Annotated in this window: 49 protein-coding genes, 1 tRNA gene and 1 pseudogene (1 of these 51 cut by a window edge); 28 read left to right on the top strand and 23 right to left on the bottom strand. The window is 62.6% G+C overall.

Annotated elements, in window-relative coordinates; all coding sequences use genetic code 11:
• Window positions 1-151: 151 nt before the first annotated feature.
• Window positions 152-340, top strand: coding sequence for a hypothetical protein (locus tag DQG19_RS20875; protein ID WP_157974453.1), 189 nt, complete (start codon window positions 152-154; stop codon window positions 338-340).
• Window positions 341-717: 377 nt separating this feature from the next.
• Here DQG19_RS20875 and DQG19_RS10975 read toward each other — a convergent pair whose 3' ends face one another.
• From DQG19_RS10975 to DQG19_RS10955, 5 genes are all read right to left on the bottom strand, one after another.
• Complete coding sequence (locus DQG19_RS10975; RefSeq protein ID WP_232826496.1) at window positions 718-1,308, bottom strand: gluconate 2-dehydrogenase subunit 3 family protein; 591 nt, start codon at window positions 1,306-1,308, stop codon at window positions 718-720.
• Window positions 1,308-3,014, bottom strand: a complete 1,707-nt coding sequence (locus DQG19_RS10970; protein ID WP_116126298.1) for a GMC oxidoreductase — start codon at window positions 3,012-3,014, stop codon at window positions 1,308-1,310. The genes DQG19_RS10975 and DQG19_RS10970 overlap by 1 nt, the downstream gene beginning before the upstream one ends.
• A gap of 126 nt (window positions 3,015-3,140) precedes the next feature.
• Window positions 3,141-4,652 (bottom strand): DUF6770 family protein, encoded by a 1,512-nt coding sequence (locus tag DQG19_RS10965; protein WP_116126297.1) that lies wholly within the window; start codon window positions 4,650-4,652, stop codon window positions 3,141-3,143.
• Window positions 4,649-6,010: a M48 family metallopeptidase gene (locus DQG19_RS10960; protein WP_157974452.1), complete on the bottom strand. Its 1,362-nt coding sequence runs from the start codon at window positions 6,008-6,010 to the stop codon at window positions 4,649-4,651. The genes DQG19_RS10965 and DQG19_RS10960 overlap by 4 nt, the downstream gene beginning before the upstream one ends.
• A 334-nt stretch (window positions 6,011-6,344) precedes the next feature.
• The gene (locus tag DQG19_RS10955) at window positions 6,345-7,346 is read right to left on the bottom strand and encodes an acyltransferase family protein (RefSeq protein ID WP_116126295.1); all 1,002 of its coding nucleotides are present in this window, start codon (window positions 7,344-7,346) and stop codon (window positions 6,345-6,347) included.
• 215 nt (window positions 7,347-7,561) lie between these two features.
• Here DQG19_RS10955 and DQG19_RS10950 point away from each other — a divergent pair, with 215 nt between their 5' ends.
• The 6 genes from DQG19_RS10950 (at window position 7,562) to DQG19_RS10925 (ending at window position 11,441) form a co-directional block, all read left to right on the top strand.
• On the top strand, window positions 7,562-9,007 hold the full coding sequence (locus tag DQG19_RS10950) for a hypothetical protein (RefSeq protein WP_116126294.1): 1,446 nt from the start codon (window positions 7,562-7,564) through the stop codon (window positions 9,005-9,007).
• On the top strand, window positions 9,007-9,402 hold the full coding sequence (locus tag DQG19_RS10945) for a hypothetical protein (RefSeq protein ID WP_116126293.1): 396 nt from the start codon (window positions 9,007-9,009) through the stop codon (window positions 9,400-9,402). The genes DQG19_RS10950 and DQG19_RS10945 overlap by 1 nt, the downstream gene beginning before the upstream one ends.
• 191 nt (window positions 9,403-9,593) lie before the next feature.
• Window positions 9,594-10,283, top strand: coding sequence for a rhomboid family intramembrane serine protease (locus DQG19_RS10940; protein ID WP_116126292.1), 690 nt, complete (start codon window positions 9,594-9,596; stop codon window positions 10,281-10,283).
• 62 nt (window positions 10,284-10,345) lie between these two features.
• Window positions 10,346-10,738 (top strand): hypothetical protein, encoded by a 393-nt coding sequence (locus tag DQG19_RS10935; RefSeq protein WP_157974451.1) that lies wholly within the window; start codon window positions 10,346-10,348, stop codon window positions 10,736-10,738.
• Window positions 10,739-10,740: 2 nt separating this feature from the next.
• Window positions 10,741-10,986, top strand: coding sequence for a Fic family protein (locus DQG19_RS21635; RefSeq protein ID WP_116126290.1), 246 nt, complete (start codon window positions 10,741-10,743; stop codon window positions 10,984-10,986).
• A 233-nt stretch (window positions 10,987-11,219) separates the two neighbouring features.
• Window positions 11,220-11,441 (top strand): hypothetical protein, encoded by a 222-nt coding sequence (locus tag DQG19_RS10925; RefSeq protein WP_116126289.1) that lies wholly within the window; start codon window positions 11,220-11,222, stop codon window positions 11,439-11,441.
• Between the two features lie 279 nt (window positions 11,442-11,720).
• On the opposite strand, the gene DQG19_RS10920 is transcribed toward DQG19_RS10925, so the two are convergent.
• From DQG19_RS10920 to DQG19_RS10900, 5 genes are read right to left on the bottom strand one after another with little or no spacing between them, the layout of a single operon-like run.
• The gene (locus DQG19_RS10920) at window positions 11,721-12,359 is read right to left on the bottom strand and encodes an NUDIX hydrolase (RefSeq protein ID WP_116126288.1); all 639 of its coding nucleotides are present in this window, start codon (window positions 12,357-12,359) and stop codon (window positions 11,721-11,723) included.
• Window positions 12,360-13,139, bottom strand: coding sequence for a uroporphyrinogen-III synthase (locus tag DQG19_RS10915; RefSeq protein ID WP_116126287.1), 780 nt, complete (start codon window positions 13,137-13,139; stop codon window positions 12,360-12,362).
• Window positions 13,140-13,185: 46 nt separating this feature from the next.
• Window positions 13,186-14,028 carry a DUF4271 domain-containing protein gene (locus DQG19_RS10910; protein ID WP_116126286.1) on the bottom strand — a complete coding sequence of 281 codons (843 nt, stop codon included), beginning with the start codon at window positions 14,026-14,028 and terminating at the stop codon, window positions 13,186-13,188.
• 55 nt (window positions 14,029-14,083) lie between these two features.
• Window positions 14,084-16,219 (bottom strand): ferrous iron transport protein B, encoded by a 2,136-nt coding sequence (feoB, locus tag DQG19_RS10905; protein ID WP_116126285.1) that lies wholly within the window; start codon window positions 16,217-16,219, stop codon window positions 14,084-14,086.
• Window positions 16,201-16,434, bottom strand: coding sequence for a ferrous iron transport protein A (locus tag DQG19_RS10900; RefSeq protein ID WP_116126457.1), 234 nt, complete (start codon window positions 16,432-16,434; stop codon window positions 16,201-16,203). Before DQG19_RS10900 ends, feoB begins: the two co-directional genes overlap by 19 nt.
• A 161-nt stretch (window positions 16,435-16,595) precedes the next feature.
• Between DQG19_RS10900 and DQG19_RS10895 the strand changes: the two genes are divergently transcribed.
• The 7 genes and pseudogenes from DQG19_RS10895 (at window position 16,596) to DQG19_RS10865 (ending at window position 28,722) form a co-directional block, all read left to right on the top strand.
• Complete coding sequence (locus DQG19_RS10895; protein ID WP_116126284.1) at window positions 16,596-17,222, top strand: hypothetical protein; 627 nt, start codon at window positions 16,596-16,598, stop codon at window positions 17,220-17,222.
• Between the two features lie 5 nt (window positions 17,223-17,227).
• A pseudogene (locus DQG19_RS21630) lies at window positions 17,228-18,286 on the top strand (stage II sporulation protein M); the annotation flags it as partial.
• A 1,053-nt stretch (window positions 18,287-19,339) separates the two neighbouring features.
• A complete protein-coding gene (locus DQG19_RS10885; protein ID WP_157974450.1) occupies window positions 19,340-22,330 on the top strand; it encodes a SusC/RagA family TonB-linked outer membrane protein in 2,991 nt (996 codons plus the stop codon).
• Window positions 22,331-22,383: 53 nt separating this feature from the next.
• Complete coding sequence (locus tag DQG19_RS10880) at window positions 22,384-23,955, top strand: RagB/SusD family nutrient uptake outer membrane protein (protein ID WP_116126282.1); 1,572 nt, start codon at window positions 22,384-22,386, stop codon at window positions 23,953-23,955.
• Window positions 23,956-23,965: 10 nt separating this feature from the next.
• Window positions 23,966-25,588, top strand: a complete 1,623-nt coding sequence (locus DQG19_RS10875) for a SusF/SusE family outer membrane protein (protein ID WP_116126281.1) — start codon at window positions 23,966-23,968, stop codon at window positions 25,586-25,588.
• 61 nt (window positions 25,589-25,649) lie between these two features.
• A complete protein-coding gene (locus DQG19_RS10870) occupies window positions 25,650-27,320 on the top strand; it encodes an FG-GAP-like repeat-containing protein (protein WP_116126280.1) in 1,671 nt (556 codons plus the stop codon).
• A gap of 34 nt (window positions 27,321-27,354) precedes the next feature.
• Window positions 27,355-28,722, top strand: coding sequence for a glycosyl hydrolase 53 family protein (locus tag DQG19_RS10865; protein ID WP_116126279.1), 1,368 nt, complete (start codon window positions 27,355-27,357; stop codon window positions 28,720-28,722).
• Here DQG19_RS10865 and DQG19_RS10860 read toward each other — a convergent pair.
• Window positions 28,719-29,306, bottom strand: coding sequence for a hypothetical protein (locus DQG19_RS10860; RefSeq protein ID WP_116126278.1), 588 nt, complete (start codon window positions 29,304-29,306; stop codon window positions 28,719-28,721). The two genes, DQG19_RS10865 and DQG19_RS10860, sit on opposite strands and share 4 nt — an antisense overlap.
• Before the next feature lie 162 nt (window positions 29,307-29,468).
• Between DQG19_RS10860 and DQG19_RS10855 the strand changes: the two genes are divergently transcribed.
• Window positions 29,469-30,617, top strand: a complete 1,149-nt coding sequence (locus DQG19_RS10855) for a S1C family serine protease (RefSeq protein ID WP_116126277.1) — start codon at window positions 29,469-29,471, stop codon at window positions 30,615-30,617.
• A 28-nt stretch (window positions 30,618-30,645) separates the two neighbouring features.
• Window positions 30,646-31,386, top strand: a complete 741-nt coding sequence (lptB, locus tag DQG19_RS10850; RefSeq protein WP_116126276.1) for an LPS export ABC transporter ATP-binding protein — start codon at window positions 30,646-30,648, stop codon at window positions 31,384-31,386.
• Window positions 31,387-31,578: 192 nt separating this feature from the next.
• On the opposite strand, the gene DQG19_RS10845 is transcribed toward lptB, so the two are convergent.
• From DQG19_RS10845 to DQG19_RS10835, 3 genes are all read right to left on the bottom strand, one after another.
• A complete protein-coding gene (locus DQG19_RS10845) occupies window positions 31,579-32,352 on the bottom strand; it encodes an SDR family NAD(P)-dependent oxidoreductase (RefSeq protein WP_232826495.1) in 774 nt (257 codons plus the stop codon).
• A gap of 3 nt (window positions 32,353-32,355) precedes the next feature.
• Window positions 32,356-32,835 (bottom strand): hypothetical protein, encoded by a 480-nt coding sequence (locus tag DQG19_RS10840; protein ID WP_116126275.1) that lies wholly within the window; start codon window positions 32,833-32,835, stop codon window positions 32,356-32,358.
• A gap of 73 nt (window positions 32,836-32,908) precedes the next feature.
• On the bottom strand, window positions 32,909-34,975 hold the full coding sequence (locus tag DQG19_RS10835; protein WP_157974449.1) for a hypothetical protein: 2,067 nt from the start codon (window positions 34,973-34,975) through the stop codon (window positions 32,909-32,911).
• Between the two features lie 136 nt (window positions 34,976-35,111).
• On the opposite strand from DQG19_RS10835, the gene DQG19_RS10830 reads away from it, so the two are divergent.
• Window positions 35,112-35,189 (top strand) — tRNA-Val (locus DQG19_RS10830).
• A 115-nt stretch (window positions 35,190-35,304) separates the two neighbouring features.
• Window positions 35,305-35,775, top strand: a complete 471-nt coding sequence (locus tag DQG19_RS10825; RefSeq protein WP_157974448.1) for a GNAT family N-acetyltransferase — start codon at window positions 35,305-35,307, stop codon at window positions 35,773-35,775.
• A gap of 16 nt (window positions 35,776-35,791) precedes the next feature.
• Here DQG19_RS10825 and DQG19_RS10820 read toward each other — a convergent pair whose 3' ends face one another.
• Window positions 35,792-36,040 carry a hypothetical protein gene (locus DQG19_RS10820; RefSeq protein WP_116126272.1) on the bottom strand — a complete coding sequence of 83 codons (249 nt, stop codon included), beginning with the start codon at window positions 36,038-36,040 and terminating at the stop codon, window positions 35,792-35,794.
• A 255-nt stretch (window positions 36,041-36,295) separates the two neighbouring features.
• Here DQG19_RS10820 and DQG19_RS10815 point away from each other — a divergent pair, with 255 nt between their 5' ends.
• Window positions 36,296-37,744: an MBOAT family O-acyltransferase gene (locus tag DQG19_RS10815; protein WP_116126271.1), complete on the top strand. Its 1,449-nt coding sequence runs from the start codon at window positions 36,296-36,298 to the stop codon at window positions 37,742-37,744.
• Window positions 37,745-37,750: 6 nt separating this feature from the next.
• Window positions 37,751-38,590 (top strand): hypothetical protein, encoded by an 840-nt coding sequence (locus tag DQG19_RS10810; protein ID WP_116126270.1) that lies wholly within the window; start codon window positions 37,751-37,753, stop codon window positions 38,588-38,590.
• A gap of 8 nt (window positions 38,591-38,598) precedes the next feature.
• Here the strand turns inward: DQG19_RS10810 and DQG19_RS10805 are convergent, their stop codons facing one another.
• The 3 genes from DQG19_RS10805 to ade form a co-directional block, all read right to left on the bottom strand.
• Window positions 38,599-39,288: a potassium channel family protein gene (locus tag DQG19_RS10805; RefSeq protein ID WP_116126269.1), complete on the bottom strand. Its 690-nt coding sequence runs from the start codon at window positions 39,286-39,288 to the stop codon at window positions 38,599-38,601.
• Window positions 39,289-39,300: 12 nt separating this feature from the next.
• On the bottom strand, window positions 39,301-41,052 hold the full coding sequence (locus tag DQG19_RS10800; protein WP_116126268.1) for a TrkH family potassium uptake protein: 1,752 nt from the start codon (window positions 41,050-41,052) through the stop codon (window positions 39,301-39,303).
• 96 nt (window positions 41,053-41,148) lie between these two features.
• Complete coding sequence (gene ade, locus DQG19_RS10795) at window positions 41,149-42,819, bottom strand: adenine deaminase (RefSeq protein WP_232826494.1); 1,671 nt, start codon at window positions 42,817-42,819, stop codon at window positions 41,149-41,151.
• 67 nt (window positions 42,820-42,886) lie between these two features.
• Between ade and DQG19_RS10790 the strand changes: the two genes are divergently transcribed.
• The 6 genes from DQG19_RS10790 to mscL all read left to right on the top strand — a co-directional run bounded on the left by DQG19_RS10790 (window position 42,887) and on the right by mscL (window position 49,393).
• On the top strand, window positions 42,887-44,407 hold the full coding sequence (locus tag DQG19_RS10790) for a mechanosensitive ion channel family protein (protein ID WP_198661720.1): 1,521 nt from the start codon (window positions 42,887-42,889) through the stop codon (window positions 44,405-44,407).
• A 159-nt stretch (window positions 44,408-44,566) separates the two neighbouring features.
• Window positions 44,567-45,328, top strand: a complete 762-nt coding sequence (locus DQG19_RS10785; protein WP_116126266.1) for an alpha/beta fold hydrolase — start codon at window positions 44,567-44,569, stop codon at window positions 45,326-45,328.
• A 75-nt stretch (window positions 45,329-45,403) separates the two neighbouring features.
• Window positions 45,404-46,165 (top strand): tetratricopeptide repeat protein, encoded by a 762-nt coding sequence (locus DQG19_RS10780; RefSeq protein WP_198661719.1) that lies wholly within the window; start codon window positions 45,404-45,406, stop codon window positions 46,163-46,165.
• A complete protein-coding gene (locus DQG19_RS10775; protein WP_116126264.1) occupies window positions 46,165-47,895 on the top strand; it encodes a BatD family protein in 1,731 nt (576 codons plus the stop codon). Before DQG19_RS10780 ends, DQG19_RS10775 begins: the two co-directional genes overlap by 1 nt.
• A gap of 3 nt (window positions 47,896-47,898) precedes the next feature.
• Window positions 47,899-48,870, top strand: a complete 972-nt coding sequence (locus DQG19_RS10770) for a hypothetical protein (protein WP_116126263.1) — start codon at window positions 47,899-47,901, stop codon at window positions 48,868-48,870.
• A gap of 61 nt (window positions 48,871-48,931) precedes the next feature.
• The gene (gene mscL / locus DQG19_RS10765; RefSeq protein ID WP_116126262.1) at window positions 48,932-49,393 is read left to right on the top strand and encodes a large-conductance mechanosensitive channel protein MscL; all 462 of its coding nucleotides are present in this window, start codon (window positions 48,932-48,934) and stop codon (window positions 49,391-49,393) included.
• Here the strand turns inward: mscL and DQG19_RS10760 are convergent.
• Window positions 49,320-50,693, bottom strand: a complete 1,374-nt coding sequence (locus DQG19_RS10760) for a DUF5723 family protein (protein ID WP_116126261.1) — start codon at window positions 50,691-50,693, stop codon at window positions 49,320-49,322. The two genes, mscL and DQG19_RS10760, sit on opposite strands and share 74 nt — an antisense overlap.
• Entirely contained in the window at window positions 50,690-52,231 is a 1,542-nt protein-coding gene (locus tag DQG19_RS10755) for a hypothetical protein (protein ID WP_116126260.1), read from the bottom strand. Before DQG19_RS10755 ends, DQG19_RS10760 begins: the two co-directional genes overlap by 4 nt.
• Before the next feature lie 136 nt (window positions 52,232-52,367).
• On the opposite strand from DQG19_RS10755, the gene DQG19_RS10750 reads away from it, so the two are divergent.
• On the top strand, window positions 52,368-53,579 hold the full coding sequence (locus DQG19_RS10750) for a Pycsar system effector family protein (protein ID WP_116126259.1): 1,212 nt from the start codon (window positions 52,368-52,370) through the stop codon (window positions 53,577-53,579).
• Window positions 53,580-53,687: 108 nt separating this feature from the next.
• Here DQG19_RS10750 and DQG19_RS10745 read toward each other — a convergent pair whose 3' ends face one another.
• Together DQG19_RS10745 and DQG19_RS10740 are read right to left on the bottom strand one after the other, a co-directional pair.
• On the bottom strand, window positions 53,688-54,500 hold the full coding sequence (locus DQG19_RS10745) for a hypothetical protein (protein ID WP_116126258.1): 813 nt from the start codon (window positions 54,498-54,500) through the stop codon (window positions 53,688-53,690).
• A 227-nt stretch (window positions 54,501-54,727) separates the two neighbouring features.
• Window positions 54,728-55,840 (bottom strand): aminopeptidase, encoded by a 1,113-nt coding sequence (locus DQG19_RS10740; protein WP_116126257.1) that lies wholly within the window; start codon window positions 55,838-55,840, stop codon window positions 54,728-54,730.
• A gap of 539 nt (window positions 55,841-56,379) precedes the next feature.
• On the opposite strand from DQG19_RS10740, the gene DQG19_RS10730 reads away from it, so the two are divergent.
• Window positions 56,380-57,105, top strand: coding sequence for a YqjF family protein (locus tag DQG19_RS10730; RefSeq protein WP_116126255.1), 726 nt, complete (start codon window positions 56,380-56,382; stop codon window positions 57,103-57,105).
• Here DQG19_RS10730 and DQG19_RS10725 read toward each other — a convergent pair.
• Window positions 57,096-57,332, bottom strand: the 3' end of a protein-coding gene (locus DQG19_RS10725; protein ID WP_116126254.1) for a DUF2306 domain-containing protein. The gene runs 585 nt beyond the window's last position; 237 of the gene's 822 nt are visible here — the last part of the coding sequence; the start codon falls outside the window, past its right edge — the gene reads right to left on this strand; the stop codon is at window positions 57,096-57,098. The genes DQG19_RS10730 and DQG19_RS10725 overlap by 10 nt on opposite strands.

The following is a 57,332-nucleotide window of genomic DNA, read 5'->3' as shown; positions in this document are numbered from 1 at the left end:
CAACGCCTACGCAAAATACTTTCGGTATAAATATAAGTCAATCGGAGAGGGTGCGGTATTCCAAAGCCCCTTTAAGCGCGTGGAAGTTGCTGAGCCAGCTTACCGGCGTAACATCGTCCATTACATCAACGCTAACGGGTACCACCATGGCATGGTTAACGATCCGGAAGACTACCGCTTCACCTCGCTACAAGAGCTGCTCTTTCCCTGCGTGACCCCCTACATCAACGTAGAGAAGGTGCTGGCCGACTTCGGGGGAGAAGCCGCTTTCAAAGCGGAGTGGCAGCGGGTTCGCCGAAAAAAGGGGTTGAACGGACAGTGGGAAGATATAGTCTACTGAGTCTGGCGCCCGCAGCTTTCCGGTTGCGATCCCGACGCTCGCAGGTGCCCTGGCTACGATTCGGACACTCACAGATTCCTTTCGCTGGCGCTCAGGGACGCTGCAAGGTCCTGAGTCCGTCGATAACAAAAAGACCACAGGACCTCAGCGCGTGCCTGCACCGCTGAGTGTCCGGATCGCGTGCCTGCACCGCTGAGTATCCGGATCGCGTGCCTGCACCGCTGAGTATCCGGATCGCGTGCCTGCACCGCTGAGTGTCCGGATCGCGTGCCTGCACCGCTGAGTGTCCGGATCGCGTGCCTGCACCGCTGAGTGTCCGGATCGCGTGCCTGCACCGCTGAGTGTCCGGATCGAGTGCCTGGTCGGGGTCCACGATGCTACAGGCTCCAGCTACGCCCCCCGGTCTCGCTGAGCGGGTAGTCGCCGTCGTACTCCCCCGGTACGGGATCGTAGACCAGGACTTCCGTACCGATCTTTTCCGAACTGAGGTAGCCCCACAGCACCATCGACTTGAACGAGCGGTAGAAGCCGATCGGCGGCTGCTCGCCCACGGCGGTACCCCACACGGCGGGCTGGTAGATGGGTGATTTCTCGGCCTCGCTAAACAGCTGGCCGCGCTGGTCGGCCTCCAGCTCGTGGAACACCTTGCCGAAGCGGGTGCTGGCCTGCTCGTTGAACTCCAGGATACCGGTCTGCATGGGGAGCGGATCATCGCCCTCCGGACGGGTGGCGGCCATGACCCGGTCGATGAAGCGGTCGACGCCTACGTCCAACCCCCCCGGAGTGTCGGTAGTCGGCAGCAGGGTATCGATGTAGGAGGTGACGAAGCGGGCCTCGTCGTCGCTGAAGAAGGTGGGCTTCCAGTCCAGTTCCGGTTCCCGGTTGCAGCTGTAGAGAAGGGCGGGCGTGATGATGGCGCCCCCGGCCAGCCAGCTGATGTTGCGGAGTACGTCGCGGCGGTTCAGCATCAGATATTTTGTTTGTTGAGTTCGGAGACGGCGTGGTCCGCGGCGCGGGCGGTCAGGGCCATGTAGGTGAGGGAGGGGTTGACGCAGGAGGAGGAGGTCATACACGCACCGTCGGTGACGTACACGTTCGGGGCGCCGTGTACCTGATTGTGGCCGTTCAGCACCGAGGTCTTCGGGTCGCGGCCCATGCGGGCGGTACCCATCTCGTGGATGCCGTAGCCCATCTCGTGCTCGTTGTCGAAGGGGACGATGTTCTTCAGGCCCGCGCGCTCGAGCATCTCCACGGCATCCGCTTTGGCCTGTTTGTTGAGGGCCAGTTCGTTGGGTCCCCACTCGGCGTCGATACTGAGGGTCGGCTGCCCCCACTTGTCGGTGACGTCGGGGTTCAGCATGACCCGGTTCTCGTGGCGCGGCAGGCTCTCCGAGAAGCCAGTGATGAAGAACTCCCACGGGCCCGGCTGCACGAGTTTGTCCTTGAAGGCCGCTCCGTACTCCGGCAGGTTGGCTGCGGCGCGCGATCCGGCCCGCCCGGCCCCGCCCTGGTAGCCGAAGCCGCGGACGAACTTGTCGGACTTGCTCTGCTCGTCGATGTTCCAGTAACGTGGGATGTAAATACCGTTGGGTCGCCTCCCTTTGTAGTAGCGGTCTTCGTAGCCCTCCACGGTACCGGCGGCCCCGACGCGGTAGGTGTGGTCCATCAGGTTGTGGCCGAGCTCGCCGCTGTCGTTGCCGAGCCCATTCTCGAAGCGGTTCGACGTCGAGTTCAGCATGATCTGGGTGGTCGACAGCGTGGAGGCGTTCAGGAAGATCACCCGGGCCTTATAGTCGATCACTTCGTTGGTTTCCGCGTCGATGATCCGCACGCCGGTGGCCTTTCCTTTGGCATCGTCGTAGATGACCTCCTGTACGATGGAGAAAGGCCGGATCGTCAGCTTGCCGGTCGCGGCGGCCGCCGGCAGGGTGACGGCGTTGGAGCTGAAGTAGGCCCCGTAGGGACAGCCCCGGCTACAGCGGTTGCGGTACTGGCACTTGCCGCGGCCGTTGAGGGGCTCGGTCAGGTGGGCTACCCGCCCGATGATCACGTTGCGGCCGGGGTGGTTCTTTTCGATGCGTTGGCGGAGGTCTTTCTCCACCACGTTCATCTCCATGGGGGGCAGGAAGTGGCTGTCGGGCAACTGCTTCAGGCCGAGCGGGGCCCCGCTGATGCCGGCAAATTTCTCCACGTAGATGTACCAGGGCTCGATGTCGCGGTAGCGGATCGGCCAGTCGACGCCGTGACCGTCCTGGGCGTTGGCGGTGAAGTCAATGTCGCTCCAGCGGTAGGTCTGCTTGCCCCAGAGCAGGGAGCGGCCGCCCATCTGGTGGGCGCGGATCCACAGGAAGGGCTTCACCTCCGTGTAGGGGTTCTCGCGGTCGTTGGCGTGGAAGTGCTCGGTATCCTTGCCGACGAAGCCGGAGCGGATGCTTTTGTAGTGCTTGTCCTGCTCCGCGGCGGTGAGGCCGCCGCGCAGCTCCATGTCCCAGGGATCGAGGTTCATGGTGGGGTAGTCCTTGACGTGCTCTACGATGCGGCCGCGCTCGAGGACCAGCGTTTTGAGTCCTTTCTCGGTGAGCTCCTTCGCCGCCCAGCCCCCGGATATGCCGGAGCCCACCACGATGGCGTCGTAGGTGAAGGATTTGTCGGCGTCGATGTTGTAGTTGGCCATGCGTTGCTGATCGAGTTCAAAGACGACAAGATAACGTGTCTTCGCGGCGCGACGCACTAGTCAGGTGCCACTTCCGGATTGGGAGGTCCTGCCGCCTGCCGCGCAGCCGGTCTCCTACCGTTCCGGTCAGAGGCTCAGACGTTCCATATGAACGTCGAGTGAGCGGGTGTCTCCGTCGTATTCGATCACGGCGATATAGCCCTCCTTGGCGGGTAGTACCGTGACGCGGTCCGTGCCGGCGGCAAACTCTACCTTTTCCTGTACGAGTTCTCCGTCCAGCAGGGTATTGACGTATAGGGACATGCGCTTGGTCTCCCTGACCTCGCTGCGCCCGCTGAAGAAGGCCGTGGTGATGAGCTCCCGGCCGTCGTCCAGGTAGGCGAAATCGAACTTGCCTTCTAGCTTGGCGAAGATGCCCAGCGTAGAACTCTTGGCCAGGGCAATTCCTCCCGAGAGCAGCGACCAGCCCAGGCTACCGGTCTTTCCCTTGTCAATGATGACTACGTCGCTGACCTCCAGCCCGGGGGTAAGTTGGATGAGCATGCCCTCTTCCACTTTCACGTCGGCGTTGAAGGTGCGGAAAAACTCACCGGCGATGACGATCTCCTGGTTTTCGTTCACCCCGATGTCCTGTAGCATCAGGTTACCCAGGCCCTTGACTTTTCCGTTGTTCTTCACTTCCAGAAAATTGGCCAGGTCGTCCTGCAGGCTAAGGTTTCGTTTCTCCAGGAGCTTGCCAGCCCGCGAGAACTTCAGCACGTCAATGGTCTCGGGATTGTCGGTAAATACCTTATTGCTCTTCCCTACGCCACTGCCAACCACCACGATGTCGTCTCCGATGATACGTCCCTTGATGAACCGGGTCTGATCCGCCTTCTGATCGGGGGAATACTTGAAGGCCACCCGGCCGGTCTGAATATTGAACGCGCGAATCTCCATGGTGAATTTCTGAGATAGCAAGCTCTTGCGCTTAAAGACGCCAAAAACGACCAGCTCATCGTCGGAGGTCAGGTATACTGCTCCCTCGTAATCCTTGGTTTTACTGGATGAGCGGGTGGACCAACCTTTCTCTTCGGGCGAATTCGGAATAAAGGTGACGCGGTAGTAGCTGCGTCCCGTAGCCGCCTTGCTGTCGGTGCTGAAGTTAAAGTGCATGAAGCCCCCGGGAACGGCTACGAGTTGCTGTATTTCAAACAGGGCCGTGCCGGCGGCGACTTCCGGAGCGTCCAGGGGTGAGTACTTCATGGTGCGGCGGTGGACGTACTCACCCTTGCCGTCGTATAGTTCGACCCACTTGCGGCCGGCCTCGTGATTGACCATTTCCACACCCAGCAGTTCTCCGTTGTAGGCTACGGCACCGATACGAACATCGGGATCCTTGTCGAAGCGCTTCTCTCCCACCTTATTCAGGTCCTGGTCGAGCAACTGAATGGCGTAATTACCGTCGCCTTCTTCAGACTTGTGGTAATTGACGATGTAGTAGCCGCTGATCGCTCCGTCGCTACGTAGCACCCCGCTCTTATTGAAGTAGGTGGATTCGATGCCGGAGAACGTAGCCTTCTGGGCGTCTAGGGAAGCAGTCGTAAAGAGTAGCAGGGCCGGGAGTAGGCGGGCCAGGCTGAAAATGGAATGGCTCATTCGTCAATAGTGTTGAAGTAAAGAATAGCCTCCTCCTGAAGTGCGGTAGCACGCGGGTCGTCCGGAAATTCGGCGACCCGATCCTCCAGGTAGGCAAGGGTGAGTTTTTTCAGTTCGCTGTTGCGGATCTGGTGCAGCAGGCGCAGCAATTGGCTGGCTCCCGGATCGTCGAAGTAGGCGGTGGGGGGGATATGCCGGTCGAAGTGGTGTTCGCGCACTGACCGGTAGGTATTCAGGAGGCCCTTACCGGCGGCTAAGGCATAAAAGACTTCATCGGGCTGCTCTTCCCGGGCGGCCAGCGCGAGGCAAAGAGCGTGGGCGCTAAGTCCGCGCTCGAGGTAGCGGGTGATAATTTCCCTGCGGCTGATTTCCGCAAAGGGGTGGGCAGCGGGCGCCCGTCCCGCGGTGGCGGAAGAGGTGGCCGCGCGGTCGAGGCGGTGCTCGAGGTCGGGGTGGGTAGAGAGGCTATCCTTGGCCCAGAAAGCTGCGTTGGGGTCATCTGCGTCGGCACCGCCGAACGATCCGCCAAACAGCTGGGCAGGCTCGGCGATCCACTTTTCCTTGAAGGGGTAGGTACGGGTCTGGAAACCGCGCACTACCGCCGAGTCGGGCAGGACGAAGGGTTCGTAGTCGCGCAGCAATTGCAGGGCGCGTAGCATGGCGGAGTCGGCGTACCCGCTACGGGCGAGGTACTGTTTTCCCAGAGAATCGGCGGACAGTTCCGCCGCCCGGCTGTGCCGGCGGTTTTCGTATACGGCATCGCGCAGGTCCTCCATGACCCGCGCCCGCCCCTCCCGGCGTAACCGCCGCCGCATGGCCCGCTCCCGCTCTCGTTCACTGCTGGCCTCGGTGTCCTGTTCGGCAATGACCTCAAGCTTGCGGGCCAGGTGTGCCAGCTGGTCGTGGGAGAGCTCGTGGGCAAACACGAAGGCTAGCTCATCCGAATTCCGAATGCGGCGCAGCAGGCCGATATTGATAACGAACAGTCCATCGCCCAGGCTGCTGGCATTCACGGCTGGCGAACGGCTGATGAGTACCACTGGGTCCAGGGAGAGGCCATTGGCGTCGATGAGTGTACGGAACATCCCATCCACGAATTGCTGCAGGTCGGAACGGAACAGGTAATCCCCGGCGCTGATGCCGGTGCGGAGGTCCTCGGCGCGGTCTCGGTAGACTTCCGCCACGGCACCCGGACTGTCTGCGGGCAAGCGTGCGATACACTCGGCCGTAAGGCTCTCCAGCCGGGCAAAGAGCGCGGTGGTATCTGCGGGAAGGTAGGGGCCCGCCTGGCCGGCAAGGGTCGCCTGAATCAAAAGAAATAACCATACGAATACCGAAACGGAATAGGTCTGTCTCAAAGGGGGAACTAATTAGGACCGGACCGTCGGATAACGGAGCGAGGTGGGAGCGTCCGGAGAAGGCGGAGTGAATGTGGTAAGAGCGATCTCAAAACCAAGGAATGGCACGAGATCACTGACTAAAGATAGTAAGGATTTCCGCCGCCGCCGCTCCCGGGCCGGGAGGGGGACGCCTGCTGATCCGACCTTTCGCCAAGATGATTCACATATGTCCGAAAGCACGCGCACATATCCCCCAAGCTACGGCAGGTATGGGCAAATAATTGATCACAAACGGCCGCTGGGCGGCAAAAAGGTTAAGGTTGGGGCCATTCGCGATGTTGTGCAAAGTTTTTCAGCGCAACGTCCGAACGGGGCGGAGCAGGGCCGCCCGCACCCGGTTCCTGAGCGCACCGATCAGGAGGCACACGCTGATGACGAAGACGGTCAGTAACAGCGCGATGGACAGCATCAATCCGGGATTCCGTATCCCCGCCAGCAGCTCGGGCAGGAAGGGCATGAGGATATGGATGATCAGCGGATTGGCCAGAAAGACGATGAGCGTACGGCTGCCCAGAAAGGCCGCGCCGCGCCGCGCCCGCCTGCCGCGCACCCACCGGTCGGCCTGGACCACGGAAGCGAACAGCAGCACGGACGTCACCATCACCACCGGCGTCGCGTGGCTGTAGTGGTTGCGGCCAAAACTGTCGAGGAGGTACATTTCCAACGGGATCAGCACCACCGCGAGCCAACTCCAGGCCGGCAGCGGGGGGAACTTCCCGCGGGCCAGCGCAATGCCGGCGAAGGTGCAGGGTACCCAGAGGTAAAAGGGCCGCTCCCCGAGCTTTTGCACCAGGTCCGGCAGGTGGTCGTAAGCGTATCCGTACGCGACGAGCACCACCGAAAGTACCGCCAGGCTGAGGTAGCGCAAGACCCGCCGTGAGTAAATGAAGCGGATAAGCGGGAACAGGAACAGCAGCTGAAACAGCACGATGAAAAAGTACTGTCCCGACCAGCCGTAACCGGCGAAGTGGGTGGTCAGTACCTTGGCGGGGGTCAGGGAACCCCAGTCCGCAAGTACCAGGAAGTAGAGGATGCTCCACCCCAGATAATCCTTGAAGAGATCGATAAAGCGATCGAGGGTGTAGTCGCGGCGGTCCTCCCGGTCGCGGCGGGCGTACGAGCGCTCGAAGAAGAAGGCCCACAGCATGATGAAGCAGGGCACGTCGAAGCGGAACAGGTTACGCGCGATGCCCAGGGCCAGGTGGTCCTGACCCAGGAGGACGGAAGCATGAATGAAAACTACCCCGAAGATGGAGATCGCCTTGATCTGGTCGGGGGAACGAAGTCTGGACATACAGGAAACCGTACATGCGGGGTCTGCTATGTAACTGCCGTCGGGGTAGCGACATTGTGGTTCGTGACGGATTAACGCCGCCGCCGCAGGGCCTCCGCCCACCGCCCCGCAAGCCGCCCGTCAAAACTTACTACCCCCCAACGCTGTCTAAACCAGTACCTTGGGAGACCTCGGCCGTCCCCCAAATTCGTCAGTCACCCCCGATCCGCCCGGTTATGCGAACCCTGATTTTTTTCATTTCTCTCTTCCTCTGCACCTGCGTACGTGCCCAGGTCCTTACCGTCAGCGAGGAAATCCCGATGCGCAACGATACGAAGTACAGCCTCGTCGGCAAGCTCGGCGGTCAGGTATTGCTGCTGCAGGACCGCGAGAACAAGCACCTGCTCACCGCCTACGGACGCAGCATGAACGAGAGCTGGGAAAAGGAACTGGAACTCCGCGGCCGCAACATCCGGATACTGGAAACGATTGCCGCCCAGGACGGCACCGGCTTCCATCTGCTCTACATGTTCCGGGACCGCGGGCGCAACCACCTGCAACTCGACCGGTACAATCCGGCGGGTAACCTGCAGGACAGCGTGACCCTGGTCGACTTCGGCCTCTTCATCACCACCCCCGAAGACGATATTTACCGCTCCGAGGACGAGAGCAAGCTACTGCTGCTGATGGTCGAGCAACAGAGCAAGGCGCGTTACCTGGGGATCGACCTGGATAGCATGCAACTCCTGTACGACCGCGTACTGGAGCCCGAGAAGTTCTTCTACAACGACGACTTCCTGCAGGCCGAGATCAGCAACTCCGGCGATATGTACTTCGTCGTGGAGCGCGACAACTTCAAAAGCCGGCGCAAGAAGCACCGCTACGAGGTGTTTACCCAGCGGGCCGACGGGGCCGTTCGCGACAAGTTCGAGGTGAACCTCGGCGACAGCCTTACCTACGACGTCTTCTTCCGCTACGATAACCTCAACCGGCGGCTGGTGGCGGGCGGACTGTACTCCACCAAGGATTTCGTGCGCTCCGAGGGCTATTTCTACTTGTGGATCAATCCCGACAATCCCCGCGAGGAGCTCAAGCCCCGCTTCTCGAAGTTTCCCCTGAACCTGGTGAAGAATGTGGAGGGCCGCAAGTTCAACAAGCGCCGCCCCGGCATCAACGACCTGACGGTGCGCGACGCCATCCTGCGCCGCGACGGGGGCATGATCATGCTCACCGAGCGCGACCGGCAGCTGCAACGCCGGGGCGCCGCCGCCCAAAACCAGCTGCTGAATACCTACGGCGGGCGGCCGCTGGTCGACTTCCACCTCGACGAGATCGTCGTCTTCGCCATCAACCCCGACGGCTCGCCCCACTGGAGCAACATCATGCACAAGAAGCAGTATAGCCAGGACGACAACGGCGTCTACTCGAGCTTCTTCCTGATGGAGACGCCCAGTCAGCTGCGTTTCCTCTTCAACGACGAAATCCGCTTTGAAAATACGGTGAGCCAGTACGTCCTCAACCCCCGTGGCGAGTTCGACCGCAACAGTCTCTTCCATACCCGAGATCTCAACCTTCGGCTGCGTTTCCGTGACGGAATACAGGTAGCCGCCAACGAGCTGGTGCTGCCCAGCGAGCACCGCAACCGCCTGCGGCTGGTGAAGATGACCTACGAGGCCCGCTGATGAAGTACGTCCCCCTCGCCCTGCTGCCCCTCCTCCTCGCCTGTAGCCCCCGCCTGGCGGAGGGTACCTTCGTCGTCGAGCCCGAGCAGCCCCTGGGCCTCACGGCCGGCAATCACCTGCGGGCCACGCGCAAGGCCCCGGATTTCTTCACCTTCGTACGCGTACTGGAGGACAGCCGCTGTCCGCGCGGTGTACAGTGCATCCAGGCGGGCCGGGCCGTGGTGGCCGTGGAGGTGCTGCGCGACGGCATCCTTACCTCCGAGACCGTCACCGTTGACGGCAACGCCATTGCGACCGATCTGGGGCCCCTGCAGCTGACCGAGTTGTTGCCCTACCCGGATGCCGCCGTGGACGATCCGGCCCCTTACCGGCTTACTGTCCGGCTGCTGGAGTAGAGAGAGTTGGCGTACACAATTTAGCATATACCCTTTACGGTTTAAGATATGCGGGTCTGCTCGCTTCGCGCATGCCGGTAGCGCATCGCCCGGTAGCGTATGTGGTACCTTGTACGTAGTAAACTATGGATCTCGCGGAGGTTTGCCCGCTATGGTCCATAGCGCGTTGTACCCGGTAAACTATATATCCCATGTTCTTCCCCACCGGCGATGATCAGGTCCGCGGCGGCCACCGCCCCCACTTCGCGTACGGCCTGATCGCGCTCAACGTGCTGATCTACGCCTATCAGTACAGCCTGGGGCCGGAAGCGGGACAGGCGTTCATCTATGAGTGGGGCACGATACCCGCCCGCCTGGAGGCGGGGGAGGGCTACGAAACGCTCATCACGAGTATCTTCCTGCACGGCGGGTGGCTGCACCTGATCGGCAACATGCTGTACATGTGGATCTTCGCCGACAACATCGAGGCCACGGTGGGGAGCCTGCGCTTCGTAATCTTTTACTTTTTGGGCGGTATCGCGGCGGGGCTGTGTCACCTGTACTTCAACTGGGGCAGCGAGGTGCCGGCCGTCGGAGCTAGCGGTGCCCTCTCGGCGGTGATGGGGGCCTACATCGTGCTCTTCCCGCGGTCTAACGTGCGGGGCTACTTCTTCTTTTTTCGGATCAACATACCGGCCTTCCTGTTTTTGGGGTTTTGGTTTTACCAGCAATCTTCGGCCGGCTACGCCAGTCTGGGCGATAGTGCCGGCACGGGCATCGCCTGGTGGGCGCACATCGGGGGCTTCGTCTTCGGCATCGTGGCCGGATTCTGGTTTCGGGCTACCCACCACATTCCCCGGCATTCCGAGGGGTACCGTTCGCGGCATAACGCGGAAATATAGGGCGGCAGGGCGCTGGTAACTTCCGAAGTTTTTGGGGCGTTACTCTTTTAATAGTAATGGTTATGGCGAAGCACATAAGGAAAACCGGACAAAAAAAAGTTACTAAAACCCCCATTAAGCAGGTGAGGGGGTCCTTCACAATTGAAGTTAAGACTAGTACAAAATCAGTCCGGTCACACTATCGGAGTACGCCAGGGGTTATCAATCCTAAAGCGGGTTATAGGCTACATAATGCTGCTGCGATATATGAACGTCTGGGAGAAAATGGTAAGAAGCGGTTCAAAAGTGATCTTAAGAAAACGATTGTTAAAACGCTTGAGACCGATCCCGATGTACTGACTGAAATTTTCAGTGAAATCAGAGACAAAAAGAAGAAAAGTAGACAGCTTAAGATTAAGGGCTTGGTCAATCAAGATTTTGACGAACTGGACGAGGTATTTCGGGCGCTGGCCTAACGATGGGTTACCTGAGCAAAGAAGAGGTGATTTACATCAACCACGCCACGGTTCAGCGCTTCGGAGGACATTTTGTATCACCTAATAATCTCTTGCATGCTCAATCTCTTGATTATCTCGTAGAATCAGTAAGCAGTGTGGTTTTTGGAGACTCGCTTTACCCGGCACTTCATGACAAGGCTGCGGTGTACATGTTCAGCATAATCAGCAACCATGTGTTCCAAGACGGAAATAAGCGTACTGGATAGGAGGCAGCAAAACTGTTTCTCCGCCTGAACGGAAGTGATCTATCCAGGGACATCCAGCAGGTGATAGTCGAAGGACGGCTTTTTCCAAAGTTAGCGGGCACGAGAAACGAAATGCTGATCAACTTCACCCTTGAGGTGGCCGCCGGCCAAGTGAGCCTCGAAGCCTGCCGCGCCTGGTTTGCCGCCAACATCACCGTCGCGCCGGGGTTATAGCACTACCCAAGTCAGCACATATGGACACCACCCCCGACACCGAAGGCCGCGCCAGACTCAAGGCCGCCATCCGCGACCTGCTCGTGCGCGAGCCTGTACTCTTTTACAGCGTCCTCCGCGAGGTGCGATCAGAGATGAAGGAGGCCCCGGTAACCGATCACCCCAAGAAGGAACGCTCCCTCGAAAGTTTTCTGGAAGAGGAAGCCTTCATGCTTAGCGAGGTATTTAAGGGGTTTGCTTAGTAGTAGCGCTCGCTGTGCTCGCTGGTAGTTCTGTAGTTCGGTAGTATCGCTCGCTGTGCTCGCTGGTAGTTCGGTAGTATCGCTCGCTGTGCTCGCTGGTAGTTCTGTAGTTCTGTAGTATCGCTCGCTGTGCTCGCTGGTAGTTCTGTAGTTCGGTAGTAGCGCTCGCTGTGCTCGCTGATAGTTCTGTAGTATCGCTCGCTGGTAGCCGGACGCATCAGCAGTGGGCGACTACAGAACTAAAGAACTACAGAACTACAGAACTACAGAACTACAGTACTATCTCCCCATCTCCACCAGTTCCCCTACCATCATGGCCGTAGCCCCCCAGACGGACTCTCCGGAGACCTCCCAGTGGGGAACTTCCTCGAGGATACGCCCGTTGTAGAGGGTTTTGTCGCGGTAGGCAACCGCCTGCGGGCCGAAGAAGCCTACGAAGGGAAGTTCCAGGATACGCTGTACCTCGCTGGTTTGCAGGATAAAGTCGGGACGTACGGGAGTGTAGCCTACGAAGGGGTTGACCAGGAAATTACTGATTGGTATGTAGAGCGGTGTGAGTTCGCCGAGGAGCTCGACGGATTGCGGGTCGACGCCGACTTCCTCGCGGGCCTCGCGCAGTGCGGTGGCTGCCGCGTTACGGTCGATGGGATCGGCGGCTCCGCCGGGAAAGGATACCTGTCCGCCGTGGCGGTCGCCGGGCGGGCTGGTCCGCTGGATGAAGAGCAGGTGGAGTACGCCGTCGATGGGATAGAAGAGCGCGAGTACCGCCGCCGCCCGGGCGTTGGTGGGGGCTTCGCGGTGGTGCTGTCGCAGGGCGTGACCCATACGCTCCTGCACGGCGTAGCCGGGCAGGTCACCGTTGTGCAGACGTGTACGGATCCGCTGCAGGCGGTCGGCACCCGGCGCGGTAGCGTCCATTTACTTTTTGTTGGACTGCTTGAGGTAGTTCTCCAATGCCATGCCCATGCTCGGTACCTGGGGAGGGTTGGGGGCGATATTGACGGTAAGTCCGTGGCGCTCCACGGCCGCGGTCGTCTTGCGGCCGGCCACGGCGAGACGCGTATCCCGCTGCTTGAAGTCCGGGAAGTTCTCGTACAGCGAATCGATGCCGAGGGGGCTGTAGAAGATCAGTACGTCGTAGAATACGTCTTCAAGGTCGCTGAGGTCGGCGGAGACGGTGAGGTACATGAGGGCCGGCGTCCAGTCGAAGTTGTTCTCGTCGAGGTACTGGGAGACGAACTCGGAGCCGAGGTTGCCGGTAGGCAGCAGGAATTTCTCCTTGCTGCGGTGTTTCTTGAGGGTAGGAGCCAGGTCCTGGATCGTGCGCTGGCCGTAGAAGACCTTTCGCTTGCGGTACACGATGAACTTCTGCAGGTAGTTGGCGATTGCCTCCGTCATGCAGTAGTACTTCGTTTCCTGGCTCATCTCGATGCGCAGGGCCTTGCAGAGGCGAAAAAAGTGCTCGATGGCCAGCTTGGAGGTGAAGATGACCGCTGAGTACTCATCGGGGCGGATCCGTTCCTTGCGGAACTCCTTCTCGGAGAGCCCCTTTACTTCGATGAAGGGACGCCAGTCGATCTTCAGCCCGTACTTTTCTTCCAGCTTGGCGAACGGGCTGCGTTCGGGTTCAGGCTGTGAAACCAAAATGGTACGTACGGGCTTGTAGGCTTCCTGGGAGGGTTGACTTTCAGCCGCCATAGGAGGTGTGCGTTGTAAAATAAGCTGTTGGTGTGTAGGGCTGGACCTAGGTCAATGTGTGCGACAGATAGCGGTAAACCACTAGCAGCGGGGCTATTTCAATAGTGCAAATATACAAGAAAAAGTGTAGCGGACGACTGCCAACGTAGTGGTTAGCAATGAATAGACCCCGTACCAGGTGAACCAAATAGATAAGTACCAGGACCGCGGCACCCGCCAGGAGGAAGAACGAACGGTAGGCTTCGGGAGCGTAGCTGACCAGCAGGTTGAGGGGGACCAGCACGATACCCGACAGGATGGAGAAGACCATCAAAACGAAGGTATACCGGCTTAGTTCCCGCCGCAGGGGGAACACCCGGCCGAGCAGGAGCAGGACGAAAAACTTCAATCCCACCACGGACGCGACCACCAGCGCGCTGACCAGCCACCCCAGCCACACCCCACCGGGAAACGCCAGTCCGTAGTAGATAGCAAAAAGGTAGAGATAGAATCCGGCCGACAATAAAAACAGCAGGTAGCAGAGCCAAAGGGCGGAGATCTGCCCCCCGGAGCGCCGCCGGTAGAGCTGCGTCATCATATTGTCGTTGAGGGTAGCCGTAAAGCATTGCACCAGCAGGTTCCGAAACAGCACCCACAGGCTGGCCAGCATCAGCAGCAGGAGCAGGTGGATGAAAACCACCGACTCGCTTCCGGTGGGCGGTGGTACCGTGGGATCAACCGGCACCGGACGGAACCGCTCCGGCTCCGGGCGGGTAGGGTAGAGGTCGAAGGGATTCTGCGAGGTGTCGCCCGCCTGCTCCCGGGCGACCGGGACAGTCGGCTCACCGGCCTGAGCGGGCAGACCGGCGACGGTGACGAGGAGGCAGCACAGGAGAAGGAAGTGGCGCAACGACGTAGGATAGGTAAGCGGCTAAAGGTACTCTCCGCGGGGCATCCGGTCGGGATCAGGCCAGCAGCTGGTACACGATCATCGCCCCAAGGTAAGCGATGGCAGTCATGAAGGTGAACTGCACGATCGGCCACTTCCAGCCATTGGTTTCACGCTTGGTAACTGCGAGCGTCGACATGCACATCATCGCAAAGACGTAAAAGATGAGCAGGCTCCAGGCGGTAGCCCGGTTATAGACCGGCTCGCCCGTGATCGGGTTGCGTTCCTCCGCCAACCGCTCCCGGATCCGGAATTCGTCGTCGCTGCTGCCCACGCTGTAAATAGTGGCCATGGTACCTACGAAAACCTCCCGTGCCGCAAAACTGGTAAGGAGTGCGATGCCCATCTTCCAGTCGTAGCCCAGCGGGCGGATCACCGGCTCGATAAACTTGCCGAGGTGGCCGGCGTAGCTAGCCTCCAGGCGCTCGGAGGCGAGCAGGTTCGCGGTTTCCTCGTTGGACAGCTCCTGCGTTCCCGCCCGTTCCATGACCTCTGCCTCGGCGGCGGCCATCTCGTCGGCGGGGCCGTAGGTCGATGCGGCCCAGAGGACGATGCTTATTATCATGATGATCTTGCCCGCCTCCAGGACGAAGGTCTTTGACTTCTGCCACACGGTAGTACCCACGTTTCGCCACACCGGGACGCGGTACTCGGGCAGCTCGAGCATCAGGAAACTGCGTTCGGGGGTATTGAGCAGGAACTTGAACGCCAGGGCAGAGAGCATGGCCCCCGCAATGCCGAGAAAGTAAAGGCCAGCAAAGGCGAGACCCTGCAGGCCGATCAGGCCGTCGAGGTATACCACCGGCGGTACCGCGAAGGAGATCAGGATCACGTACACCGGTATGCGGGCCGAACACGACGTGAGGGGGGTCACGAGGATGGTAAGGAGGCGTTCCTTCCAGTTGGCGATGGTGCGGGTACTCATGATGGCCGGTATAGCGCAGGCGTGCCCGCTGATCAGGGCCACCACCGAGCGACCGTTGAGGCCGAAGCGCTGCATCAGGCTGTCGAATAGGTAGGCGGCGCGGGCGAGGTAGCCAACCTCTTCCAGGATGGCAATAAAGAAGAACAGGATGGCGATCTGCGGCAGGAACACGAGCACGCCGCCTAATCCGGCGATGATGCCGTCGACCAGCAGGTCGGTGAACCAGCCTTCCGATAGGGTATTCCGGATCGACTCCCCGAGCGTGCCGAAGGTCAACTCGATGAGGTCCATCGGCACGCTGGCCCAGGCGAACAGTGCCTGAAACAACAGCAGCATGATGGCAACGAACAGGATCGGGCCGAAGATGGGGTGGGTCACCACGCGGTCGATGCGGTCGCTGAAGGAGGTAGCGTCGCCGGCGTGGCGCACGGCCCCGCGCACGATAGGTTCGAAGGTGTTATAGCGGTCCATGGTCTCCTCTACCTGGGCGCGGAGGCTGTGAAAGCCGTGTCGCACCCGGGCTTGCTGTACCCGGTGGCGGGTGGGCTCGGCGATGTGCCGGAGCCAGGGGGCGTGGTGGGTAAGGAGCAGGGCGTGGTAGTCGTTGCGTGCCGGCAGCTCGAGGCGCAGTTCGGCCAGCACGTCGCGGGTGCCCGCTCCGGGCTCGTAGAAGGCCTGCCGCGGGCGGTAGTGTCCGGGGTCGAGCAGGAGGCCGGTAATGGATTCCTTGAGCTCGGTGATGCCGCGGTGGTCCCGGCTGCTGACGGGCACGACGGGGACGTCGAGCTGCTTGCTGAGCTTGGGAATGTCAACCGTCAGGCCGTCCTTGTCCATGCGGTCGGCCATGTTGAGGACCAGGACCATGGGAAGGTCGAGGTCGCGCAATTGCGTGAAGAGTAGGAGGTGCTTGTCCAGCTTCGTGATATCGGCCACGTAGAGGATAGCATCCGGGAAAAGGTCTCCCTCGGGGTTGGTCAGCTCCTGCACCACGAGGCGCTCGTCGAGGCTGGTGGGGTAACAGCTGTAGGCGCCAGGGAAATCGATAAGCTCTACTACCGGCAGACCCGGAAGCCGGAGCATGCCGGCTTTCTTTTCCACCGTGACGCCGGGGAAGTTGCCGATCCGCTGCCGCAGGCCCGTAAGCACGTTGAAGAGGGAAGATTTGCCGCTGTTCGGGTTGCCGACCAGGCCGACGACGGGAGTGGCCTTTATTTGACCATTATGCATGCAAGCTCTTTCTTACGCAATGCCAGGCACTGGCGGTCGATCTTGACGTACCAGCTGCCGCCGAAGGGAGATTTCCGGACCACCCGCAGCCGGGAGCCGGGGCGCACCCCAATGTCCAGCAGCTTTCCCGCGAGGTACTCGTTGGTGAAGCGCTCGATGGTGCCGGATTGACCAACCTCAAAAAGGGAAGCGGCGGCGGGGACGGGAAAGGGCATGGCGATGAGGGATTGGTCAGCTTCGTAACAGCGCGAAGATACGCAAAGTGCATTATCTGTACGGAGTCTAAATAAATTCCCAGCGTGGATTTACCCCGTCGTGACACGATACCACCGAAGACCCGCGGGACGTTACCTTTGGTCAAAATCCATACTTACTGATGCATCGAATTACCTACCTCCTGCTGACCGTGCTGCTGGCCGTCGGCTGTTCCCCCAAAGTAGCCCCGGTCATCGGGGAAGACGGCACCGACTGGAACGCCCGCGCCGCAGAATACCGCGAAAACCCCTCCGCCCTTCGCGACTTCGTAGCGGACTGCGAACGGAGCCAGACCGAACTTGCGAGCCTGCGGCAGCAGGTGGGCAGCTACGAAAGCGAGGCCGGCGAGCTACAGAACCAGGTCACTACCGCCGAAGCTTCCGCCGAGCAAGCGTACCAGGAGATCCAGCAGCTGCGTCAGCAGGTCGCTACCCTCGAGGCCAACCAGCGCCCCGACGAGGTGATTACCGACCAGCCCAAGGTGCAGGGGGTGATCTTCCAGGTGCAGCTGGGTGCCTACGCCCAGAACCGCGTCGACGCCGATATGGCCACCGGTGACGCCCTCGACCTCACCGACCAGAACGGCATGCAGAAGGTGGTCGTGAGCCGCTTCCGCACCTACCAGAACGCGGCGAACCTGCGCGACCGGCTGAAGCAGATGGGCGTACGCGATGCGTTCGTCGTGGCTATGAATAACGGCCAGCGCATCGAGATCCAGGAGGCCCTGCGCCTGACCGGACAGCAATAGACAGCGTGCGGGAGACCGAGTTCATAAAGCGGAATAAGGACAAGTGGGAGCGCTACGAGGAGTCGCTCAAGCGCTCCGACCAGGATCCGGACCTGCTTAATCAGTTGTACGTCCACACCACCGACGACCTGTCGATCTCCCGCACCTTCTACCCCAACCGCTCCGTGCGGGTCTACCTGAACGGCCTGGCCCAGCGGACCTTCCTGCAGCTGTACCGGGGCCGCCGCGGGGAGGTGCGCCAGTTTTATACCTTCTGGACGGACGAGTTGCCGCGGGTGGTCCACGGTGCCCGCCGTTACCTGTTCGCGGCCCTGCTCACCTTTGTTTTGGCGATGCTGATCGGAGTGGTCAGCTACCGTATCGACCCGGCCTTCGCGGAAACCATTCTGGGACCGGACTACGTCGCCATGACGGAGGCCAACATCGAAGCGGGGGATCCGATGGCCGTGTATAAGTCGCGCGATCGCCTCGACATGAGCCTCCACATCACCCTGAATAACCTGCTTGTGGCCCTGCTGACCTTCGTGGCCGGCATCTTCGGGGGCGTCGGCAGCGTGATGATGCTGGTTCGTAACGGAGTGATGCTCGGGGTATTTCAATACTTTTTCTACGCCCAGGGCGACTACGGCACGCTCGCCGTAGCGCCGGCTACGGAGTGGGGACTGCGGGCGGTGAGCTGGGTGCTGACCGCCGGCGGCGAGGGGCTACAGCCCGTGTTCGCCGCCCTGCTCTACGTGGTGTCGGATACGGGCGTGTTCCGGGAGAGCCTGCTGACCATCTGGATTCACGGGGCCCTGGAGATCAGCAGTATCGTCATTGCCGGCGGTGCCGGTCTCACCCTCGGCAGCGGGCTGCTCTTTCCCGGTACGTATACCCGCCTGCAGGCGTTTGCGCGTTCGGCCCGGGCGGGGGTGAAGATCATGCTGGGAACGGTACCGCTCTTCGTGCTCGCCGGATTCCTGGAGGGCTTCGTGACCCGGCAAACCGACCTGCCGGAGAGCCTACGCCTGGTCTTCATCCTGTTGTGTTTCGGGTTTATCGTGTGGTACTACGTGATCTATCCCCGGGTGGTAGTCCGCCGCCCCGCCCCCTTCCGGGCCGGCCGCCGGCCCGCTCCGGTCACCGGCCCGCCGGAAGTACTGCGCATCCGGTCGCTCGGGGAGCAGCTTACGGCCACCTTCGCCGTCTACCGGCGGGGGCTGCCGCGTATCCTGGGGGGGGCGCTACTGCTCACCCTGGCGTTCTGCGGGCTCTCCTTTGCCTTCGGCCCCGACCCGGTATACCGCTACCATTTCGTGGCCTACATAGCCGGCGACGTGGAAAACGTCTACGAGCTGATGACCTCCTATGGCCGCTCCCGCTCCCTCTCGTACACGGCGCTGGTCGCGCTCGGGTTCTACGGGATGCTCCACCTCGGCCTCGGGGCGGTGCTGCGCCACACCGACCTGGTGCCCACCGCCCGCAGCTGGGAGCGCGAGGGGCGGTTGCTGGCCGTCAGCGGGCTGCTGGCCCTCACCTTCGCCTTCGGGGGGGTGACGGTCGCCTTCGTCACCTTTCTCACCTTTCCGTTCCTGCTGATGCTGGGGGTAGGTACCTATATCTGGGGCCTGTCCGTACCCGTTGTCTTCCGCAAGGTATACACCAACCTGGGGCACAGCTACGGATTCCTGCTGGTGCTGGTCGTGATCGGCCTGCCACTGACCTTCCTGCTGGATTCGGTACTCGGCGGCTACCTGTTTGAGTTCCTCGACTGGGTGATCTACACCGACGGGGGTACCATCGACGCGCGCAACGTGATGCTACAAGCCTTCTGCTACTATTTCCTCTTCGTACTGGCGTTCACGGCCTGGGTGGTGGGGTTTGCGCTTTCGCTGGGAAGCCTGCTCGAAATTGATACGGCCGGGCACCTGAAGGAGCAAATCGCGGCAGTCGGTCGCCGGGCACAACTGCGGGGGCTGGAGCGGGAGGAATAAGTCTGCGGGCCGCTAAGTGCTAGGTTTTGAGGCGGTTGGCCGGTCGGCTAAATATATCTTAGCGGTCTTTCGGGAAAAATGCGATATTTGCGCCCCTTTTCTCCACATTATGTGGAGACGTTCGATCATCAATCAACTAAGATAATGAAAGCAGCCATTACTTATCTGCGCCCGCTATTCACGGTGGTGCTACTGCTGGGCTCGTCCCTATTGCTGGTGGCGCAGACCACCGTCAGCGGTACGCTTACCGACCAGGAAAGCGGTGACCCACTCATCGGAGCCAGTATCCTGGCCGTAGGTACCTCTACGGGAACGATCACTGACTTTGACGGTATGTACAGCCTCGACGTACCGGAGGGCGTCACCGAGCTGCAGTTCAGCTACACCGGCTACCCCACCGTTACGCAGGCCATTGCGGGCCGCACCACCATCGATCTGGCCCTGCAGGCCGGAGAGCTACTGGAAGAGGTAGTCGTGGTAGGCTACGGCGCGGTCAAGAAGGACGACCTCACCGGCTCGGTCAATACGATCGAGGAGGAAACCTTCAACAAGGGCGCCATCGTATCGCCCACGAACCTGATTTCCGGCAAGATCGCCGGCGTCAACATCAGCAGCAACAGTGGTAACCCCGGAGAAGGGCCCACCGTCCGGATCCGCGGCGGTACCTCCATCAATGCCACCAACGACCCCCTGTACGTGGTCGACGGGGTGCCCCTGGACCAGCAGGGTGGCGTGGCCGGCGGTCGCAGCCCCCTCAACTTCCTCAACCCCGACGACATCGCCTCCATGACCGTCCTCAAGGACGCGTCGGCCGCGGCTATCTACGGCTCGCGCGGCGCCAACGGCGTCATCCTCATCACGACCAAGAAGGGCAAGTCCGGTGCCCCGTCCATCACCTTCCGCGCCGAAGGGACGATGTCGACGGTCGTCAACCGGCAGCAAAACCTGTCTACCGAAGACTTCCGCAACGTAGTCACCTTCGCGGCCCCGGCCCGGCTCTCCGTACTGGGTAACGCCAACACCAACTGGTTCGACGAGCTCACCCAGACCGGCTACGGTACCCAGGAGAACCTGAGCATCAGCGGTGGCGGCGAAACCAATACCTACCGCGTGTCGGCCGGCTACCAGCAACTGCAGGGCGTCATCCGCGGGGCGGAGACCGAGCGCATCAGCCTCAACGCCAACTTCACCCAGAACCTGTTCAACGACAAGCTGATCGTCGGCGCCAGCCTGAAGGGGGCCAATACCAACAACGTATTCGACCCCGGCGTCATCAACGCGGCCCTGGACTTCGATCCGACCCAGCCCATCTACGCGGATGACCCGACCTACGCCGGCTTCTTCGAGTACGGGAACACCCTGGCCCCCCGCAACCCGGTCAGCGCTACCGAGCAGATCAGCAACGTCGGGCAAACCTACCGCGGCATCGGCAACCTGGACATCGAGTACAAATTCGACGACCTGATCCCCGGCCTGAGCTATAAGACTGTCCTCGGCTTCGACATCAACAGCGGACAGAGCAACCGCTTCGTACCGACCACCTACGCCACCCTGGCCACCAACGGGTACAACGGTGAATTTACCATCACCAACAATTTGCGCACCAGCAAACTGCTGGATACCTACCTGACCTACGCCACCGACTTCGGTACCCACCGCGCCAGCCTGCAGCTAGGCTACTCCTACCAGGACTTTTACTTCGAAGGCCCCTCCATCACCGGCCAGAACCTGACGACCGATGCCTTCGGTACGGCCAACCCCGGCGTAGCCGAAGACATCTTTGCCTTCAATACCGTAGAGCCGAACCGGCTGATCTCCTTCTTCGGTCGCCTCAACTACAACATCGACGAGCGCTACCTCATCACCGCCTCGCTGCGGCGCGACGGTTCCAGCCGCTTCGGAGAGGACAACCGCTGGGGCCTGTTCCCCTCCGCCGCCCTCGCCTGGCGGGTGCTCCAGGAGGACTTTGCCGCCGGCCTGGGTAGCACCTTCTCCGACCTCAAGGTCCGGGTAGGATACGGCGTGACGGGCAACCAGGAGATCGGCAACTTCGGCTACCTTGCCGTCTACCAGTACGGCGACCAGCGCGCCCAGTACCAATTCGGCGACCGCTACGTATCTACCGTTCGCCCGAACGCCTACGACGCCGGACTGAAGTGGGAAGAGACGTCGAGCCTCAACGTAGGGGTCGATTTCGGCTTCTTCAATAACCGCCTGAGCGGCATCGTGGAATACTACCAGAAGACCACCGACGACCTGCTCTTCGTGGTCAACGTGCCGGCCGGCACCAACCTGTCCGACCGCGTCCTGACCAACATCGGCGCCCTCGAGAACCGCGGCGTGGAGTTCACGCTCAACGGGGTAGCCGTCGATAAGGAACGCTTCACCCTCGACCTGACGGGCAACGTAAGCTTCCAAAGCACGGAGATCACCCGCCTCGACGGCTTCGGCAGCGCCGATATCCAGACGGGCGGCATCGCCGGCGGCGTAGGTAATACCGTACAGCTGCTGCGCGTGGGAGAAACGCCCTACTCCTTCTACCTCTACCAGCAGAAGTACGGGGAGGACGGTCGCCCGCTCCGGGACGGCGTGGACTGGAACGACGACGGCCTCACTAATGGCCTCGACATCTACGAGGACATCAACGGCGACGGGGTGATCAACGACCAGGACTTCGTAATCAACGAGGCCCCCATGCCCGACGTGCTGCTCGGTTTCACGGCCAACGCCCGCTACGGCCGGCTCGGCCTGAGCTTCACGCTGCGGGGCAACCTCGGCAACTACGTCTACAACAACGCAGCGTCCAACGCCGGTAACTTCAACCAGATCAGCCTCGGCTCCGGCTACGTGACCAACGTACACCAGAGTGTAGTCTACACCCGCTTCCGGGCTCCCCAGTACTACAGCGACTACTACCTGCAGGACGGCAGCTTCCTGCGCCTGGACAACCTGTCGCTCGATTACGACTTCGGCGCCCTGTTCGGCAACGGCACTACGATGGGCATCTACGCTACCGCGCAGAACCTCTTTATCCTGACGAACTACAGCGGCAACGACCCCGAGGGGAACGGTATCGACAACTCCCCCTTCCCCCGCGCCCGCACCTTTACGCTGGGTGCCCGCTTCGGCCTGTAATTCCCCCCTTTCCCTTAACCACCCGCCCCCCCGGGGCGTCAATTATATCCATCATGCAAAACCGTACACTTCTGCTGCTACTGCTCCTGATCGCGGGCTTATCGGCGTGTACCGACCTGGACCTGCAGCCGCTGGACAAGTCGTCCCCCGATCTCGTCTTCAGCGAGGAGGAGAACTACGAGGCCTTCCTGGCCAAATTGTACGCGGGCCTGGCCGTCACCGGCCAGCAGGGCCCCTCCGGCGCCAGCGACATCCAGAGTCTCGACGAAGGTTTCTCCAATTACCTGCGGCAGTTCTGGCAACTCCAGGAGTTGCCTACGGAAGAGGCCGTCATCGCCTGGAACGACGCGGGCTTGCCGGAGCTCGTTTACCAGAGCTGGACCAGCAACAATCAGTTCATCCGGGCCATGTACTACCGGATCTTCTTCCAGGTCAGCCAGGCCAACGAATTTCTGCGGGAGACCACACCGGAGAAACTGGACGCACGCGGTATCCGTGAGGGCTTCCGTCCGACCGTCACCGAGTTTCGCGCCGAGGCCCGCTTCCTGCGCGCGCTGAGCTACTGGCACGCCATTGACTTTTTCGGTGACGTCATCTTCTACACCGAGGAAGACGTGATCGGCGGTGACCCGCCCTCGCCGCGTCCCCGCGCCGAGGTGTATACCTTCATCGTCAACGAGCTCGAAGCCATCGAAAACGATCTGCCGGCGGTGGGAACCGCCGAGTACGGACGCGTCGACCGCGGCGCGCTGTATATGCTGCTCGCCAAGCTGTACCAGAACGGACAAGTGTACGCCGACGTCGACCGGCACGCGGATGCCGTAGCCGTCCTCGAACAACTGATCGACTCCGAGGCCTACACGCTCGAGGAAAACTACGCCGACCTCTTCGGAGCGGACAACAACCTGTCCGATGAGCTCATCTGGGCCGTGCCCTTTGACGGGCAGTTCATTCAAGGTTTCGGGGGGCTTACCTACCTCACCCACGCGCCGGTGGGCGGATCGATGGATCCGGCCAACTACGGCATCGACGGGGGATGGTTCGGTCTGCGGGCCACCAGCGGCCTGGTCAACCTGTTCGACGATGCGTCCGGCGCAACGGATGAGCGCGCGCTATTCTACACGGACGGGCAGACGCTGGAGATCGACAATATCTCGGAATTTACCCAGGGGTATGCGGTGACTAAGTACACCAACATCACCAGCGACGGCGTGGCCGGCAGTGACCCCCGCTTCCCGGACACCGACTATCCGTTCTTCCGTCTGGCCGACGGCTACCTCATGTACGCCGAGGAGGTCCTCCGGAGCGGTACCGGCAGCCGCGAACGGGCCGTGGAACTGATCAACGAGCTGCGCGAACGGGCCTACGACGGCACGGGCGGCAACATCACGGACGCCGACCTCGACCTCGACTTCATCCTCGCCGAGCGGGGCCGCGAACTCTACTGGGAAGCCCAGCGGCGGACCGACCGCATTCGCTTCGGCGTATTCTCCACCGAGGGTATCTGGCCCTGGAAGGGCGGCGTCGCCGAGGGACGCACCACCGAAGAGAAGTACAATCTCTTTCCGATTCCGGCCTCCGAAATTCTTTCCAACCCTAACCTCAGCCAGATCACCGGCTACTAAACAGCATATCATGCAACTCACGAAGCACCTCTTCAGCTGCCTGTCGTTGTTCTTTCTGCTTGTCGTGGCTACCGGCTGCGAGCGCGAGGACTTCGACATCGCCGCGAATACCGACTTTCCCCCCTCCATCCTCTCCTCCTACCCCTCGGCCAACGGCCGGGTGGTTGCCGGCGACTTCACCGTTCGCGTTGTGTTTGCCGACGGAACCGTCTCGCCGCTGGAATCCGCCACGGTAGTCCTTATGGACGATGCCATGACGGCCCTCGCCGAACAGACCACCGAGCTGAGCGGCACCCGCGACTCCCTGGTGATCGAGGGTTCCGCCTTCGGAGCCGCCGACCTGCCGGTGGGCGTCTACAATATGACGGTTAGCGTCACCGATACCAAAGGGCAGACCACCGAGCAGGCCTTCTCCTTCGAGATCAGCAACCTGCCTTTCCCCGCCAACTACGACGGCATCTACCTGGCCGGCGCCTTTAACGGCTGGACCCCGAGCAGCAACCAGCTTACCCTGGTCGGCCCGAATATGTGGGAAGCCCAGAACGTAGATTTGCAGGGAGAAGCCTGGAAACTGGTCGACGGCCCCGAGTTCGGCGGCGAAGACTGGGGCGATCCCGAATGCGACGGATTCATGAACTCCAACCAGAGCCCCGGCGGCAACGGCGACACCGACTGCGGGTTCTCCGGACTGGTCAACATCCGCTTCAACGACCAGACCCTTAGCTACAGCGTCACGCCCGCCGTCAGCTATGCCTCCAACTCCATGAGCCTGTACCTGCTGGGTACCTTCAACAACTTCCAGGGCAGCAACTACCAGTTCGACCTGGTCGACGACAACAGCTGGGTGCTCGACGAAGTAGAACTGATGCCCGGCGCCCAGTTCCGGATGGCCGAGATGCCCGACTTCCAGGGTATCAACTACGGCGATAACGAGAACGACGGCATCGCCGAGCGCTACGGCAGCAACATCGTACTGCCCGACACCGCTATGGAAGGCTTCTACAGCATCACCTTCAACGACCGCTCCCTGGCCTACTCCCTCACCTTCCTGCGCGGCTTTGCTCCCGACATCACCACCATCGGCCTCATCGGCTCGGCCGTACCCGGCGGGTGGGATGCCCCCAACGGCGACTTCAGCCTCGACTATAATGAGGACGCCGGCATGTGGATGACCGTGGTGGCCCTGGTCGACGGGGAACTGAAGTTCCGCGCCAACGATGCCTGGGACCTGAGCTGGGGTAGCAGTGACTTCCCCTCCGGTACCGCGACTTCCGACAACGGGCCCAATATTCCCGCCACGGCAGGCACCTACCTGGTCACCTTTAACCCGGAAGACGGAGCCTTCTCCTTCACGCCGGCTGAGATCGGAGTGATCGGCAACGCCACCCCCGGCGGCTGGGACAACGACACCAACCTGTCGGCCGATCCCAACGAACTGGGCGCGTTCACGCTATCCACCACGCTTACCGAGGGCGAACTCAAGTTCCGCGTCAACGATGCGTGGACGTACAACTGGGGCGGCGATGCCTTCCCGAGTGGTACCGCCGTCTACAACGGCAGCAACATCGTGGCCACCCCCGGTACGTACACCGTCACGTTCAACGTAAATACCAAGACCTACTCCTTCCAGTAGTGATCTGATTCTTCTGAGCACGGGCACGTTTCGCAAGGGACGTGCCCGTTTTGCTTTCCGCATGCCCTACCTGCTGCTCATCGGCCTGCTGCTCGGCCTGTCGCTCACGGCCCAGGATCCCTTCCGCGATGCCACGGCGGAAGCCGGCATCACCGCGGACGGACGCATGCGCGGCGTGGCGGTCTGCGACCCCAACGGCGACGGTCATCCCGACCTGTTCCTCTGCCGGCTCGACGGCTCCAACCTACTGTACCTCAACGACGGCCGCGCCCACTTTACCGAGGCGGCCGCCGGTACCGCTCTGGCCGACACGGGCCCCGCTTACGTATCCCTGTGGGCGGACTTCGACCGCGACGGCCGGCAGGACGTGGTCATTGGTCACCAGGACGCGCCGGTGCGACTCTACCGCAACACCGCGGAGAGTTTCGTGGAAGTCACCGCGACCAGCGGCCTGACGCTGACCGCCCGCGTGCAGGCCGGCGCCCTGCTCGACTACGACGGCGACGGGCGTGCCGACATCTTTCTCTCCTGCCTCAACGCACCCAGTCGCCTCTACCGCAACCTCGGGAACTTCACCTTCCGGGAAGTCGGCGCGGACGCGGGTGCGGCGGTCACCGGGCTGGGAATGGGATGCCTGGCCTTCGACTACGACGGGGATGGGGATTCCGACCTCTACCTCGTCCGCGACGGTAGCCAGCCCAACGTGCTCCTGCGCAACGACGGCGGCCGCTTCACCGACGTGAGCGCCGCAAGCGGGGCTGGCGTCGTCGGCGACGGCATGGGCGTCGATGCCGCCGACTACGACGGCGACGGCGATTTTGACCTCTACGTCACCAACCTCTACGAAAACTTCCTGCTCGAAAACCGGGGCGACGGCACCTTCCGGGAAACAGGCTTCGATGCCCGCGTCAACGACCTCGGGATGGGGTGGGGGACCGCTTGGCTGGACTACGACCTCGATGGCCAGCCGGACCTGTACGTGGCCAACGAAACCGGCTTCGCGGTGGCCGGGCAGCGGTACCCCGATGTGCTCTACCACAACCAGGGCGGGACGTTTGCCGTCGTGGCCGGAACGACGGTCGCCAGCCGCCGTAGCGGCTACGGCGCGGTGACCGCCGACTTCAACGCCGACGGTCGCCCGGACCTATTCGTAGCCAACAGCGGACAGCCCAGCCAACTACTGCTCAATCAACTGCCAACCGACCACCACTGGGCGCGCGTGGAACTCGTCGACGAAGCGGGAAAAGCCGCCCCCCTGGGTGCACGGGTAACCGTGTGGACGGGCGGGCGGGCGCTCACCGCCGAGGTACGGGCGGGCGGCAGCTTCGCCAGTCAGCAGGCTACGGCCCTGCACTTCGGCCTGGGCACATCCCAACACATCGACAGCCTACTCATCCGCCAGCCAGGCGGCGACACCCTACGCCGGTACGCCCTGCCGGCCGACCGAGCCTACCGCTTTCCGGAGACGGCGACGACCCCGGTTGCCACGCCCGCCGGAGCCCCGGCCGACGTTCGCGCCTACCCCAACCCGGCCGCGGGGCGGATCGCCCTTACGCATCCGCTGCGGGAGGTCCGGGTATACGACGTGCTGGGGCGGTGCGTGGCCCGGCCGGTGGTGGAGCCAGTATCTTACCTTGACCTGCCCGTAGGTCTGGCGGCTGGCCTTTACCGGATCGTGGGGTGGTCGGGCCGGCGGCGAGTCGCGCTGACCGTAACTTACTCCCCCCACTGACCCACACCGCACCCGCGCACCCGCCCTACTTCCCATGAAACTCAGCTGCCTGATTTACGCTCTCCTGCTCACCGGCCCGTTGTTCGGTCAGTGCCGGCAGGGGGTCGACCTGTCGTACGTGAATGCCATCGAGGCGAACGGGGGAATCTACTACGCGCCCGATGGTACCCCGGTCGACCCGTACCGGTACTTTGCCGGGCGGGGCGCGGAGCTGGCGCGGATCAGGCTGTGGCACACGCCGGAAAACCTCACCGACGCCTGCGGCGCGCCCATCACGAGCGGGGGCCGCGCCGACGTTCTGCTGGCCGCCCGCCGCGTCGATAGCAGCGGCATGGGGCTCAACCTGGCCATTCACTACAGCGACTACTTTGCCGACCCCGGCAAGCAGCCGCGGCCCCGGGCGTGGGCGGGCCTGGGCGGGCAGATACTGCTGGACAGTATCTATGCCTACACCTACGCCACCCTCGTAGCGCTGCACCGCCAGGGTACGGTGCCGGTGATCGTGGCCATCGGCAACGAGACCGACAACGGCTTCGTGGACGCGGGTGAACGCACCGATGGTTTTGACTGGGCGGTGGACGGCCCGAAATTCAACGCAGGATTACGGGCCGTGCGGGCCTTCAACGCGGCGACGGGGAGCACAATACGTTCGGCCCTCCACCTGACGGAGCGCTACGCCCGCTACGGGGCCGCCGCCCTCGTTGCCGCCGACGTGACCAATTACGACGTGCTGGGGCTCTCTTTCTATCCCAACTTCAGCCCCGATACCGACCTGGACGCAGTGGGTGACCTCGTAGAACACCTGACTGCGACCTACGGAAAGGAGGTCATGATCTTCGAGACCGGCTTCAGCTGGAACAACGCGACCGGGGCCGATGACTACACCAATTTCCTCGGCGACAATGGCAACACAGTGGCGTATCCGGCCAGTCCTGAAGGGCAGCGCGACTTCCTGCTCGACCTGGATCGGACGGTTTGCGCGGCCGGCGGCACCGCCGTATTCTACTGGGAACCGGCCTGGATCAGCAGCGGACTGTGCGACGCCTGGGGCCGGGGGTCATCGTACGAGAACGCCAGCTGGTTCGACTACCGGGGGCGGGCCCTGCCGGCCTTCGAGGTCCTGGGCGGGGGCACCACCGGGGTAGCGGCGGAAGCGGAGGCGGCGGAACTGCGCGTCTTCCCCAATCCACAGGCGGGTCCCGAACTGCACGTGGAGAGTTCGGTAGCCATCCGCCGCTGGCGGCTGCTGGACATCAGGGGGAGAGTACGGGCATCGGGCGAACGCGGTGCGGGAGGGCGTGACTTCACCGTACGCACCGGAACGGCGGTGCGGGGCGTATACCTTTTAGAGGTGGAAACGGAGCGGGGTGACCGGATGACGCGGCGGGTGGTGGTACCCTAGATGGCGGCCTGGCCCCGCTCGAATTCAACCACCTTGATGTCCTCTTCGTGGCGCTCGAACCAGAGGAGGGGGGCGGGATTCTTGTCGCCCGTACAGGTATCGCACTTGAAGAAGAGGTAGTACAGCTGCCAGTAGCTGCCGACGCGTTCGCGCAGGCGCTGCATGCGGCGCTCGGACTCGGCGAAATTGCCGAAAAGGTGCGCCAGTCGCCAGCAGTAGTAAGCTTCGTCGTGGAGCTCAACGACGTTGAGCAGCTGGGCGTCGTCGATGTAGCGGGCGAGAAAATTACGGGCGTAAACGGAGTGGTGCTTGGACCAGTCACGGGGGTTGCCCCGGTGTTCTACGTGCTTGAAGGTATCGTGGACCCAGCAGACGGTGCGCAGCTTGCGGCGGGTGGCGGCATCGATAGGCAGGGCGTCAATATTTGCGTTGACCTCCAGAATGTGCCGCCAGATAGTACCTTCCGGATGCCCGTACCGCGGCAGCCCCCACACCAACCCCTGCCGGAACTCCTCACTCTCCAGGAAGCGGGCTTCCAGGGGCGTTTCGGGTTGAAGCAGTTGAGTTAATTGGAGGGTATTCAAGGTGCGATAGACCAGACTGCCGGTGCTTGGAACGATTTCTAAACGGCTGTGAAAATAGCTTAGTTGCGGTAAAGTCGCGTAAGCGATAACCAATATGGAGAGATTTCCTGTTCATTAATAACTTTTCAAAGCGGGTTCTTCGTACCCCAAGCGACGCTTTAGATGAAAATTAGCCAACACATCTTTTCTGCGGCAGTGGGTGGCCTGGTCGCCGGTCTGCTCGTGCTGTGGCTCGCCGATCGCCCGGCGGGGCAGCCGGTAGTGCAGGTGTCGGATGCCCCTGGCCCGCTGCTCTTTGCCGAGCCCCCCGTGCCCCTCGCGGCCCCCCGCCCCGACCTTCCCACCGCGGCCATCGACCTGCGGCCGGCGGCGCGGCGGGCCACGCCGGCGGTAGTGCACGTGAATGCGCAGGTAGAGGCCCGCGACCGCGCTACGGTGAAGGCCCTCTTCGGCCGCGAGGACACCGACAGTCCCACGGGCGGCGAGGGATCGGGCGTCATCTATTCGGCCAATGGTTACATCATCACGAACTACCACGTGGTCCAGGCCGCGGACAACATCACGGTGACGACCTCCGACCGCCGCCGCTTTACCGCCGAGGTAGTCGGTATGGAGCCGAAGACCGACCTGGCCGTCCTCAAGATCGATGCGGTCGACCTCCCGTTCCTGGAGTTCGCCGACTCCGACTTGGCCGAGCCGGGGCAGTGGGTACTGGCGATCGGCAGCCCGCTAAAACTGACCAGCACCGTCACCGCCGGTATCGTGAGCGCCAAGGGCCGCAACCTCAGCCTGCTGCGCGACCCCGACGCGATCGAGAGCTTCATCCAGACCGACGCCGCGGTAAACCCCGGCAACAGCGGCGGGCCGCTGGTCGATACCGAGGGCCGGCTGCTCGGCATCAACACCGCCATTGCCTCCCGGACGGGGCGGTTCCAGGGCTACAGCTTTGCCATTCCGAGCGACCTGGTGCGGCGGATCGTCGACGATATCATTCAGTACGGCAGCTACCGCCGCGCCCTGATGGGTGTAGAGATTTCTACCCTGACGGTCGACGACATCGAGCGGCTGGATCTCCGCGACCGGAGCGAGGGCGTCGTCGTGGATGCTATCTTCCCCGGCGGTGCCGCGGAGACGGGCGGCCTGCGGGTAAACGATCTCATCGTAGCCGTCGACGGCCGGCCCATCCGCGACCTGCCGGTGCTCACCGAGATCATCGGGCGGGCGCGACCGGGCGACCGGCTCGTACTTACCGTGATCCGGGAAAATAAAAGCCGGGAACTTACCATTGATCTATTGCCGGCGGACGGATAGCCCCACGTCGTACGCAGCCTACCAACTTATGAGACTAAAGAGCGAAAACCTGGTCAAAAAATACGGCAGCCGCACCGTGGTGAAGGGCGTGAGCATCCACGTGGACCGCGGCGACATCGTAGGCCTCCTGGGCCCGAACGGCGCCGGTAAGACGACCACCTTCTACATGACCGTCGGCTTTATCAAGCCCAACGAGGGCCGCGTATACCTCGACGACGACGACATCACCGACCTGCCCATGTACAAGCGGGCGCAGCGGGGCATCGGCTACCTGCCCCAGGAGCCGTCGGTCTTCCGCAAGCTCACCGTCGAGGACAACATCTCCGCCGTCCTTGAAATGACGAAGCTCAACAAGGCCGAGCGGCGCGACAAGTTAGAAAGCCTGCTCGACGAATTCAGCCTCCACAAGGTGCGCAAGAGCCACGGCGACACCCTCAGCGGCGGGGAGCGGCGGCGCACGGAGATCGCCCGCGCCCTGGCTACCGACCCGAGCTTCATCCTCCTCGACGAGCCCTTCGCGGGTATCGACCCCATTGCCGTGGAGGATATCCAGTACATCGTTGCCAAGCTGAAAACCAAGAACATCGGCATCCTGATCACCGACCACAACGTGCAGGAAACCCTCAGCATCACCGACCGGGCCTACCTCATGTTCGAGGGCAACATCCTCAAGGCCGGCACCGCCGAGGAACTGGCCGAAGACGAGATGGTCCGTAAGGTGTACCTCGGGAAGAACTTCGTACTGCGGCGGAAGGTGATGGAGATTTAGTAGGGGCTCGCTGCGCTCGCTTTAGAGGGCTTCGCCGGTAGAGACTCGTCTTCGCCTCGTGGTAGAGGCTTCGCCGGTGAGATTCGCTGCGTTTCGAACGGTCAATCTACCGTGAGCGCAGCGAGCTCTACCGCGACCGCAGGGAGCCTCTACCGCGCGCAGCGCGCCACCACCGGCGAACGCAGTAAGTCTCTATAGCATTCCCCCGTCGGCCACGAATACCCCTCCGGTAACGTAGCTAGCCCCTTCACCCGCCAGCCAGCAGGCCAGGCCGGCCAGTTCGTCGGGTACGGCCATACGGCCCAGGGGTATGGACTGGACGAAGTGCTCGGCCAGTTGCTCGTTTTCCCAGAGGGCGCGGCTCAGCTTGGTCTTGACCAGACCGGGGCAGATCACGTTGACGCGTACGTTGTCCACGGCCCACTCGCGTGCCTGGCTCTTGCCCAGCATGATCACGCCCGCCTTGGAGATATTGTAGGCGGCGAAGTTGGGATTGGCATGCAGCCCTTCGATGGAGCTGATGTGGATTACGGAGCCGTGCCCCGACTTCCGCAGGTGGGGGAGGGCCAGGTTGCTTAGTTCCAGGGCCGCCGTCAGGTTGACGTCCAGCGTTTTCTGGTAGGCCTCGGCCGTAAGGCCCTCGATGGGCCCGAAGTAAGGATTGGTGGCGGCGTTGTTGATCAGGATATCGAGCCGGCCGCAGGAGGCTACCGTTTGCTCGATGAGGCGGCGGCGGTCGTCCGCGTCCCCTACGTGGCAGGCGATGGCGGTGGCCTGCAGCCCGTCGGCGCGGTAGCCCTCAGCTACGGCGTCGACGGCTTTCTGATCGCGGGAGCTTACCACCACGTGGGCCCCGAACTCGGCAAGCCCCCGGGCCATGGCCTCCCCGATCCCCTTGGATGAACCGGTGATCACGGCTACGCGGCCCGTCAGGTCGAAGCGGTTACGAATACGGTGCTGTGCCACGGCCTAGTGGCTGTGGTCTTCACCGGTGTGGTCTTCACCGGCGTGGTCGTTCAGAATCTGGTCGGCGTTGGCAATACTGGCTTTCATGTCGGCTTCTACCTCGGCGATGGAACGGGTGCGGTCGCGCAGGTGCTCCATTACTTTGTCGCTGTCCAATTCCGTGCGCAGGTTATCCAGGGTGCGGGTTTGGTTCATCCACTCGTGCATGGCGTCGTCGGCGTCCTCGAGTTGCTCGTAGGCGGCCTGGAGCAGGTCGCGGAAGTCTTCGTCGTGGGTGCCGGAGCTCAGCTGCTCGGTGATGCTCCGCTGGCGCTGGGTGATCTGGTTCATGAGCGGCATGACGCGGTCGTGGCCCTCCATCATGGATTCGTAGGCGGCTTTCTGGGCGGCCATGGAGGCCTGTTCCTGGGCGGTATCCGCGTCGGAGTTTCCGCAGGCGGTGGCCAGCAGCAGGAAAAGGGCAATCAGGTAAGTAAACTTCATGGTAGGCGATTTAGCAACAAAGGTAGCCGACGGTCGGGTGTAGGGCGGGGACGCGGGTGCAGCGGACATCCGGTCACCGCCAGAGGATCCGGTAGCTCAGTACCGGTATCAACCCCAGGGCTTCCCGCTCGTTCGCCCGATTGAGGTAAGAATCGTAATACGTCGCCGCGGTGTTGCTTACGCCCGCCACGTTTTGCAGGTCGAGCGCCAGGGTCCGGGTGGTACGTGCGCGCACCTTGGTCCGGTAGAGGCGCAGGTCGGGGCGGAAGTACGCGCCGTTGGAGTTGATGAAGCCCTGGCTGTAGTCGGGCGGTACGAAATAGGGCCGCAGGGCCGCGGGTACGTCCACGATCCGGCCGGTCCGTTCTCCGCCGTAGGTAATGACGGCCAGGTTGAGCCCGTAGGTGCGTTCCCTGTCCCGCTTGTCCCTCCCGGCCCACTCGCGGCCGAGGGTCAGTTTCACCGCGTAGTCGCTGCTGTAGCGATCCTTTGCCCAGCTGCCGTCCGTCTGTTCGCTTTCGGCGCGGTAGACCGAGGTGCTGCCGCGGTAGTACCAGCCCGTGGCGCGGCTGCCGCCGGAGACCTCCAGCTCCACGCCGTAGCGGCGGGTGGAGGTGGAGGTGGTGAAGGCAAAGTAGGGGTCGATTTCCAGGAAATTATTGGCGCTGATCAGGAAGCCGTCCTGCTCGGCGGCGAATTCCCGGTCCGTATACTGGAAGTAGCCCGTAAGCAGCGCGCTCACTCCGCCAAAGCTGCGCCCGTAGGCCACGCTGGCCTGATTGCTGACGGGAACGAAGTCCCGTACCCCGCCCCCTTCCAGCAGGATACCGAGGAGGGGCGTCTGGCTCACCCGCTCGGCCGTGAGCAACACCCGCTGGCCCTTCCAGCGGTGCCGGTACCTGACCCGGGGCTCGAAGGCGGCGAGGGCTTCCCGGTTGGGCAGGGCGTAAGCGGCCAGCCGCACCCCCAGGTCGAGGGCGTCATCGCCGTCGCGGAAGAGGATCTCCGTGCTCAGGTAGGGGGCAAGACTGGCCGTCACGAGGTTGCTGTACATCGCCGTGCCCGGTCGGTCCAGGTAGAATGCGGTGTGCTCGGCCCCGTCGCGCAGAAATTCCGCGCCCACGTTGAGGGTGACGCGCTGGCTGACGATGCGCTCCAGGTCGGCGTAGGTGCTCAGACGGCTGTGGAACAGGCTGGCGGTGGATTCCTCGCCAGTTTCGTCTACGAAGGTCTGGAAACGCTCCGTTTCGAACTCGGAGTACGCCAGCCCCCCGGTGAGCGTGCCCGGGCGTATCTCCTGACGGAAACTCGCTCCTCCAATTACGAGATCATTCTGAAAGTCGATGTTGAAGAGTTGCTTCTGCTCGGTGATCTCGTCCTCGGGGTCCGGCGTATAATCGTTGGTGCTCCGGCCGAGGACCGTAAAGAGGCTGACCTCTCCGCGGTCGGTTTCCCAGTGCAGGTGGGCGTTGAGGTCATAGAAGCCGATCGCTTCCCCGCCGAAGCCCACGCCCAGGTTGGCGAGCAAGCCGGTGAAACTGTAGCGGGCATTGACCAGGTAGCTGATGTCCGGATTCGCGGTCGGCCCCTCCGTGGCTGCGTCGAAGCCGATGAACCCGGCCTGCACCTGGTGTTGCCGGCGGTCGTGATTTCCGGGGCGCAGCCGCAGGTCGAAGGTTCCGCCGGTGACGTTGCCGTAGCGGGCGGGCAGTCCGGCCGCGAGGAAGGCCGAGTTGTCCAGGACCTGGGCGCTCAGCGCGTTGGTACCGCCGCCGGTGAGGGTGGGGGTGTCGTAGAAGGTACCCGCGTTGCTGGTGTGGTTGGGGTTGACCACCGCCAGGCCATTGAGCCGCCACAGGTTGGCATTGGGCGTATTGCCGCGGACGCTCAGGTGGTTGGCCTGGTCGTTGGTCTGTACGGTGCCGGGCAGCAGGGCGATGAGGCGCGCGGGGTCGAAAAAGGTGGCCGGCAATCGCCGCACCTCCTCGATGGTGAAGGCCTGCGCCAGCGGACTCACCCGCCGGTAGGTGGCCCGCACCTCGGCGCCCGGCAGGTCGATGCCCCCGAAAGTGAGCGTGTCCTGGGCCAGGGCAACTACGGACAGGAGGCAGGAAAGGGCGGTCAGGAGAGGGCGAAGCATGAGCATGGCGTGGGTGGACGGGCAAAATTACCAAATCTTGCCGCCCTTCCTTGCACGATTGAACGGGCCCACCGTATATTTGCACTCCCTTAGCGGTACAATCCACGATGGTGGGTCCGTGCCGCGGAGATTTTAGGGTCGCTTAGCTCAGTTGGTTCAGAGCATCTCGTTTACACCGAGAGGGTCGGGAGTTCGAGTCTCTCAGCGACCACCAGTACAATGCGGCTTCCAGCCGCGCCAGTACGATGCAGCCTCCGGCTGCGCCGAAACGCCCGACCAGCTAAGCTGGCCGGGCGTTCTGTATTTTACCCGGGACCAACCGCCCGCCCGTGTCCATTCTCTTCCGGCTTCGCCCCTTCGCAGCCACGGACTTTCCGGAATACCATCGCTGGTTCGCGGACCCTGAGTTGCGGACCACCCTGGGAGGCGTCGACGCGGAGTGGCTGGCTTACGTACTTAACGATACGACCGGACAGGAACTGGCCGTCTGTGCCGGCGCCGGACTGGTGGGCGTGATCGGCGTCACCTTCCCGACGGACGGTGAAGGATGCCCGGTCATCACGAATTTGGCCATCAAGCCCGACCGGAGACGTCAGGGCATCGGGACACGGGCACTGCGGCTGCTTACCAAAACGATCCCCGCCGCCCCCGGCCAGTGTTGGACGTGTTACGTAGCGCTGTCCAATCGGGCCGCCCAGCGGTTCTTTGTCGCCAACCAGTGGACGCGGATGGAAACAACCGACATGGTGCGGTACGAATACAGGGTAGGGGTAGCGGATAAGCCTGCCCCGCGGGAATAGGGACCAGAAAGGGGGCTCAAACCTGCCCCCGCCAGCTGCCCTGCAGCCCCTTCGCGGTAACCGTCAGCGTGGCCCGGTCCGGTGAGTAGACGATCAGGCCCCGGTCCTCAAGGGATTGGAGGCCCGCGTTTACTGCTTCGGGGGCAACGCCCAAATCCCGACACAGGTGAAAGCCAATGTAGGTAGTGTCTACGGTACCGAATGCCTCGACGCCGGTGGCCAGGATGTCGAATATGCCGGTACTGAGATTTTCACTTTCCTTCATGCTGTTTCCGTTTGTTGCAGCCGCTGGCCACCGTGGGCTCATCGAGTCAATGCAACGCGTGGCACCGCCCCCCCGCTTACACCCCGCACCGTTAAAATTCAGATCCTTACACCAGCGCTTCCCGGGCCCCGGTTGTAGAATAGGTGATGGCAGCCTAGCTTTGGTCTGGCGAAAGGGTGGGTCGTACCCGGCCGTAGCCCTGCCCGCACCCCCCGACACTTCAGCACCGCACCCGCGGCCCCGCAATGGTTATGTATGTTATTTAGCTCGGTTGAATTCGCCGTTTTTCTGCCGCTGGTCTTTCTGCTGTACTGGTACGTCGCCAACAAGAACCTGAAGGTGCAGAACCTGCTGATCGTCGTGGCCAGCTACGTATTTTACGGGTGGTGGGACTGGCGCTTCCTCTCGCTCATCATTTTCAGTACGCTGGTCGATTACTCGATCGGGCTCGGGCTCCGGGGCGAGGCCGACCCCCGGAAGCGTAAGTTGTACCTGTGGACCAGCATCCTCATTAACCTGGGCTTCCTGGGGGTCTTCAAGTACTACAACTTCTTCCTCGACTCCTTCTACTCGGCCGCGCCGGGGATCCGGGCCGTGCTCGGATTCAATACGCTCGACATCATCCTGCCGGTGGGGATCAGCTTCTACACCTTCCAGACCCTCAGCTACACCATCGACGTATACCGGCGGCAGCTCGAGCCCACGGATGACCTGATCTCGTTCGCGGCCTTCGTCAGTTTCTTTCCCCAACTGGTGGCGGGACCGATCGAGCGGGCCACCAACCTGCTGCCGCAGTTTCACCGCGCGCGGACCTTCGACTACGGGCGGGCCGTGGATGGCCTGCGGCAGATACTCTGGGGGCTGTTCAAGAAAGTGGTCATCGCCGATAACTGCGCCGCCTTCGCCAACGATATTTTCAACAACTCGGCCGACATGAACGGCAGCGCCCTAGTACTCGGGGCCCTGTTCTTCTCCTTTCAGATATACGGGGACTTCTCGGGCTATTCCGACATCGCCATCGGCACGGCCCGGCTGTTTGGCTTCGACCTGATGCGCAACTTTGCCTACCCCTACTTCTCCCGCGACATCGCGGAATTCTGGCGGCGGTGGCACATCTCGCTGTCCACCTGGTTCCGCGATTACCTGTACATCCCGCTGGGCGGCAGCCGCGGCGGGACGTGGATGCGGATACGCAATACCTTCATCATCTTTATCGTAAGTGGGTTCTGGCACGGTGCCAACTGGACATTCATCGTCTGGGGGGCGCTGAATGCCGTCTTCTTCCTGCCCTTGCTGCTCACCAAAAGCAACCGGCGGAACCTGGACACGGTGGCGGAGGACCGGGCCCTGCCCACCTGGTCGGAATCCGCCCGCATGCTGGCTACGTTTGGGATCACCGTCTTCGCGTGGATCTTCTTCCGCGCGTCGAGTCTCGGCCACGCCTTCGCCTATATCCGCGACATCTTCACGCCCTCCCTGCTGCAACTTCCCAGTCTCAACAACCTGAAGCTGGCGGCCCTCACCCTGCTGTTCGTCGGGGTCTTCCTGGTCATCGAGTGGCTGGGCCGCCGTGATGAGTACGCGATCGAGCGGCTGGCCCTCCACCGGCCGCGGCCGCTACGGTGGGCGTTCTACTACGCCATTGCCCTGTCGATCTTCTGGTTCAGCGGCAGCGAGCAGGACTTCATCTACTTTCAGTTTTAGCCGGGTATGGTAAGATTCATCAAGACTACGCTGCTGTTTCTGGGTATCCTCGGGGGTATGCTGTTGCTGACCTTCGCCTACCGGTGGGTTACGATCCGGTCGATCGACTGGAGCCTGCCCGACGATACCCACGTGCTTTTCGTAGGGGCCTCCCACATTGCGAAGGGGGTCAACGACTCGCTCTACGAAGGAAGTGCCAACCTGGCTCTGGGGTCGGAACGCTACCTCTTCACCTACCTGAAGCTGGAGCGCCTGCTGACGGCGAATCCACAGGTGGATACCGTGTTCCTGGAGTTTGCCCCTACGGACATGCACCGCAATACCGACTCGAAGTACTACACGGCCAACGAGATGAGCCTTTACCTTCCCCTGTACTTCCCGTACTTCTCGGAGGAAGAATGGAAGCTTTACGGACGGACGAACGCTCCTACGGTCGCCACCCTGCTCGTGCAGAAGGTGCTGAAGGACATACCCCGGTCGATCCGTACCTACGGGCGGTTCAATCCCTCGGAAAAGCAATTCGACAGCCGGCAGGACCAGCACGAGATTGCCGAATGGCTGGACCGGGGGCACGCCATCAATTACCGGTACCTCAACAAGATCATATCCCTCTGCGAGGCGGAGGGCGTCAACCTGATTTTTCTGTACATGCCGATGTTCCGGCCAAGTGAATTTTACGACGAGGAGTACTACTACGCGACGTACCGCGACCAATTCTCCCAAATTGAGCTGCTGGACTACAGCGACCTGGAACTTCCCGATAACTTCCGGGAGGACGAGCACCACCTGAATAAATTCGGCGCCCGCTTCTTCACCGAGCGGCTGGTGGCCGACCTGCAGCGCTGACCGGTCCCCTAGCTGCGGCGTTTCAGGAAGTGTTGGAGGTCTTCGTTGGCGCCGTAGAGCACCACCAGCTCCCCGGCCTCGAGGACCTGGTCCGGCAGGACGACGCCCCGCACCACGGTATGTTTGCGGACCTTGCCGATCAGGCCGGCCTCATCGGTCTGCTTGATGGTGGAGAGGACGAGGAGGTTGTATTTCTTGCGGAAGCCGACCTCCTCGATCGTCTTGCCGATGTACTCGGCCGGCACGCCGGCCTCGATGATGCTATGGTCCGCTCCCAGCTCGAAGGAGTCCACCACGTTGTTGAGGGACAGTTTTTTGTCCCACCGGCCGGCGGCTTCCTCCTCGGGGTGGACGATCTCGTCGACCCCGATGGCTTCCAGCACCTTTTCGTGAATGGGGCTGATGGCCCGGCTGATGAGCCGCTTCACCCGCAGGTTCTTGAACAGGGCGGTCGCCATAATATTGGCCCCGCGCTGCTCGCCGATGGCTACGATCACCACGTCGGCATCCCGGAGCGGCAGGCCGGCCACGGCAAACTCGTTGGTGGCGTCCATGCAGATGGTGTGGGAGATCTTCTCCTTGTACTGGTCGACCTTCTCCATGCTGGTATCGATGCCGATGACCTCGTGGCCCCGGGCGGTGAGCTTCTGCGAGAGGGAGGCGCCGAAACTTCCCAGGCCGACAATAAGGTATTTCATGGGGCTAGTAATTTAGTTGATGGTGAGCTCTTCGGTGGGGTAGCGGTAGGATTGCATGCTGCTCTTCCGGTATACGGACACGAGGATCGTCAGCATACCCACGCGGCCGAAGAACATCACCGCGATGAGCACCATTTTACTGCCGATGGATAGCCCGCCGGTGATGCCGAGGCTCAGCCCAACGGTGCTGTAGGCGGAAAAGCACTCGAAGGCAATGCTGCGCAGGTCGGTTCCTCCGTCGAAGAACGTGATGGCCATGACGGCCAGCCCGATCACGAGCAGCGACAGGGCCATAACGGCGAAGGACCGCCGTACGGACAGGTTGGAAATTTCCCGGCGGAACACCTCGATGCGCTCTTCGCCGCGCGCGAGGCTGACGACGTTGAGGATCGCGATGGCGAAGGTGCTGGTCTTGATGCCGCCGCCCGTGGAGGCGGGGGAAGCGCCGATCCACATCAGGAGGAAGACCATCATCGTCGTTGGGAACAGCATCGCCGCATTGTCGATGGTGTTAAAGCCGGCCGTGCGCGGGGTGGTAGCGCCGAAGAGGGCGGTGACGACCTTGCCGACACCGTCGTGCTCCGCGAGGGTATTGTTGTACTCCAGGACGTAGAACAGGACGAAGGCGACGGCCGATATGGTAAAGGTCGTCACGAGAGTTACCCGGCTGTTGAGGTTAAGCACCCAGGGGGCGTGGGTGGCGGCCCGGCGGCGGGGGTGGAGCAGGTTCCGCAGCAGGTAGCGCAGGTAATTGATGACGTTGGAGACGATCGGGAAGCCGAGCCCGCCCAGCACGAAGGTGACGATAATGATGAGCTGCAGTGTATAGTTGTAGCGGAACTCCGGCTCGTACAGCCCGCTGCCCAGGGTAGAGAAGCCCGCGTTGCAGAAGGCCGATATAGAGTGAAACGCCGCGAAGAAAACGCGGTCGCCGACGGTCGGGTAGCTGCCGGCGTCCAGGGTGAAGTAGATGAGGAGGCCCGCCAGCAGCTCGACGCCGAAGGTGATCAGGATGACGTACTTGAGCACCAGGAATACCTCGCCGATCTTGTTCGAGTTGGTCAGGTCGCTCAGCACCAGTTGGTTTTCGTAGGTGGAGCCCCCCTTGAAGAAATAACTGAAATAGCTGGCGAAGGTCAGGATCCCGAGCCCGCCAACCTGGATCAGGGTCAGAATGATGCTCTGTCCGAAGGAAGTAAAGTAGCTGCCGGTATCGACTACGATGAGCCCCGTCACGCACACCGCGCTGGTGGCGGTGAAGAGGGCGTCGACGAAAGTGAGGCCTTGCCCTGCCGTAGCCCGCGGGAGCATGAGCAGCAGGGCCCCGAGCAGAATGACCGACACGAAACTGACCACGAACAGCTGGGCCGGATTGAGGAAGGTGCGGCGGTAGTTGAGGTTGACCTCCGAGATCTCGCGCACGAAGACCAGCGCCACGGCCGTGTGTATCCATATCGACCGCGCCAGGAGCGGGTAGCTTTCCGGCGCGGACTGCGCCACAAAGAAAGTCACCACGGCAAAAAGCGTGAAGAGGACCGTGAGGAGGTCGAATACGAAGACCTTGCGCTCCAGCCGTTCGAAGTTGTGGAAGTACCGGACGCCCAGGGAGGCCACGCCCGCCGTAAGTACGAAGAAGTAGTAGCCGTCGATGATCCGTTGGGTGGCATCGGGGTGCGCGAACCCGGATTCCGTCAGGAAGGCGAATATTCCCACCACGCTCGCCCACAGGGCCAGCGGATGGATCCACGTTAAGGTTGCTTTCATTGGGGAGCGGTGGGCCAGCGGATTCCGGGTAGGTAGAACACGGACATCCCCCGCCTTGCTCACCCCACCTCCGGGATTCTATATTTTCTATCCCGATCAGGCTTCCCGCACCCAGAGGTCGACCGGGACGAAGCGTTCACCATCGAACAGGCCGCGGTCGCTTAATTTGAGGCTGGGGATGACAAGCAGGGCCAGGAAGGACAGGGTCATGAAGGGAGCCTCCAGCCCGCAGCGCAGCTTGCGGCGCACGAAGCCGCTGAGCTCCCCGTAGCGGGCGGCCACCTGCGGCCCGCGCTCCGCGCTCATGATGCCGGCGACCGGCAGCGGCAGCACTTCCAGGTATTCATCGCGGCCGGCGGCGATGCCGCCGCCCTCGGCGATGACGGCGTTGACCATGCGGCAGATGGCCGCGTCGTCGACGCCCACCGCTACGATGTTGTGGCTGTCGTGGGCCACGCTGCTGGCGATGGCACCGCGTTGCAGCTTCATGCCCGTCACGAAGCCGATGGCCGGCGGCGCGTCCTGGTAGCGGTTCACCACCACGATCTTGAGCAGGTCGCGTTCGGGGGCGGAGACGGGCCGCCCTTCGGCATCCAGTACCGGCGTCATTTCGCGGGCCTCGGTGACCAGCTCGCCATCGGTGACGCCGATAACGCGGATCTTCCCGCCGGCCGGGCCGGGGGCGGCGCGGAAGTCGGCGGGGGACTTAGGTGAGCAGTGAAAGTTGTTGATCGGTTCGGGGCGGTAGTCGGGGAGGCGGTGGGCGCCGGCCTCCGCGACCTGCCGGCCGTTGATCCAGGTGGCCATGATGCCGAAGTGGCGCAGGTCGTCGACCTGGATGAAGTCGGCGCGGTCGCCCACCCGCAGCCGTCCGATGTCGAGGCCGTAGTGGTCGACGGGGTTGCGGCAGGCGATGCGCAGTACGTTGAAGAGGTCGTGGCCGCCGCGTACGGCGCGGATGACGAGGCGGTTGATGTGGCCGGCCAGCAGCGCGTCGGGGTGGCTGTCGTCGGTGCAGAACATGATCCGGTCCGGGAACTCATCGATCAGCTCCTCGAGGGCGGCGTAATTTCGGGCGGCGCTGCCCTCGCGGATGAGGATCTTCATGCCGGCGGCCAGCTTGTCGCGGGCCTCGGCGGCGGTGAAGCACTCGTGGTCGGTACTGATGCCGGCGGCGGCGTAGGCGGCGGCTTCCGCCCCGCGCAGGCCGGGGGCGTGGCCGTCGACCGGCTTACCTGCGGCGTGGGTAGCGGCGATCTTGGCCAGGAGGTCCGCATCCCCCTGCAGGACGCCGGGGTAGTTCATCACTTCGCTCAGGTAGCGAATTTCAGGGCGTCGTACCAGTTCCGCCACGGCTTCGGCGTCCAGCACCGCACCGGCGGTCTCCGCAAAGGTGGCCGGTACGCAGGAGGGGGCGCCGAAGTTGATGCTCAGGGGGGTGTGGCGCGCGTTGTCGATCATGTACTCGACGCCTTCCAGGCCCATCACGTTGGCGATCTCGTGGGGGTCGCTCACGGTGGCCACCGTGCCGTGGACGACCGCCAGCTTGGCAAACTCGACGGGCAGCAGCATCGACGACTCGATGTGCACGTGGGCGTCTACGAAGCCGGGCAGGATGAACCAGCCGCGCTTGTCGCGCTCGGGGTCGCGGTCGATCCGCGCGATGCGGCCCGCGTCGTCGATAGTCACGACCGCGCCGTAAATTTCGCGGGCGTCGAGATCGACGTACCGGCCCTTGATCTCCTGCATATTCGTTGGCTTTGTCATGGCCCAACGGTTTGGCGGGCGGCGGGTTGCAAGCCGGGCCGCGTTAGGGGCTTACTTTTGCGTGCGCATGGACAGACTACGGCAGCTTCAACTACTGGACATCGACGGCTTCACCGTCAGCGCCTACCAGCTCCTGCTGATCGCCCTGGCCTGCGTGGTGCTGCTGGGTACCAACCACCTGATCATCCGGCGCCTGCTGCCGTGGTACTACGGCCGGGAGGCGGTTTCGCCCAAGAACCGGAGCCGGGTGCGCGGCGTGACCCGCTTTTCGCTCTTCAGCCTGCTGGTGATCGTCATCCTGCGTATCCTCAACATCGACATCACCTTCGTCGACGAGGCTATCCAGGATGCCTCCAGCAGCGACGGACCGCCGGTGTACTTCACCATCCGGATCAGTACCATCGTCAAGGCCCTGATTGCCTTCATCTTGGCCAATGTACTGGACATCTTGATCGAGGAGTTGCTCGTGCAGCGCTTTTACCGTATGCACCGCTCTACCACCCCAACGGCGGCGGTCCTGTCCGAGCAGGAGGCGTCGGCCGAGCGCTTCCGGGCGGTACGGCCGTTCATGTACGCCCTGGCCACCCTGGTGGTGCTGCAGGATACGGGGCTGGCCGATTACGTGTTTTACTTCTTTACGGAGCGGACCACCAACGGAGAAACGATCGTAACGGGTACGATCACCGTCGGCAACGTGGTACTGGCGGTGGGGGTCTTTCTCTTCCTGCGTCTGTTGCTGATGGCAATCACCAACCTCATCCTGGGGGCTTACTACCGCCGGTCGAAGGTGGACACGGGCAGCCAGTACGCCATCAACCGCCTGATCACCTACTTCGTGTACGTGGTGGGCGTGCTGCTGGTGCTGCAGGCAGCGGGCTTCAACCTATTCGCGCTCTGGACGGGGGCGGCGGCCCTGTTGGTCGGCATCGGCATCGGGCTGCAGCAGACCTTTAATGACCTCATCTGCGGAGTCATTATCCTCTTCGAGCGGGGGGTAATGGTGGGCGACGTGGTGGAGATCGCCGATCACCAGGTGGGTACGGTCCGCAAGATCGGCGCCCGTACCGCGACGGTGGAGACCCGCGACGACATCATCATCTTCGTCCCCAACTCCAAGCTCATCGGAGAGAACGTGATCAACTGGAGCCACGTGGAGCGCAAGGCCCGCTTTCACGTGGGCGTGGGCGTCGCCTACGGATCGGACACTTCGCTGGTGAAGGAAATCCTGCTGCAGGTGGCGGCCGATCACCCGCGCATCTTAAAGACCCCCAACCCGATCGTGCGCTTCCTCGACTTCGGGAGCTCCTCGCTGGACTTCGAGATCATTTTCTGGTCGCGCGACCTCCTCCGCATCGAGGATATCAAGAGCGACGTACGCTTCGGCATCGACCGGTCCTTTCGGGAGCGGGGCGTGGAGATCCCCTTCCCGCAACGCGACCTCTGGATCCGCGGCGGCCGGGGCCTCGACCGCGTCATCACCACCCAGGAGGCCGCCCACGGCCTGGCCCGGGGCAACGGCCACCCGCAACCCGAAGAGGAGAAAAAGGATCAGCCGGAAGAAGGCGGCGCGGACGCGGGTGCGGTGTAGGTGCCCGGCGGCCGGTACGATGCGGTTTCCGACCGCGAAGTTCAAGGCGCTTCCCCAGCGCGCCGGTCTGAATGTTTTGGTAAAAGCGTACCTCCGCACAGCGAACCTCCACGAAGCCCCCCGCGTCCTCCCTGTGCAACCCAACCTTATACCCACCCCATGGATCTCAACTACAAAACCTACGGCGAGGGCTATCCGCTCGTCATCCTCCATGGCCTCTTCGGCAGCCTGGACAACTGGTCGACCCTCGCCCGCCGGTGGGCGAAACGCTACCGGGTGATCCTGGTGGACCTGCCCAACCACGGCCGTTCACCGCACACCGACGAGATAACCTACCCCCAGCTGGCCCACGACCTGGCCGCGTTCCTGGAGGGGATAGGAGTAGATGCGTGTTACCTGCTGGGCCATAGTATGGGGGGCAAAGTGGCCATGCAGACCGCTCTGACGTATCCCGGCCTGGTCGAGAAACTGGTGGTGGTAGATATGGCGCCGCGGCAGTACGGACGCGGCCACGACGACGTCTTTGCCGCCCTCAGAGCCCTCGACCCGAGTAGCCTGGAAGATCGTCGCGACGCCGATGCGGCCATGGAGCCCTACCTGCAGGAAAAGGGGGTGCGTCAGTTTCTCCTCAAAAACCTCGCCCGCGACGACGAGGGCTTTCGCTGGCGCATGAACCTGGAAGTGCTGGACAACGACTACGAGAACCTCATCGCCTCGGTCGGTACTCTCGGGCAGACCTACCCCAAGCCCGCCCTCTTCCTGCGGGGGAGCAAGAGCGGATACGTAAAGGAGGAGGACCTGGACGGCATCCTGCGCCACTTCCCACAGGCGCAATTGACCACGATCCAGGGGGCCGGGCACTGGGTACACGCCGAGCAGCCAGAGGAGCTCTACACCCGGGTCGCCGAATTTCTCAGCTAGCCAGGCGGACATCGGATGTCGCCGACATCCGATGTCCGCCTGGCTAGCCCCGTAAATCCCGTAACTTGCCCCCCGATGCATTACCGGACCTACATCACCTTATTCCTGTTACTCTGCACCTGCGCGCCCGCCCTGAGCCAGAGCAGCCACCGTGCCCTGCGCCGCGGCGACCGGGCGTACAAGGATGGCAACTACAGCGAAGCCGAGCGGGAATACGGCAGCGCAATCCAGGACGAAAACAGCGCCAAGGGCAACTACAACCTCGGCAACGCCCTCTACGAGCGCGGCGAGTTCGGGGAGGCCGCCAAGCGCTACGAAGAAGCCGCCGGACTGGCCGATGACCCGGAAATCCGGTCGCGGGCCTACCGCAACCTCGGCGACAGCTACTACCGGCAGCAGGACTTCAAACAGGCCGTGGAGAGCTACAAGCAAAGCCTGCGCATCAGCCCCGACGACGCCGAAACGAAGTACAACCTCACCAAGGCCATCCGGGAGATCCAGCAACAGCAGGAACAGGAGCAGCAGGAGAACCAGCAGCAGGACGGCGACCAGCAGGAACAGGAGCAGCAGCAAAACGGCGAGGGCGGCGAAAACGGCGACCAGCAGCAACAACAGCAGCAAGCCGGCGAGCAGTCGGAAGACGGCGAGCAGTCCGAACAGGAGCAACAGCAGCAGCCGGGTACCCCCGGCCAGCCGAACGCGAACCCCGACCAGCCGCAGATGAGCCGCGAGGAGGCCGAACGGCAGCTCGGCATCGCCGCCGAGGAGGAAAAGCGGACCCTGAGCCGCCTGCGGCAGGCCGACCAGCAGGGCTGCACCGGAAACAAGGACTGGTGATGCCGCTGCGCCTCTCTCTCCTCACCCTCCTCCTGGGCTGGGCCGCGCTCGGATTCGGTCAGCACCAGGACATCACCTTCACCGCCGAGGTGAGCAAGGAGCGCATGCTCCGGAACAGCACCCTGGAATACAACCTGACGCTGCGCAACGCCCAGGGGGAGAACTTTCAGCCGCCCCCCTTCACCGACTTCGACGTGATCCAGGGGCCCAACCGGTCCATCGGCACCACCATCGTCAACGGCGTGGCGACCAGCGAGATGACCTTCTCGTGGATGCTGCAACCGAAGCGGATCGGCACCCTCACCATCGGACCCGCCTCCGTAGTGGCCGCCGGGCGCACGTACCGGGCCAATTCGAAGAGCGTCACCGTGCTCGAGGTCGACGACGCCTCCCTGGCCGCCGCCCCGGAAAATTTCCTGCGCGCCGAGGTGAGCACCGACGAGGCCTACGTGGGCCAACAGATCATCCTGAACCTCAACCTGTACGCCTCGGTCAATCCGATCTCCCGCAATATGGTGCGCGAACCGGACCTCGACGGCTTCTTCGCCCGGCCGCGCCGCCGCTTCGATGCCTCGCCGGTCAACGTGATCGTGAACGGCCGCGAGTACCAGCGGCGTACCTTGGCCAGTCTGGCCCTGTTTCCCATCAAGAGCGGCGTACTCACCATCGATCCCTACCGCATGGTGATCGGCGCCGTACGCACCCGAACCAACAGCAGCTTTTCGCGCCGCTTCACGGAGCAGATCCCGGTCAATTCCGATACCCTGCGCATCACCGTGCAGGAGCTCCCGCAGCCCCGGCCCCCCGACTTCAGCGGTGGCGTGGGTACCTACCGCGCGGACGTGCAGATCGACCGCGACCGGCTCACCACCGACGATGCACTTACCCTCACCCTCCGCGTGACGGGGCAGGGCGACATCCAGCGGTTCGAGGCGCCGGCGCCGGTCGACCCGGCCAACTGGAACATTTATGATCCCCGGGTCGTGGAGGAGGAGTTTTTGGACAGCCCCTCCGGCATGTTCGGCCGTAAGACCTTTCTGTACCAGCTCGTGCCGAAGCGGGCGGGCACCTACGACGTTGCCCCCTCGGTCACCTACTTCAATACGGACAGCGGGCGCTACGTGTCCCTTACTCCGGAATCCTATCCCATCACGGTGACGGGTGGCAGCGGCAACACTACCTACTCCATCGACACGGCCGTAGCGGTCGCCGACTCGCTGGTGCTACGGCCCGCCGGCACCCTGCCCCCCGGCCGCCGGTACGGGGGCAGCTTTGGGGGCAGCCCCCTCTTCTGGGCCCTCGTGGTGCTCCCCCTGCTCCTGGGCGGCGGTGCCATCGGGTACAGCAACTACCGGCAGCGGCTCGCCGACCGTGACCCGGCCATCCTGCTGCGCGAGCGGGCCGGAAAGGTCGCCACCGCCCGCCTGAAGGAAGCCCGCGGTCACCTGGAGCGGGGCGAGGCCCGCCCCTTTTACGACGCCGTCGAGGGAGCCGTGCTCCGGTACCTGCGCGAGCGGTTCAGCCTGCCGGTGCGGGATCTAGACCGGCGTAACATCGCCACCGTTCTGCGCGAGGCCGGTGCCGACGAATCCCTCACGGAGCGCTACGACCGCCTCCTGGCGCGCTGCGAGATGGCGCTCTATGCGGGGCAGGATTCCGCCGCCGACCTCGACGCAACCTACACCCAGGCCTCCGCCCTCATCACCGAGACGGAGCGGCAGCTTCGATAGCCCATGCTTTCTCTCTTCCGTACTAACCAGTCGTTTGCGAGCCTGCTTCTTTTCGGGTACGCCCTGCTGCTGCAGGTGCCGCTCATACTGCTGGGCCCTCCGGAGGCGGCCCGCACCCCGACGTATACCGGCGGGTGGCTGGCCGGCGCCGTACAGGCTTCCCCCTGGTTGGTCATCCTGCTGCCGCCCGTGCTGGTGGCCCTGGCGGGCATTCTGGCCAACCGGGTGTGCGACCGCTATCGGTTCGCGGCCACGAGTACTCAGTTTCCGGGGCTCGTGCTGGTGTTGCTCTGGGCGATGGTGCCCGTCTTTCACGCCTTCGACCCCGTCCAGGTGTGTCATCTCTTCTTTCTCCTCGCGCTGGGTTCCCTGGGGAGCACCTACAAGGGGCGGGAAAACTCGGTGGCCCGCTTCAACGCCGGGTGGTGGATCGGCCTGGCTTCCCTGCTCGTGCCGACCTACCTGCTTTTTTTGCCGGCCTTCATCGTCGGGATAAGCATCTTCGCCGCCGTCAATTTCCGCAACATCAGTCAGTTGCTGGTCGGTACCGTGGTCGCCTACTTACTGGCGGGGACCGTAGCTTACCTGTCGGGCGACGGGCAGACGTTCCTCGACGGACAACTGGGTGGCTTCGGCTTCGGCAACTTCCTGCCGGCCAATCCCTACGACCTGGTCGGGGCGGGTGTGCTGGGCTTCGGCATCCTGGTCGTGGTGGCGAGTGGCGGCAACCGGGCCCTGCTGAGTATCGAGGGCAATAAGAACACGACCTTCGCCTACTTCGCGCTCCTCTTTACGCCGCTGGTGGCCCTGCTGGGCGCTGAGGTAGCGGTATCCGATGTCCAGGTACTGGTGCCACCGCTCGGTATGCTGCTCGGCCTCTGGCTGGCCCGGCGGCGGGATGCCCCGGCGGAACTGTACCACCTGCTGGCCTTTGTCGCGGCGGTCGTCCTGACCGTGGTACGGCTACGGTACTAACAAAACGGCTTCGTACCGGTTATGGGGCAACGTAAAGTCTTCTAACCAACCCACTTTGCATATGGCCGGATTTTTGGCAGAATTCAAGAAATTTGCCGTCAAGGGAAACATGATCGACCTGGCGGTCGGCGTAGTAATCGGCGCGGCCTTTAACAAGATCGTCGACGTACTCGTCAAGCAGATCATCACGCCTCCGCTCGGGTACCTCACCGCGGGAATTGAGCTGGCCAACCTGCAGTGGGTCATCCGGGCACCTACCGTGGGTGAGGACGGCGAAGTGATCGATCCCGGCGTCATTATCGGCTACGGACTCTTCCTGGAGGCGATGATCGATTTCCTCATTGTCGCCTTCACCCTCTTCGTCATCATCCGCTTTATCAACTCCCTCCGGGAAAAGGCGGAGGACCCCGGCAACGTGACCGTGCCCACCCCCAAGGATATCCAGCTGCTTACCGATATTCGGGACGAAATGAGGCGGATGAACGCTCCGGAGAACCGAGCGCCAACGACGCCCCGATCCTGATGCCGGAGACGGCCGGACTACCGGACGCCAGCAGGCTTATCAGCTTATCCGAAGCTACGAACAACCGGAATTGACCCGGCGTGGCGTAGAGGTGTACCCCCGCATTCACGGGGTATCCCGCGCGGTGGTTCACGTTCAGGCCCACCCGCAGCCAATCGGTCACGGTATATCGCCCGGTGAGGGCCAGGGCGGCGGCCGTGGCGTCCAGCCGGTCCTCGATGACCAGCAGGGCGCCCAGGGTGAAGCGGTCGTTGAGATCGTATTCTCCCCCCAGGTAGAAGGACGGCGCGACCTCCGTACGAAAGGCGGCCGCGTCGGCCTGCGGATTGAAGGTGCTGACGAGGCTATCCACCGCCGTGGCGAGGGAAACGGAATCCCGGAGCAGGTCGCGCAGCACGTCCGCCCCCGTGAAGGTATTCGTGCCGGTGAAGCGCAGGCTGGTCACTTCCTCCTTCCAGTTGATGCCGGCGGCCAGGTCGGTGACCGAAGCATTCAGGCGTAACCGGTCGAGGTTCATGGCCACCCCGAGATCGATACCGACGCCGCGGTTGCCGCCGAACAGGTCGCCGGCCCGCAGCTGGTAGGGCCGGTAATCCAGCTGAATCGTATTGAGGTCCTCCCCGTACCGAACGGCCCGCGCCGTTTGCAAGGTGATATCCTGTTCCAGGGTGAGGGCGTAATTTTCGGTGCCCGTGGTCAGCCGCAGGCTGCCGGCGTCGGTGGTGGTTACCGCCGAGGTTCCGGCGAGGTACTTGATCCGTCCGCCCACGGCTACGGTTCCGGAAAGTGCGTAGCTGACTCCGAGACCGACTTCGTGAAAGCTCTGTATGGTACCCCGCGGCGCGATTTCCACGGTGGCTCCGATAAAGGGGGCGTTGCCGAAGGCTGCCAAATCCACCAGCGCCCCCCGGTATTCCGCCGCCCCCTCCGTCCGCAGTCGGTGGTAGGCCCCGAAGGCCCAGCGGTCGCCACGTACGGCCAGCCCCAGCGTCTCCAGGGAAAAGACGTCTTCCACACCATTGCGGTCCTCGGTCAGGGCAGCCAGTGCCTCCAGGCTGAGGAGCCGTTCGCCGGCGGCGTTCACGAATAGGTCGGCGTACCGCACGTTCTCCAGCCGCAGGTCGTTAGCTACCCCCGGCAGGCCCACGGTGACCCCGGTGGGCAGGAAGTGGTGCATGGTGGGGTTGTGGTAGGTAGACTGCCAACTCCCCGACAGTACGGGGGCGGTAAGGTTCTGTGCTGCCAGCGGGGTGGTCAGGAGGAAGGTGGCGGCGACGAGCAGGCGTAGCGGTTGTCTCATGGCTGTTCGAGCGTTAACCGCGCGCCGATACGGACGCGGAGCGTTTGTTCGTTGGTGATGCGCACCGGCCGGGTGCCCCCGTCGAGGGTAGCGAAGGAAGTAGTCAGGACGAGGGAACGCGCCTGCCGGATACGGGTCAGCGCCTCGCCGGTAATCGGAATGTCGTTGGTGGCGCGCACGGTACCCAGGGGAGTCCCGCTGGGGTCGGTTTCACTGGCCTCCATGATGAGCAGTTCGCCGTCGGTCAGGTCGGCGACCGGGCTGCCGAGCGAGTCAACGAAGGTGCCGCTCAGCAACAGGTCGAGCGGCAGGTCGCTGTCGGTGGTCACGCGAAAGGTGGCGGCGGTGACCTCCCCGTACTGCTCCCCGAGGTTGACGGGCAGCGTGTCGGTGACCTCGAAGTCACGCGCCGATCCGTACAGGGGCAGTTCCAGCGTCACGGTCGCCGCGTAGGAATTGGTGTCGGACAAGAAGCCCGTCTGCGTCGGATCCGCATCGGGGTTGATCTGCGCGCTGATGCGGTAGTTGAGGGCCACGGGGCGTGCTTCCAGCAGGTCCAGCAGATTACTATTTTCCTTGTCGACGACGTAGGTCGTCGTGGCGTTGTCCCCCGGCTCACGGGGATAGTCAAAGCGGAACCCCTCATCCACTATTTCCCCTTCCACCGGGATCCGCCGCCCGTCGGCGGTCTCTACGTTGAGGGACTCCACTACCGCCCGGGCAGGGACCCCTACGCTGCTGCGTACCTGCACCACGATGCGTGGATCTACGAAGGTTACGTCTCCGCTCAGGTAATTTTCAAAGAAGTCAATCGCCAGCTGGTCATCTACGCCGGGGTAGGGGAGCTGCCCGAAGTAGCCCTCCAGGTAACTGAATTCGAGATCCGAAAGCAGCAGCACCGTCCCCGGTCCGGGCTTCAGGGGAGTACCGTCGAGGGCGTCGATGGAGTATTCGATCCGTAATTCCTCGTCGGAAAAGTTGAGGACGTAACCTGCCAGGTCCAGGGGCGCGCCCGCGTTGGTGAGCGTCGGCCGGTCGCCCGAGCCGGAATAGGCGGGGAGCTCACCCGTGATGGTCGCTACGGCATCGTTGTTTAGGAAATTCGTCAGCCTCAGGGTGAGGCGTACCGGCTGATCGTAAGGGTTCGGTAGCACGTAGGTCAGCCGGCCGGCCCCCAGGCGCGCCAGGTCGATCGATGCCCGGTTCGGCAAGGGGAAGGGGAGGCGGGTGTCCCGCTCGGTGATGGGCAGCGGGATGCCGCGGCCCAGTTCCCGCAGGTCGGCAAAGATCGTCTCGCTGGTGACGGGCGGTACCGTATCGCTGTAGCGGAAGCGTAACAGGCCATCCGGGTCGACGGTCAGCAAAAATCGCTCGTCGACACTACCGAGGAGATCGGTCAGGTCTACTTCGCTGTCCACCAGGGGGATGGCGAATTCGGCGGACTGCCGCACCCCCCCGAGATCGTCGAGATCGTCGGTGAGTGAACTGCATCCGGTGGCACCGAGGGCGAACAGAATGGGAAGTAAAACCTTAAACATAGCAAGGAAGGTAAGGATCCACGAAGGGGCGGGGCCGCAGGTGCAATGTCAGTTAATTTTGGCGTAAGCGGCTTGGCGGGGACTCCCCGGACCGTTATCTTCCGTAGCATCTAGTGCCTTACCAAAACGTCAGCCCATGAATCCCGGCCGCTTTTCCGCCCTGCACCTGAGTAACCTGGCGGATCAGGCCGAGCGATTCATGTTGATGACCTATGAACGTCTGCCCCGGGCCCTGGTATTGCACAACGATAGCTGGGCACTGTCCCTGGCCGGCCATTCTCTCGAAATCGCCCTCCGCCGCCCCGGCGTGTCCCCCGACCTGCCGCACCTGGCCCGCACCGCCGCCCTGCTTGAAGCCTGCCGGTACTGGGGGGCCGGAAGTGAGCTGCGCAACGTGAAGGAAGTGGCCCAGGAGTTCCGGGACTGGACGGGTCCTGACTATCTCAACCTGCAACTGACGCTGGCGACCGTCCTGCCCGATGGCAGCTCCGCCCTCCGTACCGAGGTGGCCGACGTGCTCTACGATGCCCAGCTGGCCCAACGGCTGCTGAGCGGGCCGGAAGGCGCCGAACTGATGTGGCTGGAGAACCGCTACGCGCTGGACAGCGGGCAGGGGCCCCGCCGGCGCATGAACCGTACCGATGCCCTGGCCCACTACCTCGACGAGCTGCGGCAGGCCCGCTTCCGGGACGGGGAGTTGCGCCGCCGGTATCAGCATACCCACAGCGCGGTACTGCTGGACCTGCAGAAGCTGGTGGACCGACTCGAAAAGAAGAAACCCGGCCTGCTGCCCGCCGGGGGAGATTCCCCGGACGGCGTCGTGCTGCAGGGACTGGAGAAAGGGCCTACGCGGCAGGCCACCCAGACCTACTTCCGGACCATCTTCCGCAACCACATCCAACTCAAGCGCATGGCCGATCAGAAGGCCGCCATCATGGTCAGCGTCAACGCCCTGCTCATCGGTGCCCTGATCACCTTCGTCACCTACCGCAACTGGGCGCAGACGCGGCCGGAGATACTGCTGCCCGTGGTGGTCTTCATCATTTGCGCCCTCGCCAGCCTGGTGTACGCCATCGTGGCCTCCCGGCCCCACGGTCGTCGCGGCGAGGAAAATAACCTGGCCTTCTACGGCACCATCAGCAAGATGAAGCGCGAGGAGTTCACACGCCGCATGGAGTCGACCCTCCTTGATCCCGATGCCCTTTACGGCAACTTGATCAGCGACCTGCACGGACTCGGAGGGGCCATCGACCGCAAATATCGGCTGCTCAAGATCGCGTACAATATTTTCCTGATGGGCCTGGTGATCAGTGTGTTACTGATCGCGGCGATCATCTTCCTCTTCTAGCAGCACCGCGCCTAAAGACGAAACCCGACCACCCCCGGCGACACGTATAATGCCGGGGATGGTCGGGCCGACCGATTGGGTACGCTTCCGTTGTTGGAAGCGGGATGCTCAGGCGTCTCCCGCGGAAGAATTCTCCTTTTCTTTTTCCTCCTGTTCCTGTTCCTGTTCCTGTTGCTCCGCCTCCAGCTGGGCCTGCTCCTCTTTTCGCTTGCTCACTTTGTTGAGCAGGATGGCGGCCTTGATGAGGAAGTCGTCGTGGTACATGGTGTACTCGTTGAAGACCATCAGCAGGCGGGCGGCATCAAAGGCGGCGGTACCGGGGATGATCTGCCGCGCCGCGATGGGGTGCAGCCAGTACTCCAGGTTGTTGGAGCGCAGGTAGGACCGATCCGTGTTGAAGTTGATGACCCGCGACAATTTATTGAGACTGAAGAGGTAATCGGTCTCCCGATTCAGGTCCTTCTGGATATCGATGATGTTCGTGTAGTTGAACCGGACACCGCTACGTTCGCAGAGGAAGATGTCGCGCCGACCGTCGAAGACGATCATATCCTGGAACCGGTATTTATTCAGGTTCTTGTTCAGGAAGTTGCGGATGGCGTTCTTGGTGGAGCGGAGGTTCCGGAAGGCGAACTGCAGGTCGTTTTCGCTGAGGCGGAAGTCCTCGTGGTAGGGGTAACGCCGGTTGGTGCGCATGTTCAGGACCTCACGGACCCGCCGGACGGTATGACCCAGCTCGTCCGTTTCGGCGTACACGTCGACGATATCTACGTTGGCTTGATTTATCCAGCTCTCGAGGAAAATCTTGTTTGAACCCCGCTCAAAGACCAGGAGAGCGATTTCACTGATTGCGTAGAAGTTAGGGTAGCCGCCGTATATATTCCCGTACTTAAGCTCTAAAAAGGCGATGTTTTCGTTCACGGTGGGAGGTTAATTCAGTCAATAAAGGGTTTTCCCGCGGTAAAATGCAGTAAAAGAGGCAAAACCAAAGATAACTCTTTTCTTAGGAAAGGGTAATGCGGCCCGCTGCGGTTAGTACGTGCCGCCGCTTTATCGCGGGGGATCAAAACACGATAAAGAAGTACAAACCCCCCGGTGGGCGAAATATTGTGGCGTCTCGGCGGGCCCCTGAAAACTGGCCCCGACCCTCAGGACCAAAGTTCGGAGATGAACCGGCCATTTTCGTACACCAGTTTGTTGTCGGCGTATACGCGGCCGCATGCGCGCATATTGGCGATCATGTCCCAGTGTACGGAGCTCTGGTTTTTACCACCGGCCTGCGCGTAGCTCTGACCGACGGCCATATGAACGGTGCCGCCGATCTTCTCATCGAACAGGATTTGCTTGGAGAAGCGGTCGATGTCGTAGTTCGTACCGATGGCCGCTTCCCCGAACCGCCGGGTGCCGGCAATCGCGAATGTTTCGTCGAGTACCGCCTGCCCACTCTCCGCGGACCACGACTGGATCTCGCCGTCCGTAACCTTGAGAGTGACGCCGCGTACCTCTTCTCCGTTGCGGATGGCCGGATAGTCGAAGTAGATATGCCCGCTGACGCTGTCTTCCTCGGGGCTGGTATACACTTCCCCGCTCGGCATGTTGGTCTGTCCGTCGCTGTTGATCCACGTGCGCCCCTTGGTGGTGAAGGTGATGTCGCTGCGGTCGTTGACGTACCGGAAGGAGGTACAGGCATTCAGGTGATCGACCACGCGCTGCTGCCGCTCGCGCACTCCCAGCCAGGCTGCCCGGGGATCCGGTTCGTTGAGCTTGCAGGCATTGAAGACGAAGGCGGCGTATTCCTCTTCCGTCATGCCCGCCTCGGTGGCCAGCGCCTCGGTGGGATAGATACACATGCTTCGCTTGAGGCGCCGGTCGGCCGTACGGGCGAAGTAGGTATCGTGGAGGGGCTGGAAGGCTTCGCGCCGGGCGGCCTTGAGGTTGGCGGCGGGTTCCGGCTCGCGCAGGCTGAAGGGCGCACTCACGTAGATGTAGGCCTCGAACTCCTGCATGGCCCGGCTGTAGAGGGTGGGCAGGTAGGCAAACTGCTCCGGGCTCCCGTATTCCCGCAGGGCCTCGGCCTGCCCGCGGGTGGCTAGGGTAGTTTCCAGGTGGCCGCCTGCCTTAAGGACCTCGCGTTGCAGCGCGTCGATCAGGGGCTCGGCCAGGGTGGTGGAGGCTACGAAGAGGCGCTCCCCCGGCTGCAGGTTTACGCAGTAGTTGACGAGGAGATGGGCGTATTTGTCGATGTATTCGGTTCGGGTCATGGGCCGGGGCTGCTTCGGGTGGTTCTGCGGTAAAGGTCGCCGCCCCCGGCAATTGTTTACCCTCCCGCACCTGAACAATTTTCTTCAACCGCTCATCTTACCCGCAACCCTCGCTCCGGACATCGGATGAGGCCTCGCTGCACTCGGCTCGCATCCGATGACCTCCGCTAACCCGTAACCCGCAACCCGTAACCCGCAACCCGTAACCCGTAACCCGTAACCCGTAACCCGCACCCCCGCTCCGGACATCAGATGAGGCCTCGCTGCACTCGGCTCGCATCCGATGACCTCCGCTAACCCGCACCCCGCAACCCGTAACCCGCACCCCCGCACCCCCGCTCCGGACATCAGATGAGGCCTCGCTGCACTCGGCTCGCATCCGATGACCTCCGCTAACCCGTAACCAGCAACCCGCAACCCGCAACCCGTAACCCGCACCCCCGCTCCGGACATCAGATGAGGCCTCGCTGCACTCGGCTCGCATCCGATGACCTCCGCTAACCCGTAACCCGTAACCAGCAACCAGCCAGCCCCAACCCATGACCTTCCTAACCGCAGAATGGAGAAAACTCGCGTTCGCCAACTACCCGGTGGAGGCTTCCGTGCTGGCCGAGTACGTGCCGGCGGGAACCGAGCTGGATACCTGGGAAGGCCGTCCCTACGTCAGCCTGATCGGATTTATGTTCCGGGACGTCAGGCTGCTGGGAGTAAAGGTCCCCTTCCACGTAAACTTCGAGGAGGTGAACCTCCGCTTTTACGTCCGGCGCAGGGTGGACGGGCAGTGGCGCAGGGGCGTGGTGTTTGTCAAGGAGATCGTACCGAAACCCGCCATCACCTTCGTGGCCAATACGCTGTACGGAGAAGCCTACGAGACCCGCCCGATGTGGCATCGCTGGACGGAAACCGATCAAGGGCGCCGCGCCCAGTATCAGTGGCGGGTCGGGGAGCGCTGGCAGACCTTCAGCGTGACCGCCGAACGGCAAGCTACCGCCATTCCGGAGGGCGGGGCGGTAGAATTCATTACCGAGCATTACTGGGGCTACTCCCGGAAAGACGCTCACCGCACTACCGAATATCAGGTCGCCCACCCGCGCTGGGAGAAGTACCGCGTCCGGGAGCACACCATCGAGGTAGACTTTGCCCTCAATTACGGGGATCGCTTTGCTTTCCTCAATTCGTCCACTCCCGACTCCGTATTCCTGGCCGAGGGTTCGCCGATCCAAATTATGGGGAAGCAGACGCTTAGGTTCTCCGATCAGGACTGAAATACGCCAAGGATGGCCGGCCCCCAGAATTCCTTCGTGAAGAAATACGTGGCCAACACGAGAAAAGCCGTGGTCAGGTAGACGGCCACGGTCGCGCTCACCTTCGCCCAGCGCCCGCCGAGCAGTTCGCGGCGGCCGATGAATACCTCGGCGACCAGTAGGTTGGGCAGGTAGAACCAGAAGTCCATGAAGTAGTCGAAGGGGCCGCGAAAGAGCTGGGTATGCCC

Origin of the sequence: Lewinella sp. IMCC34183, assembly GCF_003390915.1 — a bacterium.
Classification (GTDB): Bacteria; Bacteroidota; Bacteroidia; order Chitinophagales; family Saprospiraceae; genus Neolewinella.
Note: the sequence above shows the minus strand (reverse complement) of the source record. Positions and strands in the feature narration are given on the sequence as shown.

Excerpts from the sequence above, each read along its gene's own strand:
- DQG19_RS10915 (WP_116126287.1), bottom strand. The coding sequence starts at position 13,139 with ATGGCGGCTGAAAGTCAACCCTCCCAGGAAGCCTACAAGCCCGTACGT.
- DQG19_RS10820 (WP_116126272.1), bottom strand. The coding sequence starts at position 36,040 with ATGAAGGAAAGTGAAAATCTCAGTACCGGCATATTCGACATCCTGGCC.
- DQG19_RS10955 (WP_116126295.1), bottom strand. The coding sequence starts at position 7,346 with ATGTCCAGACTTCGTTCCCCCGACCAGATCAAGGCGATCTCCATCTTC.
- DQG19_RS10895 (WP_116126284.1), top strand. The coding sequence starts at position 16,596 with ATGCATCGAATTACCTACCTCCTGCTGACCGTGCTGCTGGCCGTCGGC.
- DQG19_RS10885 (WP_157974450.1), top strand. The coding sequence starts at position 19,340 with ATGAAAGCAGCCATTACTTATCTGCGCCCGCTATTCACGGTGGTGCTA.
- DQG19_RS10810 (WP_116126270.1), top strand. The coding sequence starts at position 37,751 with ATGGTAAGATTCATCAAGACTACGCTGCTGTTTCTGGGTATCCTCGGG.
- DQG19_RS10975 (WP_232826496.1), bottom strand. The coding sequence starts at position 1,308 with ATGCTGAACCGCCGCGACGTACTCCGCAACATCAGCTGGCTGGCCGGG.
- DQG19_RS10875 (WP_116126281.1), top strand. The coding sequence starts at position 23,966 with ATGCAACTCACGAAGCACCTCTTCAGCTGCCTGTCGTTGTTCTTTCTG.
- DQG19_RS10865 (WP_116126279.1), top strand. The coding sequence starts at position 27,355 with ATGAAACTCAGCTGCCTGATTTACGCTCTCCTGCTCACCGGCCCGTTG.
- DQG19_RS10770 (WP_116126263.1), top strand. The coding sequence starts at position 47,899 with ATGCTTTCTCTCTTCCGTACTAACCAGTCGTTTGCGAGCCTGCTTCTT.
- DQG19_RS10775 (WP_116126264.1), top strand. The coding sequence starts at position 46,165 with ATGCCGCTGCGCCTCTCTCTCCTCACCCTCCTCCTGGGCTGGGCCGCG.
- DQG19_RS10840 (WP_116126275.1), bottom strand. The coding sequence starts at position 32,835 with ATGAAGTTTACTTACCTGATTGCCCTTTTCCTGCTGCTGGCCACCGCC.
- DQG19_RS20875 (WP_157974453.1), top strand. The coding sequence starts at position 152 with ATGGTTAACGATCCGGAAGACTACCGCTTCACCTCGCTACAAGAGCTG.
- DQG19_RS10730 (WP_116126255.1), top strand. The coding sequence starts at position 56,380 with ATGACCTTCCTAACCGCAGAATGGAGAAAACTCGCGTTCGCCAACTAC.
- DQG19_RS10750 (WP_116126259.1), top strand. The coding sequence starts at position 52,368 with ATGAATCCCGGCCGCTTTTCCGCCCTGCACCTGAGTAACCTGGCGGAT.
- DQG19_RS10970 (WP_116126298.1), bottom strand. The coding sequence starts at position 3,014 with ATGGCCAACTACAACATCGACGCCGACAAATCCTTCACCTACGACGCC.
- DQG19_RS10925 (WP_116126289.1), top strand. The coding sequence starts at position 11,220 with ATGGACACCACCCCCGACACCGAAGGCCGCGCCAGACTCAAGGCCGCC.
- ade (WP_232826494.1), bottom strand. The coding sequence starts at position 42,819 with ATGACAAAGCCAACGAATATGCAGGAGATCAAGGGCCGGTACGTCGAT.
- DQG19_RS10785 (WP_116126266.1), top strand. The coding sequence starts at position 44,567 with ATGGATCTCAACTACAAAACCTACGGCGAGGGCTATCCGCTCGTCATC.
- DQG19_RS10900 (WP_116126457.1), bottom strand. The coding sequence starts at position 16,434 with ATGCCCTTTCCCGTCCCCGCCGCCGCTTCCCTTTTTGAGGTTGGTCAA.
- DQG19_RS10780 (WP_198661719.1), top strand. The coding sequence starts at position 45,404 with ATGCATTACCGGACCTACATCACCTTATTCCTGTTACTCTGCACCTGC.
- DQG19_RS10805 (WP_116126269.1), bottom strand. The coding sequence starts at position 39,288 with ATGAAATACCTTATTGTCGGCCTGGGAAGTTTCGGCGCCTCCCTCTCG.
- DQG19_RS10800 (WP_116126268.1), bottom strand. The coding sequence starts at position 41,052 with ATGAAAGCAACCTTAACGTGGATCCATCCGCTGGCCCTGTGGGCGAGC.
- DQG19_RS10945 (WP_116126293.1), top strand. The coding sequence starts at position 9,007 with ATGAAGTACGTCCCCCTCGCCCTGCTGCCCCTCCTCCTCGCCTGTAGC.
- lptB (WP_116126276.1), top strand. The coding sequence starts at position 30,646 with ATGAGACTAAAGAGCGAAAACCTGGTCAAAAAATACGGCAGCCGCACC.
- DQG19_RS10940 (WP_116126292.1), top strand. The coding sequence starts at position 9,594 with ATGTTCTTCCCCACCGGCGATGATCAGGTCCGCGGCGGCCACCGCCCC.
- DQG19_RS21635 (WP_116126290.1), top strand. The coding sequence starts at position 10,741 with ATGGGTTACCTGAGCAAAGAAGAGGTGATTTACATCAACCACGCCACG.
- mscL (WP_116126262.1), top strand. The coding sequence starts at position 48,932 with ATGGCCGGATTTTTGGCAGAATTCAAGAAATTTGCCGTCAAGGGAAAC.
- DQG19_RS10755 (WP_116126260.1), bottom strand. The coding sequence starts at position 52,231 with ATGTTTAAGGTTTTACTTCCCATTCTGTTCGCCCTCGGTGCCACCGGA.
- DQG19_RS10815 (WP_116126271.1), top strand. The coding sequence starts at position 36,296 with ATGTTATTTAGCTCGGTTGAATTCGCCGTTTTTCTGCCGCTGGTCTTT.
- DQG19_RS10965 (WP_116126297.1), bottom strand. The coding sequence starts at position 4,652 with ATGAGCCATTCCATTTTCAGCCTGGCCCGCCTACTCCCGGCCCTGCTA.
- DQG19_RS10870 (WP_116126280.1), top strand. The coding sequence starts at position 25,650 with ATGCCCTACCTGCTGCTCATCGGCCTGCTGCTCGGCCTGTCGCTCACG.
- DQG19_RS10740 (WP_116126257.1), bottom strand. The coding sequence starts at position 55,840 with ATGACCCGAACCGAATACATCGACAAATACGCCCATCTCCTCGTCAAC.
- DQG19_RS10760 (WP_116126261.1), bottom strand. The coding sequence starts at position 50,693 with ATGAGACAACCGCTACGCCTGCTCGTCGCCGCCACCTTCCTCCTGACC.
- DQG19_RS10835 (WP_157974449.1), bottom strand. The coding sequence starts at position 34,975 with ATGCTTCGCCCTCTCCTGACCGCCCTTTCCTGCCTCCTGTCCGTAGTT.
- DQG19_RS10790 (WP_198661720.1), top strand. The coding sequence starts at position 42,887 with ATGGACAGACTACGGCAGCTTCAACTACTGGACATCGACGGCTTCACC.
- DQG19_RS10880 (WP_116126282.1), top strand. The coding sequence starts at position 22,384 with ATGCAAAACCGTACACTTCTGCTGCTACTGCTCCTGATCGCGGGCTTA.
- DQG19_RS10855 (WP_116126277.1), top strand. The coding sequence starts at position 29,469 with ATGAAAATTAGCCAACACATCTTTTCTGCGGCAGTGGGTGGCCTGGTC.
- DQG19_RS10935 (WP_157974451.1), top strand. The coding sequence starts at position 10,346 with ATGGCGAAGCACATAAGGAAAACCGGACAAAAAAAAGTTACTAAAACC.
- DQG19_RS10950 (WP_116126294.1), top strand. The coding sequence starts at position 7,562 with ATGCGAACCCTGATTTTTTTCATTTCTCTCTTCCTCTGCACCTGCGTA.
- DQG19_RS10920 (WP_116126288.1), bottom strand. The coding sequence starts at position 12,359 with ATGGACGCTACCGCGCCGGGTGCCGACCGCCTGCAGCGGATCCGTACA.
- feoB (WP_116126285.1), bottom strand. The coding sequence starts at position 16,219 with ATGCATAATGGTCAAATAAAGGCCACTCCCGTCGTCGGCCTGGTCGGC.